This is a genomic window from Vibrio salilacus (assembly GCF_002811245.1).
GTDB lineage: Bacteria > Pseudomonadota > Gammaproteobacteria > Enterobacterales > Vibrionaceae > Vibrio > Vibrio salilacus.
Genome location: NZ_NIVQ01000003.1, coordinates 1 through 57,671, shown reverse-complemented (window position 1 = coordinate 57,671; position 57,671 = coordinate 1). Strand labels below are relative to the sequence as shown.

Sequence of the window (57,671 nt, the reverse complement as noted above, 5' to 3'; positions counted from 1 at the left end):
ACGATTTCGGCGCTGTCACTATTGGTAATATTGAAAAATATATCACCGATAAAGCGTTTGAGATGGGCTGGAAACCAGATATGTCCAACGTCGAATGGACCGACAAAAAAGTCGCGATCATCGGCGCGGGCCCCGCCGGTCTTGCGGCGGCTGACATTCTGGTCCGTAATGGTGTTAAGCCAGTGGTATTTGATCGTTACCCAGAAATTGGTGGTCTGCTCACGTTTGGTATCCCTTCGTTTAAACTCGAAAAAGGGGTGATGACGAATCGTCGTCGGATCTTTACTGAGATGGGCATCGAATTTCGCCTCGGCATCGAAGTCGGCAAAGATATTGAGATGCAACAGCTGATCGACGATTACAATGCGGTATTTTTAGGCGTCGGCACGTATAAGAATATGCGGGCTGGACTCGACAACGAACAAGCGCCCGGCGTTTACGATGCCCTACCATTTCTGGTCTCCAATACCTATAAAGTAATGGAACTTGATACTGACCAGCCTTTCATCGACATGACGGGTAAGAAAGTGGTGGTACTCGGTGGTGGTGATACCGCCATGGACTGTGTACGAACCTCTATCCGTCAAGGCGCCGCTAACGTTGTTTGTGCTTATCGTCGTGATGAGGCCAATATGCCCGGTTCACGTCGCGAAGTAAAAAATGCCAAAGAAGAGGGCGTTAAGTTTATGTTTAACTTACAGCCCTTAGGTATCGAGGTAGACACTCATGGCCAGGTCATGGGCGTTAAAGTCGTCAAGACCGCATTGGGTGAGCCAGATGAAGCAGGACGCCGCCGCCCTGAACCTGTTCAAGGCAGTGAGCACGTCCTCGCCGCAGATGCAGTCATCATGGCATTTGGCTTTCAGCCCCACCAGATGCCATGGCTAGAGCCGTATGGTGTTGAATTTGATCAATGGGGACGTATTCAAGCGCCCGTTAATCAAACCTTCATGTACCAAACCACTAACGCGAAAATTTTTGCGGGTGGTGATGCCGTACGCGGTTCAGACTTAGTGGTCACCGCGATTGACGAAGGACGTAAAGCTGCAGAAGGTATCCTAGATTACCTCGAAGTTTGATCACAACGTTAAAATAGACAAAAGGATCCATGAATTGGATCCTTTTCTTTTTTTAAACCATATAATTACCTCAACACTCTTAAAGGGATTTAATATGAAAAACATCGCTTTGCTTGTTATCTCTCTCGTTACTTTGACCGCTTGTAGCCAAGGAGTTACTACCATGACTGACCGCACTTCGACGCCGTGTGGTAACAAACCTAACTGTGTCTCGACTGAAGATGAGCGTGAAGCGTTTTCTCTCGATGCTTTCGTCCTTACACCTAACGCCGATATCGACGCGATTGAACGCATCGCCTTACAACTGCCAGGCGCGAAAACAGCGGCTAAACAAGACAACTATATTAGAGTTGAGTGCACGTCTAAAATCATGCGTTTTGTCGATGATCTAGAGCTGCGCATTGATGATGGCAAGCTAATGGTACGCTCAGAGTCACGAGTCGGTTACTCCGATTTTGGTGTTAACCGCAAACGTGCCGAACAGTTACGTGAAAAACTCAGCACGAACGGCCTGATTCAATAGCTATAAAAAAACCGAAGCGATGACTTCGGTTTTTTATATCACACGTCGATTATTCCGTTTCTTCTCGAAAAACCACTAAACGCTTCGGGGCAACTTTGCCGTCATCGTTTAGCTCAGCAATGCCGATAAATAGTCGCTCGTCACCTGATGTCATACGCAGCGTCCCTTCAGGGGCACCAAACACTTGCACAGGTTGACCGTGTTGCACTAAATCCGTCAGCTCTGCATTGAGATTTACCTCAGGTAAAGCCTCAACCGCAGTATCCATCGGCAATAATAATGGGTCGAGTAGCTCACGCGGTGCAATGCCATCACGTTCGGCTTGTTCTAGATGCTCATTTAATTGCTCTAAGGTCACCATTCTCTCGTAAGGGTAGTCAGCCACCTTAGTACGACGCAGCATAGTCACGTGAGCACCACAGCCTAGCATTTCGCCCAAATCATCAACGATAGTACGAATGTACGTCCCTTTCGAGCAGTGTACTTCCATCTCAACTTCATCGCCTTCAAAACGGTGCAGAACGATGTCATACACGGTGATCTTACGCGACTCGCGTGGTACTTCAATGCCTTGACGTGCATACTCGTACAAAGGTTTACCTTGGTACTTTAATGCCGAAAACATTGAAGGTATCTGTTCAGATTCACCACGGAATGTTTCAATACACGCTTCAAGCTTATTTTGATCGACATCGATAGCACGTGTCTCTACCACTTCACCATCTGAATCAGACGTATTAGTGCGCTCACCAAGCTTGGCGATCACACGATAACGCTTATCTGAATCGAGTAGAAACTGAGAGAACTTTGTTGCTTCACCAAGACAAATTGGTAGCATGCCTGTCGCGAGAGGATCCAGAGCACCGGTGTGACCCGCTTTCTCTGCAAAGTAAATACGTTTTACTTTTTGCAGAGCATCATTCGATGAAATGCCTGTTGGCTTATCCAAAAGGATAACGCCGTTAATTGGACGACCTTTACGACGACGAGCCATTAGTTGTCTTCCCCAGTCGATTCGTCTTCACGGCCAGAGTCATGTTGTTTACGCTTATCTTCACTAACCACTTCTGAAACAAGGTTAGACATACGCATACCTTCAACCAGTGTGTTGTCGTAGTAGAAGCGAACTTCCGGCGTTAGACGCAAACGAATACGCTTACCTAGCATCATGCGGATGTGAACTTCGTGTTCACGTAGCGCTTCTAGACAAGATTCAGGGGTCTGCTCACCGACACAAAGGAAAGTGACAAACACTTTGGCGTAAGCAAGATCGCGTGACACTTCCACATCAGAAATCGTCACCATACCTAGGCGAGAGTCACGGACTTCACGCTGAAGGATCATTGCTAGTTCTTTTTGCAACTGCTGCGACACACGCTGCGTGCGGCTAAATTCTTTTGACATATCTTTTCTCTTATTAGAAAGAATGGGGGGATGGTCAAAGCCAGCCCCCCATGGTGTATTCAACAACCAATTACTGCCTATCTAAAAGATAACGCAAGTAATTTTAGTCTATTAGTCAAGAGTACGTTTTATCTCAACGATTTCAAACACTTCGATTTGATCGCCTACGCGAACATCGTTGTAGTTCTTAACGCCGATACCACATTCGTAGCCGTTCTTAACTTCTTGGACATCATCTTTAAAGCGACGAAGTGACTCAAGTTCACCTTCGTAGATAACAACGTTATCACGTAGAACACGAATAGGATTGCTACGCTTAATGACGCCTTCAGTTACCATACAACCAGCGATTGCACCAAGCTTAGGAGACTTGAACACATCACGAACTTGAGCAAGACCAATGATCTCTTGCTTAAATTCTGGTGCTAGCATACCGCCCATTGCTTGTTTCACTTCGTCAATCAATTGGTAAATGATTGAGTAGTAACGTAGGTCAACGTTAGCAGATTCAATCGCGCGACGCGCTGATGCATCGGCACGAACGTTAAAGCCAAGGATGATAGCGTTTGAAGCTTCAGCAAGTACCGCATCAGTTTCAGTAATACCACCAACACCAGAGCCCACGATGTTCACTTTCACTTCGTCAGTTGAAAGTTTACGTAGCGAGTCTGCGATTGCTTCAACAGAACCTTGAACGTCGGCTTTAAGTACCACATTCAGTTCAGCAACTTCACCCGCTGTCATGTTAGAGAACATGTTCTCTAGCTTCGATTTCTGCTGACGAGCCAGTTTCACATCGCGGAACTTACCTTGACGGTAGTTAGCAACTTCACGGGCTTTACGCTCATCACGAACAACGGTAGCTTCATCACCAGAAGATGGAACACCAGACAGACCGATGATTTCGACCGGGATCGAAGGACCCGCTGACGTAATTTCGTTACCGTTCTCATCGCGCATTGCACGAACACGACCATATTCTTGGCCACACAGTAAGATATCACCTTTGTTCAGCGTACCAGATTGAACCAGTACAGTTGCCACTGGACCACGACCTTTATCGAGGCGAGATTCAACAACCACACCTGAAGCCATGCCTTCTTTTACAGCCTTAAGCTCAAGAACTTCTGACTGAAGAAGGATAGTTTCTAGAAGGCCTTCAATGTTAGTACCCTGTTTGGCAGAGATGTGAACAAACATGTTCTCACCGCCCCACTCTTCAGGAATAACGTCGTATTGAGCTAGCTCATTCTTAACGTTATCTGGGTTCGCGCCTTCTTTATCAATCTTGTTCACAGCAACAATCAGAGGCACACCTGCCGCTTTCGCGTGCTGGATTGCTTCGACTGTTTGAGGCATTACGCCATCGTCTGCTGCAACAACAAGAACAACGATATCTGTCGCTTGAGCACCACGTGCACGCATGGCGGTAAACGCGGCGTGTCCCGGAGTATCAAGGAAAGTGATCATGCCGTTGTCAGTTTCAACGTGGTATGCACCAATGTGCTGGGTAATGCCGCCCGCTTCACCTGAAGCAACGTGTGCTTTACGGATGTAGTCAAGCGTCGACGTTTTACCGTGGTCAACGTGACCCATGATAGTAACAACCGGTGCGCGACTTTCAGCCAAAGCATCGTTATCACGATCAGCAAGTACCGCTTCTTCAAGTTCGTTCTCTTTACGAAGAACAACCTTGTGACCCATTTCTTCAGCAACAAGCGCTGCTGTTTCTTGGTCAATAACTTGGTTGATGGTCGCCATTGCGCCCATCTTCATCATTACTTTGATGACTTCAGTGCCTTTGACTGACATTTTGCTCGCCAGTTCAGAAACAACGATCGTTTCACCAATGACAACGTCAGACTTAGCTACTGTTGCTGTCTTATCAAAACCGTGCTGCATTGACGTTGGCTTAGCCAATTTACCTTTATTATTGCGGCCACGACCACCACGTTGGTTACGACCACTGCGGTTTTGATCATCAGCAGGCTTTTTCTTCTTCTTGCGACGACCACTTTCTTCTTTACGGTCTGCCGCATCTTCTGCTTCACGGGCATAAGTAGAAGTCGTGATGTGATAGTCAGAGTTTTCTAACTCTTTCTTCTTCTTCTCTTCTTCTGTCCAGCGAGCTTCGTTTTCTTCAGCAAGCTTACGAGCTTCTTCAACAAGCTTAGCAGCTTCTTCTTCCGCTTTGCGTTGCGCTTCTTCTTCCTGACGACGCTTTAATTCATCAGCTTCTTTCTTCGCTTGCGTATTCACGTCTGCGTTTTTTGCATTCATTTCTTTCTTAGCCTTATCAGCTTGTACGCGTTTGGCCTTCTCTTCAGCTTCACGTTTTGCATCCGCTTCTCGCTTCACTTTTTCTTCGGCCTCGCGTTGTGCTTTCTCTGCAGCTTCGCGTTTTGCTTGCTCTTCAGCTTCACGCTTCGCAAGCTCCTCCGCTTCACGATTTGCTGCTTCCTCAGCCTCACGTTTCGCGTCGTCTTCGATGATGCTGCGCTTCACATAAGTGCGCTTTTTGCGTACTTCTACTTGAACATCCTTACTCTTGCCGCCACCAGCATTTACGCTTAGTGTGCTGCGAGTCTTACGCTGTAGTGTCAAACGAGATGGCTCAGTTTCACCTGACGTGTCACCGTGCTCTTTTTTAAGGTGAGTCAAAAGCTTCTGTTTTTCATCATCAGAAACTTGGTCACCACTCGCTTTGTTCATACCAGCGTCAGCAAGTTGTTCAATTAAGCGGTCCACTGGCGTTCCAATTTCTTCACTCAGTGCCTTAACAGTAATTTGTGTCATGCCGCTTCCTCCCCTGCTGAATTATGCGTCTTCGCCGAACCAACAAATGTTACGAGCTGCCATAATTAGCTCACCCGCACGTTCTTCGGTCAGACCTTCAATACCTTCTAAATCATCAATACCCTGATCAGCTAGGTCTTCTAGTGTTCTCACACCTTTAGCTGCCAGTTTGAATGCCATCTCACGCTCAAGGCCTTCGAGGCCAAGTAGGTCTTCAGCAGGCTCTACGCCTTCGAAAGATTCTTCTTGCGCTAGCGCTAGAGTGGTTAGTGCATTCTTAGCACGATTACGTAGTTCTTCGATGAGATCTTCATCTAGACCGTCAACTTCAAGTAACTCGCTTACTGGTACGTAAGCCACTTCTTCTAGAGTAGAGAAACCTTCTTCAACTAATAGCTGAGCAAAGTCTTCTTCAATATCTAGGTGCTTCATGAAGTTTTCAATTGCAGCTTGAGACTCTTCTGCGTGTTTCTTGTGCAGGTCTTCAACTGTCATTACGTTAAGCTCCCAACCGGTAAGTTGAGACGCAAGACGAACGTTCTGGCCATTACGACCGATCGCTTGCGCTAAGTTATCCGCTTCAACTGCGATATCCATTGAGTGAGCATCTTCATCAACGATGATAGAAGCCACATCGGCAGGCGCCATTGCATTGATAACAAATTGTGCTGGGTTATCATTCCAAAGAACGATATCGATACGCTCACCACCAAGCTCACCAGACACGGCTTGTACACGTGCACCACGCATACCTACACATGCGCCGACAGGGTCGATACGCTTATCGTTTGTTTTCACGGCGATTTTCGCGCGAGAACCTGGGTCGCGTGCCGCACCTTTCATTTCGATGATTTCTTCAGCGATTTCTGGCACTTCAACACGGAATAGTTCAGCTAGCATCTCTGGCTTAGAGCGAGTGATAAACAGCTGGAAGCCACGCGCATCTGGCGCTACTTTATAAAGTAAACCACGAACACGGTCGCCTGGACGGAAGTTTTCACGTGGAAGTTGGTCATCACGAAGGATAACGGCCTCGGCATTGTTGCCAAGATCCAGAACCACAGTTTCACGATTTACTTTCTTAACCACACCAGTAACAAGCTCGCCTTCGTTGTCAATAAACTGCTCAACGATTTGCGCACGCTCTGCTTCACGTACTTTCTGTACGATCACTTGTTTAGCGGTTTGAGTGGTAATACGGTCAAACGTTACTGACTCGATATCATCTTCAACGTAATCACCAAGCTGCATTTCTGGATCTTCATACTGTGCAGCTTCGATTGAAATTTCTTTAGTTGGATGTTCAACTTCTTCAACCACTAACCAACGACGGAAAGTTTCAAACTCACCGGTTTTGCGGTCAATTTCAACACGGACATCGATTTCCATCTCGTGTTTTTTCTTAGTAGAAGTTGCAAGTGCAATTTCAAGGGCTTCAAATATACGCTCACGAGGCACCGCTTTCTCGTTCGATACCGCCTCTACTACCGCTAAAATTTCTTTACTCATTTTAAATAGCCTCTAAGACTTTAATTAAAATTTAGGGATCAGGTTAGCTTTTGAAATATTACTGAGCGCGAACTCTTCTTGGTTACCTTCAACGATAACAGAAATAGTTTCGCCATCGACTGAGTGGATAGTACCTTTCCACTTACGACGATTGGCCACAGCCATTTTCAAAACGATACTTACCTCGTGACCAATAAATTGCTCATAGTGTGCTGTTTTAAAAAGTGGTCTTTCTAGACCTGGTGAAGAAACTTCAAGGTTGTAAGCCACCGTGATTGGATCTTCGACATCCATAACCGCACTCACTTGGCGGCTAACTTCTGCACAATCATCAACGTTAATACCGTTTTCGTGATCGATAAAGATACGTAACGTTGAATGCTCGCCTGCGCGAATAAATTCTAACCCAACTAACTCATAACCTGATGCCGCTACAGGAGCTTCAAGCATTTCAGTAAGTTGTCTTTCTAAACCAGTCATTTAAACCACTCCAGAAACAAAAAAAGGGCTCAGAGCCCAATTTAAATTCCAAGCAAAACTCTAAATCACCAAATATGGAAATTTAGATAACAAAAAACCCCGAAAAGTCGGGGTTTTTTGTTGCTGGACCCTGATGTGTTAAGTGATAAATTTCCACTTAACTCGCAGTAACAATACTGCGCAAACTTGCCTAATCCTGAAAAGGATTGGTTGCGGGGGCCGGATTTGAACCGACGACCTTCGGGTTATGAGCCCGACGAGCTACCAAACTGCTCCACCCCGCGTCCGACTTGTCGAGCATTATACGCTCTCGAAGATGTTTTACAAGCTTGTAAATCAATGGTGCCGAGAGAGGGACTCGAACCCTCACACCAAAGGCACTAGCACCTCATGCTAGCGTGTCTACCAATTTCACCATCTCGGCAGCTAATTCTATTTCAGCTAGAAAATAGCTTATTGAGGAATTTCGTCACCCTTAGGGGCTGGAACTTCACTCGCAACATCATCAGCTTGTTGGATAATTTGACCTTGCGTTGGGTCAATCCACTGAGATTCAGTTTTGTGTGTAGACATATTGCCTAGCACTAAGCTGATAATGAAAAATGCTGTTGCAAAAACTGCAGTCATTCGGGTTAGAAAATTACCTGAGCCGCCTGCGCCAAACACTGTGTTTGATGCGCCTGCACCGAATGAGGCTCCCATATCTGCGCCTTTACCTTGTTGAATCAGCACTAGGCCGATTACACCAACCGCTGCCAACAGGTAAATCACAAGTAGAACTGTAAACATAATTTCCACCTATGTTCCAAATTGTTGAGCCAGCGCCGCTCGAAAACTCACTTTTCATCAAGCTTTCAGAACAAGGCTAGCGACCTCCTTTCCGAAGGCCGAGCAATACTAACCAAACACAGTTGCAGTGACAAGCGGATTTTTGCAAAAAAATACCTCTTAGGCACCAAACGGTCAAAAAAAGGACAAAAAGCCACGCTTGGCGTTGGATTCGGCGTCTATGACTACAGCTCGGTGAATTCTGGGCTGTACTCGATACAACCTGAACGACCAGTGAACTCACCGTCCACTAATGGCAGAACCTGAAATACGCCCGGCGGCACTTCCCATTGACAGTGCATTTGATGCGCTTCACTGGCAACAAAGCCAAAACGCGCATAATAATCAGGGGATCCAAGAACCACACAAGCAGGATAGTCAAACTCAAGTAAAGAGGTTAGCCCCTCTTTGACGATTTGCTCTGCAATGCCTTGATTGCGATAGTCTGGATGGACCGCAAGCGGTGCTAATCCCTGCCAATTGAGGTCTTCACCATTCAATGTCACAGGACTAAACATGACATAGCCGACCACATCACCTTCATCACTACAAGCGACAAATGATAGCGTACGACGACCATTCTCCCTTAGCTTCATCACTAAGTCTGCTTCCACTTTGGTTTCAAAAGCATGTTTTAATAAACGATCGACGCCAAGAATGTCTGCGGGGGCTTCAGTTCGAATAAGCATTAATAACCTCTTTTTGTGTTACTGGCGATTGTAAGCCTTTTTGCACAAAGTCGGCTAGTTGATTTAATACACTTTGTAGCGCTGTCGGTAGCGACTCTAAATCGACACTGTCCATGAGGTTCTTCACCTCTAGCCCCAACTCTGTATCTCCCTCGATGGTAAGACGACGTTGAAAAAACAGTGTATCCGGATCTTCTTTGCGCCCAGCAATCAACACTAAGTCGTTAAGATTAGCGCTGAACAGCACATCTTCAGCAACCGGAGTGTCTGCAACAAGCAGTTTTTCATCTTGATAACTGATCAACCAACTCAATTGCAGATCTCTAATCTCAACTTTTAACCATTTTCCAGCTAAAAATTCAAAGTCTCCCTCTTCTAACGCCTCTTTGAATACCATCTTCAACCCTTCAAGCAAGGCTTTTTTTTGTACAAATTGAGGCAATAAGTGGACTGGGGATCGCAAAATTGATGCGGCATTTTGAACTAGTTGAGTGCGAATCTTGTTAATCACGCGAGTTATCCGTTATTTTGATGTCTGTAATGTCTTATCATAAAGCATGTTTGCCCGCCGATTCCTGTCATTTATCAAAAAAGAAACACGCGCCCTTAGCGCTTTAAACTCGGGGCAAGGACAGTTATAGTGTTGACAACACCTACAAATTTTTTTGTATAAATGCTTTGCTCTTTGGAGAGTCGTACCCCCTTGATGCTATCGCAACAATTACAGCACTGGTTTACAAAAATAACGGCCAATAGCCCGTTCTTTTTCGCCGTTTTGGACAGCCAACATAACTATGCCGTGGTTAACGGACGCTATTGCGATATCGCTGGACTGACTGCGACAGAGCTCGTCGGTATGAATGACGCCCAAATTATGGGTCAGCAATTTTACGATAATCTCAAGCCCTACTATCAAAGAGCGTTCAAAGGTGAGTCTATTGAGGCCGAGATGACTCTCGGTGATTTAAATCTAGAAACCAGCCTTCACTTCAACGTTTCGCCGGTCGACATCGACGGCAAAATCGAGCACATCATCTTTCACGCCATCGATACCTCTGAAAAGCAGATCCTGATCCGCTCGTTAGACGAGGCTGAGGGCAAGTTCTCAACCTTAACTTCGTTACTTCCGGAAGGGATTTTATTGGTCGAGGACGACTGCATCATCTCAGTCAACCCTGCGGCCCTGAGACTGTTAGGTCTTGAATCTACACAAGATGTATTAGGTGAAAGCCTGTCACGTCTGTTTATCGATGAGAAAACCAAAACCGTTTTTTCTGAGTCTTCTCTGACCAATAGTTTATGCGAAGCGCCGCTGGTGTGTTTGACCAGTCCTCGTTGTGGCTTTGAACGTAAAGTTCAGTTAATGGCTGATGCGACCATGCTCCTCGGTAGTGATTCGCAATTGGTACTGATTCAAGATGCCGAAACGACGCCCAAAACCTTACGCGTGAACAATCAAGAAGATGCCCATGTAGATTCGTTTACCGGGCTCTATAATCGCTTTGGTTTCACTAAACGTCTTGAGCAGATGATCCACAATGAAACCCCGCTCATCATGCTCTACTTGGACATTGATAACTTCAAAAACATCAATGATTCCTTGGGTCATCATATTGGTGACAAGGTCATTAAGGAGGTCTCTTCTCGTCTTAAACGTCTTCTTCCTCAACAAGCGGTATTAGGGCATTTAGGAGGCGATGAGTTTGGTATTATTCTACCAGAACCCGAGAATAACCGCATGGCAGAGATACTGTCTGAGCGGATCATCTCACTGATTAATCAGCCTTTTGACCTTCACCATTTTAGTAAACGTCTTGCCTGCTCGATTGGCAGCGTGGCGTACCCTGGTGATGGCAATGATGCGCGCATCTTGCTGCAAAACGCCGATACCGCCATGTACGAAGCCAAAGATCGCGGCCGAAATCGTTTGATTAAATTTAACGATCAAATGAATAAAGAAGCGCGCATGCGTCTTTGGTTAGAAATAGAACTACAAAAAGCGCTACAGCAAAATGGGCTTGAAGTGTGGTATCAACCTAAGGTTAATGCTCGCGATTTCAGCATTAATGGTGCTGAAGCCTTGATTCGCTGGAAGCATCCGATTGAAGGCTATATCAGCCCAGGCGCTTTTATTCCTGTTGCCGAGCGTGCAGGCTTGATTGAACACCTTGGCCGTGTGGTAATGCGTGATGTATTTACCACCGTTAAGCGTTGGAAGCTGCAAGGTATTCTGCCCGGTCGCGTTGCGATTAACTTATCTCCTGAGCAATTTGGCAATCCCAAGCTTATCGATTATATGGAAAAGCTGTTACGCACGACTGAACTTGACCCTAGCTGCATCACTTTCGAACTTACCGAAAGTGCGGTTATGAGTGATAGTGATCACACACTACAGATGCTTAATGCGATAAAAAAGCTCGGTTTTGCTCTGTCTATCGACGACTTCGGCACTGGTTACTCTTCTCTCTCTTATTTAGCCCGCTTCCCACTTGATGAACTAAAAATCGACCGCGCTTTTATCTCGGACATCGATACACTGCCCAAGCAGATCACCGTCATCGAAAATATCATCAATTTAGGTAAATCGCTTAATTTGACCGTTGTCGCAGAAGGGGTAGAAACACAACAGCAAGCGACCCTGCTTTCAAATCTGAACTGTAACTCCATTCAGGGTTTCCACTTCCATCGCCCTCAACCACGTCAGGAAGTAGAAGAGCTATTTGCGCAAAATCGTCGCCACAAGAGCTAACCTTTTTAGAAATTGCTCAACAAACTCACTCAAACCTGCCTCACATCAAATCTGCCATTCATATATCTTCATAAAATGCTCTGCACTTTATAAGAGACTGTATTGGTAACAGCAATGGAACTCCTATGCCCAGCAGGCAACTTACCTGCGTTGAAAACTGCCATTGATTGTGGCGCAGATGCGGTATATATCGGCTTCAAAGACGATACCAATGCGCGTCACTTTGCCGGCTTAAACTTTACCGGTAAAAAGCTTGAGAAAGCAGTGCAGTATGTTCATGACCACCAAAAAAAAATTCACGTGGCACTCAATACCTTTGCCCATCCGCATGGCTTTGAACGTTGGACAGATGCGGTTGATCGCGCAGCCAGCAGTGGTGTCGATGCGTTAATTGTCGCAGATATTGCCATGCTCGATTATGCGGCGCGTAAATACCCACAGTTAGAACTGCATCTCTCTGTGCAAGCTTCTGCAACCAATGTTGCCGCTATCGATTTCTATCAGCAAAACTTCAACGTTAAACGCGTTGTCTTGCCACGTGTGTTGTCTATCCACCAAGTCAAACAACTGTCACGTAATATCACCGGTGATATCGAACTTGAAGTCTTTGCCTTTGGCAGTTTATGTATTATGTCGGAGGGGCGCTGCTACCTTTCTTCTTACATGACGGGTGAATCACCCAACACAGTCGGCGCTTGCTCTCCAGCAAAATATGTTCGCTGGCAAGAAACCGAACAAGGTTTAGAGTCGCGTTTGAACAATATTCTTATTGACCGTTACCGTGATGGTGAGAACGCTGGCTACCCAACGCTGTGTAAAGGCCGCTTTACGAGCGATATTAGCGGGCCCAATCACGCTTATCATGCCCTTGAAGAGCCAACGAGTCTTAACACGCTCTCTATGTTACCTGAGCTATTTGCCGCTAACGTTGCGTCGGTAAAAATCGAAGGCCGCCAACGCAGCCCTGCCTATGTTGAGCAGGTCACACGCACTTGGCGTGAAGCGATAGATCGTTACCAAGCCAACCCTGAAGCTTATCAAGTTGAGGCGAAATGGGATGCCGCACTCGCTAATGTCTCTGAGGGAACTCAGACGACGCTCGGCGCTTATCACCGTAAATGGCAGTAGAGCTTCAGTTGTGGAGAACAGCATGGAAAACACTATGAAATACGCACTTGGCCCACTCCTTTATTTCTGGTCAAAACAGGATGTGGAAGATTTCTATAATCAGGCCAAAAACAGTTCGGCTGATATCATCTACTTAGGTGAAAGCGTCTGCTCAAAACGGCGAGAGATGAAACCAAATCACTGGTTCGAGATTGCTAAAGAGTTGAGCTCTGCAGGCAAACAGATAGTGCTCTCTACCATGGCACTTCTGGAAGCGCCAAGTGAAGTCAATGTGATGAAGAAGTACATTGATAATGGTGATTTTGCGATTGAAGCGAACGATGTCGCTGCGATTCAGTTGGCCAGCGAACGAAAAGTGCCTTTCGTGGTCGGTCCGGCAATAAATGCTTACAATGCCCATACCCTCAAGCTGTTTCTCAAACAGGGCATGACTCGTTGGTGTATGCCCGTTGAACTGTCGCGCGAATGGCTCAGTAACGTATTGATCCAATGTGATGACATCGGCATCAAAAACCAGTTTGAAGTTGAAGTGTTCAGCCATGGCTATTTGCCGCTGGCGTATTCGGCGCGCTGCTTTACCGCTCGGGCCGAAAACAAAGCCAAAGATGATTGCGAAACCTGCTGTATTAAGTATCCAACAGGGATTTCCGTTAGCAGCCAAGAAGGGCAAGAGGTGTTTAATCTCAACGGCATTCAAACTCAATCGGGTTATTGCTATAACCTAGTCAATGACTTAGCGAGTATGGATCAACTGGTTGATGTGGTGCGCTTAAGTCCTTTAGGCATCGAAACTCTAGCTCAAGTTGATAAGTTCCGTGCCAATGAACAAGGCTTAGCGCCACAAAAGATCGCCAGTCGTCAGTGCAACGGCTATTGGCATCAACTTGCTGGTTTAGAAATGAAGAACATCTAGTTCTTCGAATTAAACTAATCAGCCGTTGATACATAAAGGTCTAGCATTCGCTAGACCTTTTTCATTCGATTTAAGAAAAGCAACTTATGCTGTCGCTGTCTCCATCGATGAGGCATCAAGCTTCTTTAGGTCTTTGTAAAGCATCACCATCACCACCATACTTAGTGCGATATTAGACAGTGGGTACGCAATCCAGATCCCCGGAACACCGTACAATTTAGGCATAATATACAAGAAAGGCAGTTGGATCAGCATATTGCCTATCGTTATAAACATGGCCTTACTGCCCTTGTTCACCGCTTGATAATAAGCCCCCGCTACTACCAAGAAGCCATCCAGCGCCAGTGCAAACATGTGTAATCGAATCCCCAACACGGTATACTCAACGAGTTGAATTTCGTCTGAGTTAAAGACTGACACAAACTCACGTGGGAATGCGTTCAAAAGCAGCACAAACGCCACACCAATCAATACCGAACTCATCATCGCAATCTTAAGTAACTTACGGATGTTCGCTTGATTACGTGCACCATGGTTATAGCTCACCAAAGGTTGCATACCGTTGGCGATACCTTCAGCCGTGAGGTAATAAACTGTTACGATGTAGCCCAAAATCGCGTACGCACCAATCATCAACTGATCGCCATATTGAGAGAACAACGCATTGTGCAGCGCCACCATCATCGAACCATAAGCGTACATAAAGAAACTTGATGTACCAACGGCGAAGATTTGTGGAATCACATCGAGTTTCAGCCTTAGCTCATTCCAACGTAAACGTAGGTTTGCTCGACGTGAGAAGAAGTAAGCCAAGCCAAGACCCGTTACCACAAACTGGGCAATCGCTGTTGCTAATGCCGCGCCCGTCAACTCCCAACCATACAGAGCGATAAACAGGTAATCGAGCACGATGTTAATTACCGCACCAATGATCATCAGTATCGTCGCTAGATTAGGGCTGTCATCGTTGCGCAATAAAAACGGCATCGCGATCGAACCTAGCGTGAAGACACTGGCACCAATCAAAATGTGTAAGTACTGCAGGCCAAGTTCATACACTCGCCCTTCAGCGCCCTGCCAAAGCAAGAAATTATCAGCAAACAAAAACAGCAATGTAGAAACAATAGGCGTTATCGCTAACAATAAGGTTAAGCCCGTTGCTAAGATTTGCTTAGCGCCTTGAGTATCTTTTTCACCTTGACGAATTGAGACAAGCGCACCAGTACCTACACCCACCAACATGCCAATACCGAGAATCGAACCAATCACAGGCCACGCAACATTAATACCTGCAAGTCCATCAGCCCCCACATAGTGGCCAATGAAGATGCCATCCACGACTTGGTACAGGCCATTTACCAACATGGCTGCCACGGTAGGAATGGTATATCGCCAAAACTGGCGACCAATTGAATTGCACATTTTTTGCTCTACTTTCATTTGTGAGTCGTATGTCAGCGAGGTATGACTCAATAAATTAGTTAACAAGACTAACTAAATGTCTAAATTATTTACTGCAAAGCCTTATTTAATAATAGGTTTAGCTGCTGAGATTCTTGCTCAGACAAACGACTTTCCAGTATCTGTGCCATAACCTGATAGATTTTACTTTCTTCTTCCAAGCCCACTTCTGCTTTGCTGGTCAGTACGACCAACTTAGACCTCGCATCTTCGAGCGAAGCTTTACGCTCAACAAGACCCTTTCTCTCTAGCCGTTGAACCATAGTCGTTGCTGAAGGTTTGGTCACTTTCATTTCAATCGCCAGATCAGTTAATCGGATTGGTTCAGAAGAGGCTTGAATGACCTTCAAATAGTCATACTCATTAAAGCTCAAATGTGCCAATGGATCTTCTTGGGCATAAACCCGCCACGCTTTAGCACAAAAACGCTCAAGCTCAATCAAGTTCCTTTCTAGACTCATTATCAAACCATTTAGTTAGCAAGGCTAACTATTATAACGCCATTTATCGTAGCAGCAATAAAAAAACCGCTGTGCTAGCGGTTTTTTATTTTTGTTTGCCAGTATAAAGCTATTGCTCGCTGAACTCGGTTTGTTGTTTCGTTTTAGCCATATGTTCAGCTTTGACCTGATTATAAATACGACTTAGTTCGAGGAAGGCGTAGCGGTGCTCAACATACTCATAGACATTGAATGAGATTGCCAGCTTATAGAGAGAAATCGCGTTGGCAAAATCCCCTTGCGTTTGATAGCGCTTACCAAGATAGAAATAAGTTTCGGTTAATCGTTGGGCAAGCAAAGTGTTATCACGCGTACCACTGAATATGGCCTTAAAGGCTTGCTCTTCGCTCACTTCACCTAAACTGATCGCCACCAAAACCCATCCCCACTGCTCATCGCGCTGTTGGTAGTCTTGCAACAACTCTTGACGAGCGATATCGGGTTGCTTCTCCGATTGAATGATATAGCGCCATAAAGCACGGAAAGGGTCACGTGGATCTTGATCATAATGGGTTTGCATACCTTCAAGCGCCAGGTCAATGCGATCACCATAATAAAGAGCAATGGCTCGATTACGCTCAGCGTAAGAGTTTTCAGGATCTAACTCCAAGGTAGAGTCAAACGCATCATACGCCGCATCAAATTCACCGACTTGGGTAAAGTAGACACCAAGCAGATTAAACAAATCCGGTTGTGCCGGATTTAGCGCCAGCGACTGGTTATAGTCCAGTCGAGCTAAGTCACGTAAACCAACATTGTCATAATTGTTGCCGCGCTCATAGAGCATTTTTGCCCGAACTGGCTCGGAAAGATCAGGACGTTGCAATAATTGTGATAGGCGCGCGATTTGAACTTCTTGTTGCACACTTGCTTGAAGAGGAACCGCCATCGGTGGATACATCCACTGCGCACTATTATTTGACGTTGAAGCACAGCCTGCCGTAATGAGCATGGCTAAGCTAAGTGTTGCGGTTTGAAACCATTTCACAGATAAATACTCCTGTTACTGAGTTTACACTCAGTGTCATCCGCATAAAAAAAGGGAGCGTAATGCTCCCTTTATAACATGCTTTTGGCAGGTTAGGCTAATCGCCTGACTGACCTAAATGTGCATTGATTAAGCGTCTGCAGCTGGCTTTTCTTCTGCCGCTGGCGCTTCTGTGCTCTCTACCGCTTCTTTCATGCTTAGACGAACGCGACCCTGACGGTCAATCTCAAGTACTTTCACTTGAACTTCTTGACCTTCAGCTAGGTAGTCAGACACTTTCTCTACACGCTTGTCAGCGATTTGAGAGATGTGTACTAGGCCATCTTTGCCTGGCAGGATAGTCACGAATGCACCAAAGTCAGCAAGACGGGCAACTTTACCAGAGTAGATACGGCCAACTTCAACTTCTGCCGTGATCTCTTCAATACGACGGATCGCTTCTTGCGCTGCAGCACCTTCGGTTGCAGCAATCTTGATCGTACCGTCATCTTCGATTTCGATAGTTGTACCCGTCTCTTCAGTTAGAGCTCGGATAACTGCACCACCTTTACCGATAACGTCTTTGATCTTCTCAGAACTGATCTTCATCGTATGAATACGTGGAGCAAATTCAGAGATATCGTCACGAGCACCAGAGATAGCTTGATCCATTACTGATAGGATATGCTTACGTGCGCCTTGAGCTTGGTTAAGCGCAATTTGCATGATCTCTTTAGTGATACCTTCGATCTTGATATCCATCTGAAGTGCAGTGATACCGTCGTTAGTACCCGCTACTTTAAAGTCCATGTCACCTAGGTGGTCTTCGTCACCAAGGATGTCAGAAAGAACAACAAAGTCATCGCCTTCTTTAACAAGACCCATTGCGATACCCGCAACAGATGACTTGATTGGTACACCCGCATCCATAAGCGCTAGCGAAGTACCACATACAGAAGCCATTGATGAAGAACCATTAGATTCTGTGATTTCTGATACAACACGCACTGTGTATGGAAATTCTTCCGCAGAAGGCATAACCGCAGCAATACCACGTTTAGCCAGTTTACCGTGGCCGATTTCACGACGCTTAGGCGAACCTACAAAACCTGTCTCACCCACACAGTATGGAGGGAAGTTGTAATGTAGTAGGAAGTTATCTTTACGCTCACCGGTTAGCTCATCGATGATTTGCGCATCACGCTGCGTACCTAGAGTCGCCGTCACGATAGCTTGAGTTTCACCACGAGTGAATAGAGAAGAACCGTGAGTACGTGGAAGCACGCCAGTACGTACGTCTAGCGCACGAACCATGTCTTTTTCACGACCGTCGATACGTGGGTTGCCAGCAATGATACGGCTACGTACAACGTTTTTCTCTAGAGAACCAAGCATGCCGCGGATTTCGCGCTCGTTTAGTTCTTCGTCTTGCGCAAGAAGTGCGGCAACAACATCGTTCTTGATTGCGCCAACTTGCTCGTAACGAGCCATTTTCTCAGTGATTTGGTACGCTTCAGATAGACGAGCTTCTGCAAGTTCAGCAACGCGAGCTTTGAGCTCAGTGTTGACGACAGGTGCTTGCCATTCCCAAGCTGGAGTCGCAACTTCAGCTGCGAATTCGTTGATCGCTTTAATCACAACTTGTTGTTGCTCGTGACCAAATACCACAGCAGACAGCATTTCTTCTTCAGTTAGATTGTCTGCTTCAGATTCAACCATAAGCACTGCGCCTTCAGTACCAGAAACAACTAAGTCAAGCTTAGACGTTGCTAGTTCAGTGTTGCTTGGGTTCAGTACAAGTTGACCATCAATGTGACCAACACGTGCCGCGCCGATAGGACCGTTGAACGGGATACCAGAGATAGCAAGCGCTGCTGACGTACCGATCATTGTAACCATATCAGGTTGAACGTCTGGGTTTACAGACATTACCGTTGCAATAACCTGAACTTCGTTTTTGAACGAATCTGGGAACAGTGGGCGAATTGGACGGTCGATAAGACGAGCAGTCAGTGTTTCACCTTCAGATGGACGGCCTTCACGCTTGAAGAAACCACCTGGGATTTTACCTGCAGCGTAAGTACGCTCTTGGTAGTTAACAGTTAGAGGGAAGAAATCTTGACCTTCCACTGCTTCTTTTTTACCAACTACAGAAACGAATACTGCTGTATCGTCCATAGTAACCATAACGGCGGCTGTAGCTTGACGTGCGATAACGCCAGTTTCTAGAGTAACTGTGTGGTTACCGTACTGGAACGTTTTAACAACTGGTTTTTCGAACATTGTTATTCCTTGTTTCTCAATCCCTGCTTGGCAGAGATCAGAGTGTATTGGTTGATACTCAATACATTACAAATCGCGACTAGTGAAAAGAAACTAAAACAATTTCCTTTGAATAGTCGCGACCTTTTGGTCGACGTGGTTGACTGTAATGTGATGAGCTTGTTGCTCATGCTTTGTTACTCTATACGGTATCAACAGCATGCGAGGCGTAGTATAGCGGGATTAATTCGATTTGGCTAAGCTCTAGCACCTAAAATAAGTTTGGGGCAACAAAAAAGGGGCCTAAAGCCCCTTTTTCGACAAACTGCTATGCAATCGCTGATTAGCGACGTAGGCCTAGACGCTTGATTAGATCTTGGTAACGAGAAAGGTTTTTGCCTTTCAAGTAGTCAAGAAGCTTACGACGGCGAGAAACCATGCGTAGAAGACCACGACGGCTGTGGTGATCAGCTTTGTGCGCTTTGAAGTGACCTTGTAAGTGGTTGATAGAAGCTGTAAGTAGAGCTACTTGAACTTCTGGTGAACCAGTGTCGCCTTCGCCTTGAGCGTATTCTGCAACGATTGCTGCTTTAGTTTCTGCATTCAGAGACATTATTCTCTCCTAATAAGAGTAAGTTTAAATTTGTAGCAGCCAATCTCTGATTCAGCCACTACGCGAAGCGCGGATTATATGAGATGGAAAGAGGTTAAGCAACAGATAATTTGAGCGGTCTGACTGGTTTAAAAGATAGCGAAACAAAAACAGCAAGACACTCGCGCCCTTATAGCGTCTCGAACCTCTGCGTTCTCGTTGCTCAGCGTTCCCATCGTGACCTTTTCTGTTACACTTAAGCGATTGAAACCTAGCTATTTGAAACAACAGGATTGATTATGAAAATCGGCATCATCGGTGCAATGGAACAAGAAGTTTCTATTCTTAAACAGGCTATCGAGAACGGTAAAACCGTCAATAAAGCTGGCTGTACTTTCTTCTCTGGCAAGCTCAACGGTGTCGACGTTGTACTCCTGCAATCCGGTATCGGTAAAGTGGCCGCCGCCGTAGGGACGACAGTGTTGTTAAATGAATATCAACCAGACCTCGTGATTAACACAGGTTCAGCCGGTGGGTTTGATTCGACGCTAAACTTGGGCGATGTGGTTATTTCAACTGAAGTTCGTCACCACGATGCAGACGTAACCGCATTTGGCTACGAAATGGGCCAAATGGCACAGCAACCTGCGGCTTTTCTTGCCGATAAAAAACTGATCGACGTAGCAGAAAAAGCGCTGGCACAAATGGAAGGCAAACACGCGGTACGCGGCCTGATTTGTACTGGTGATGCGTTCGTTTGCACCGCCGAGCGCCAAGCGTTTATCCGCAAGCACTTCCCAAGCGTGATCGCCGTAGAAATGGAGGCGTCCGCTATTGCACAGACGTGTCACCAGTTTAAGGTCCCTTTTGTTGTGGTTCGCGCTATCTCGGATGTGGCCGATAAAGAGTCGCCAATGAGCTTCGAAGAGTTCTTGCCTCTTGCGGCACAAAGCTCATCGGAAATGGTCATTAAAATGGTTGAACTGCTGAAATAAGCGAAGACACATCATGGAAGATTTGTTTGCTCAAATTTACTCTAACGGCGCGCTCCTAGTCCTATGGGGCGCTTTGTTGTGCCATTTAGTTTTGCCCTTCCCACGAGAAGCACACCCAGCAATCCTATGGCACAAATTCGCTGAGCAACTTGCAGACAAAGTTAATACCAACACCAACTATAACCAAAGTCTGATTTCAGGCACGCTTGCTTGGTTACTGATGATCGTGCCGATGTTAGCGGTGCTTATCGCCCTTAAACCGCTGGTTTGGCAACCACTGTTATTTGAACTGGCGTTTGTGTTACTGGCGATTGATTGGCGCAATACCGACAAATTTTGCGCGCAATTTATCACCGCGCTTGCACGCGAAGACAAACCGCAAGCCAGAACACTTCTTAACCCGATTATCAACCGCAATACTCAACCACTGTCGCTGCTCGGTTTGGGCAAAGCAGGGGCGGAAACCCTGATCATGTCATATGGTCGCAACGTGGTTGGAGTGCTGTTTTGGTATGCTATCGCAGGCGCGATTGGCGCGTTTATTTATCGAATGATGGTCGAGCTGGCTCGGGCCTGGTCCCCTTCTCGCCAGCGCTTCAATCCGTTTGGTCTTCCTGCCGTCAGGGCCGTGGCCGTGATGGACTTTATCCCATTACGTTTGTTTGCAGTGATGATCGCCACAGGGCAACGAGCTCAGTATGTGTTTGGCCGACTAAAACAACAAGCCAGCTCTTGGCCGTTACCTGGCCCCTCTTGGCTCATTGTCGCTGTCGGCGCTAAATTAGAACTGTCGCTCGGTGGCCCAGCTATTTACGATGGTAAAAAAGCGGTGCGAGCGAAACTGGGAGGAAGAATCGCCCCCTCTGCTTTACATATTGCTCAACTGCAAAAACTTCTCGCTTGGCGTATGTTGACCTGGCTTTTAATTCAAAGCCTATTCATGGCCATTATTTATCAAGGTATATAAATGCGTTTCGTCACTGCTGTTTTTTGTATCTTTTTTACTGTCACTATCAACGCGGCGTCCGTTACTCGAGTGATCAGTTTGGCCCCTCACGCCACTGAAATTGCCTTCGCAGCTGGCCTTGGCGATAAATTAGTTGCTGTTAGCGCACACAGTGATTACCCGCCTGAGGCACAAACCCTAGAAAAAGTCTCCAACTATCAGGGCATCAAGATTGAACGAATTATTGCCCTGCAACCTGATCTGCTCATCGCTTGGCCGACAGGCAACCCCATTGGTGAACTAAAAAAACTGGAGCAATTTGGCCTTACTATTTACTACTCGCAGGCAAATTCTCTCGAAGATATCGCGACAAGCATTGAGCAATTGAGTCAGTACGCCGATGATCCGAGTATAGGCCAACGCGCCGCAGCTGACTTCAGGCAGCAATTAGCTATCTTGAAAACCAATTATGATACCCAGTCTAAAGTGCGTTACTTTTATCAATTAAGTCAGCAGCCGATTATCACTGTGGCGCAAAACAAGTGGCCAAGTGAAGTGTTTCGCTTTTGTGGTGGTGTCAATGTCTTCGCCAATAGTGAGGCCCCCTACCCACAGGTGGGGTTAGAGCAAGTGATCGTGCAAAACCCAGACGTTATCTTTACTTCTCAACATGTTATTGCAGATACAAATATGTGGGATAAATGGCGCGAACAGCTTTCTGCAGTACAACATCAATTTGTCTGGTCAGTCAACTCCGACTGGATTAATCGACCAACGCCAAGAACATTAAACGCGATCAAGCAAGTGTGTGAGCATTTCGAAACAGTAAGACAAAAAGGCTAACGTTAAGCGCTGAGATCTCGTACAATCCGACTTCATTTTCTGTTCCCTCAATTTTGTAAGAGATGTTAGTAACATGGACTCCATGCTGCTTTACTTTATCGATTTATTCGGTACGGCGATATTCGCCATTTCAGGCGTGCTGTTGGCAGGCCGACTTAAAATGGACCCCTTTGGTGTCGCTGTACTAGGCAGTGTAACGGCAATTGGTGGCGGTACCATCCGTGATATGGCATTAGGCGCAACACCTGTGTTTTGGATCACTGATACCAACTACCTCTGGACCATTCTCATCACCTGCTTACTCACCATGCTCATTGTTCGTCGCCCCAAGCGCCTCTCTTGGTGGATCTTGCCCGTGTGTGATGCGATTGGCTTGGCGGTCTTTGTTGGTATTGGTGTCGAAAAGTCGATGATTTACCAAGAGTCTGCGCTAGTCGCCATCATTATGGGTGTGATCACCGGCTGCGGCGGTGGCATCATTCGCGATGTACTCGCCCGTGAGGTGCCGATGGTTTTACGCAGCGAAGTTTATGCCACGGCGTGTATTATTGGCGGGGTGTTCCACACTACCGCATTAGCCATGGGCGCCGATAACGGCAGTGCATTCTTAGCAGGGATGTGCTCAACACTCTTGATTCGCTTAGGTGCGATTCGCTGGCATTTATCGTTACCCACTTTCGCCCTTAATCGATAAGTTACCAAGATTAAAAAGGTCGCCGAGGCGACCTTTTTTGCTTCATGAGTGTCTATTTCTGTACTCTGAGTAACACTTGTTTTAAGGCGTCGAAATCATTAGCTAGCTGTTCTGAAAGCAGATCCATAACCGCGTGTTTGGCTAATGGCGCCGGAAGTTCGATATCTGACTCTAAAATCTCATCGACCACTTCTTTGAATTTCGCCGGGTGAGCGGTACATAAGAACAAGCCAGTTTCACCCGCTTGCAACTGCTCATCAAGCACACGATACGCAATCGCACCATGCGGCTCACATAGGTAGCCTTGTTGATGCAGATCTTTCACTGACTCAGCACTTTGTGCATCCGTTACCGCGCCTTTACCTAGGGTCTCTAAACCCCACTTTTTAACACGGCACAGCTCTTCGATACGTGGCCAGTTATTTGGTTGGCTCACATCCATCGCATTAGAGGTAGTCGCCACCGTTGGTTTAGGATCCCACTGACCCGTTTCGAGATAACGAGGCACGGTATCGTTGGCGTTCGTGGCCGCAATAAAGCGTTTGATTGGTAACCCGAGCGCTTTAGCCAATAAACCCGCAGTTAAGTTACCGAAGTTACCACTTGGTACTGAAATGACTAAGTTTTCACGCTGCGATTTACTCAATTGAGCAGCCGCCTCGAAGTAGTAACAAATCTGCGCCATAAGACGACTGATGTTAATTGAGTTAGCCGAGTTTAAACCGATCTCTTTGCGCAGCTCTGCATCGTCAAACGCTTGTTTTACTAACGCTTGACAAGCATCAAAATCACCATCAATCGCCACAGTGTGAATGTTGTTACCCAGCGTACAAAATAGCTTCTCTTGCAGTGGACTAATTTTACCTTGCGGATACAAGATCACGACATTGATGTCTTGCATACCGTAGAAAGCATGCGCAACGGCTGCGCCCGTATCTCCCGAAGTCGCGGTCAATATAGTAATCTTGCCACCATCAGACACTGCCGTGAGCGACTGAGCCATAAAGCGGCCACCGAAGTCTTTAAACGCTAATGTTGGGCCATGGAATAGCTCTAGCGCATAAATCCCCTCTTTGATTGACTTAATGGGTGCCGGGAACTGAAACGCCGCATCGACCATCGCGTTGACTTGTTCTGGTGGTAATTCATCACCAATCAACGCCGATAAAATCTTAGTACTGCGCGTAACAAAGTCTTCTCCAAGCAGCGCGTCAATATCATCAAACGTTGGTAATTGTTGCGGGAAAAACAGGCCTTGGTTACGGCCGAGTCCTTGGCGCACGGCTTGGCCAAAGGAAACTTGTTCGTCATTTTCTTTTATGTTGTACAGCTTCATAGCTCACTTCCTGTTACGTTCGAACCGTGTTTGTTGAGGCGACAAACATGGACGAATCCTTGTTCATTTTGTACGTAATTCTGTTCGAGCCAGCGAGCAACACGCTCAGCGACCTCTTTATCTTTACAAATGCTAAATAACGTTGGGCCACTGCCAGAAATGCCCGTCGCTAAAGCGCCGGCTGACAAAGCGTATTTGCGGGCATCAGCAAACCCCGGTAGCAGTTTCTCACGATACGGTTCTGCGATCACGTCTTTGATCATCTTCGCCGCCAACTCGGGTTGATTCGAATGGCAAGCGTGAATAAAGCCAGCCAGATGACGACCATGAGCAATGATATCTTGGCGACGGTATTGAGAAGGTAAGATCTCGCGAGCTTCTGCCGTAGACACTTTAATGCCAGGATACGCCATCACCCAGTACCACTCATCAAAACAGGGGACTTCTTGGCTGATAATATCCAACTCTTCGAGCATCAACTGTACGCCACCGAGATAGCACGGCGCGACGTTGTCATAATGAATGCCGCCAGAGATCTGCCCTTCCATTTCTCCCATTAACGCCAGTAGTTCGGTGTCATTCAAAGGCTGACCATGAAAACGATTCAACGCATCAAGCGCCGCAACAATCGAACAAGCGCTTGACCCTAGCCCCGAACCAATCGGCATGTTCTTTTCAAGTGTCATTTCCAGCGGCAAAAGCGACTCAGATTTTTTGTCTAATTCACGAGCAAAAACACGCCAGCAGTCGTAAACGATATTCTCTTTAGGGTTCTCAGGCAGCTTAGAAACAAAACGTCCGGCGGTATTGAGGCTAAACGGCTCACTGCTGGCTTTGACCATGACTCGATCGCCAAGCAAACTGCCATCTAGTGGCGAAACCGCCGCGCCTAGTACGTCAAAACCGACACTGACATTACCAATTGATGCTGGTGCGTACACGACTACATCCATACCACGACTCATCGTTATACCCCCAATTTCCAACCAAGTGTCCGCATCACGTCAGAGAACACCCCTGCCGCTGTCACCTCTGTACCTGCACCGTAACCGCGCAGTACCAACGGAATAGGCTGATAGTAACGACTGTAAAAAGCCAAAGCATTTTCACCATCTTTGATTTTGAACATAGGATCGTTTTCATCGACCGCTGACATGCTCACACGACATTGACCATCGACGATCTCACCCATATAACGCAGCACCTTGCCCTCTTGTGCGGCTTGCGCTGATAGCTGTTGGAAGTAGGCATCCGCCTCTGGTAAACGCTGCATAAACTCTTCGACGCTTCCTGAGTCATCAAAACCTGGTGGCAATGCCTGATCGATAATGACATCTTCCAGTTCAAGGTTCATCCCCGCTTCACGGGCGAGAATCAATAGCTTACGCGCTACATCCATTCCTGAGAGATCATCACGTGGGTCCGGTTCAGTAAAGCCGTTCTCTTTGGCGATGTTTGTTGCTTGGCTCAGTGTCATACCTTCATCTAACTTACCGAAGATATATGAGAGCGAGCCAGATAAAATACCACTAAAACGCTCAAGTTCATCACCAGCAGAGATAAGATTCTGCAGGTTTTCAATCACGGGCAAACCTGCACCAACCGTTGTTTCATACATCAATTTACGGCGTGAGTTACGTGCAACATCACGCAATTGATGGTAGTAAGCCATGCTCGATGTGTTGGCTTTTTTGTTCGGGGTCACAACATGGAAACCCGCCGCAAGAAAATCGGCATATTGGTTGGCAATCACTTCACTCGACGTACAGTCAACCAACACAGGGTTGATGATGTGATTACGCTGCACCAATGAAATAAGACGCGCTAAGCTGAACTCTTCAGACGCACCTTTCATGCGGTCGCGCCAGTGCTCAAGCGGCAATCCTTCACTATCAAGCAATAACCCTTTGCTGTTGGCGAGGCCACAGACACGCAATACAATGCCTTTCTCTGCCAATTTTGCTTGCTGGCGCTCAATCTGATCCACCAGCTCACCGCCGACGCCACCGACACCAACGACAAACACATCAAGGAAGTGTTTTGAATTAAATAGGTTTTCGTGACACGCTTTGATCGCTTCAGAAATTTTATCTTCTGGAATCACAGCAGAAATCGCACGCTCTGAAGAGCCCTGTGCAATCGCAACAATGTTTACGTTAACTTCAGCCAGAGAAGAGAAGAACTGAGACGCCACACCGCGTGAGGTGCGCATACCATCACCCACCAGTGTCACAATCGCCACGTCATTAATAAATTCAACAGGCTCTAACAAGCCATCCTTCAACTCAAGCTCAAAGGCATCCCTCAATGCTTGTTCTGCCACTATTCGGTCTTGCGCTTCAATACAGAAACTGATGCTGTACTCTGAAGACGACTGAGTGATCAAAACAATCGAAACATCTGCAGATGACATCGCGCCAAACACTCGACTCGCCATACCGACCATGCCTTTCATACCAGGGCCAGACACGTTAACCATTGTCAGATCGCTTAACGTAGTTATGCCTTTGATTGCGAGGTTATCTTCACCAGTATCCTGACCTATAAGCGTACCAGCACCTTGCGGATTAAAACTGTTTTTTATCAGGCAAGGAATATGGAATTGAGCAATCGGTGCGATAGTTTTAGGGTGCAGAACCGACGCTCCAAAGTAAGACAGCTCCATTGCTTCTTGATAACTCAGCGATTTGAGCAAGCGCGCATCAGCGACTAAACGAGGGTCACAGTTATACACCCCATCTACGTCAGTCCAGATTTCACAACAATCGGCACGTAAACAGGCAGCGAGTACAGCAGCAGAGTAGTCAGAACCATTGCGGCCAAGAGTAACCAATTGACCTTGTTCATTACCGGCAGTAAAGCCAGGCATGATATTAACGTGACCTTGCGGTAAAGGCTTTTGACGGAAATTTTGCGTAGAGATATCGACATCGACCATTGCTTCTAATGGTTCTCCACGGGCAAACAGATACTCAACAGGGTCGATAAGACTGGCTGGCTGACCTTTGGCTTCAAGTACCGCTTTCATCAATTGAATCGAAACGCGCTCACCTTTACTGATGATACGGGCATTAACATTATCCGGGCACATTCCGAGTAAGTTAATCCCATGTACAAACTGTTTTAGTTGAGAAAGAGAGGTTTTAACTTGGGTATCGTAACCGTCGCCATCAATATTGGGTAAGACTTGTTTGATATCTTGGAAAAGATCGCGAAATGCGTCTTCTAACTCAGCGATTTGTAGCTCAGCTTGGCCATTTTTCAAAACACTTTCTATGACTGAAACTAGCTTATTAGTGGTTTTACCTGGGGCAGATAAAACCACCGCCACTTCTTCTTGCTGGGCATTATTAGCAATGATATCCGCTGCACGTAAAAAACGCTCAGCATCTGCTAATGATGAACCTCCAAACTTTAAAACTCGCATCCCTTTCTCCAAAATGTTTTTAAACGGCATAAAAAAAGGCCTGTATCTCGTGGGATACAGGCCTTTTTTTGCATTTCTTTCGTTTAGCAGCCTGCCCCAACAATTGTGATGTCGGTAATAATAATGGTTGTGGTCATTACTAGGCTTTGGTGCTGCATAAGAATAATTTTCTATACGTCGTGTGTTTGCTTAACCATACGTTTACCCTATTTCTTATCTCGGCGTCAACGAAAAGTTGCTATTTTTGTTCACGGCAGAGCAACGAATGGCTAAAGCGCAACACCGATTTAACTATATCATTAGTGCGAACAATCATTAGTGCGATCAATGAAATCAATGGCATACATCGTAATAACTAATTGCTATATAAAAGTTACTTCACAGCCAAGCGAATTATGCTTTAATTAGGTTTGCAGTGGAGAGCAGACAGAGCAAAGGAGTGGTCAATGAGAACAACACTATGCCTATTGGCAGCGTTCGTCGCCTGCCCGCTATTTGCCGCCAAACTTCCGCCACTTCCTGCTCAGCAGAGTAGCTCTCCGCACAAGCTCTTTGTGTTAAGTGAAAGCGATCAACATGACTTCGATTCTTGGAAAATTGATGGCGGGTATTCGTACAACCTGTTTAACAAAGTCGATCTTTACGTTGGGGCTCGCCTTAACAGTAATAATAACATCAATGAAACGGGTTTTTTGAGTGGTGTGAGCTACCAGTTTAGTCCAAGACTATCGGTCAAGAGTACCTTGCACTCTTATAGCGACAACAACACTATTGCAGGTAAAGAGTCATCGCTTGCAGCCGAAGTATCGAGTCGGATGAAACTGACCGATAATCTCGACTTTCATGCCACCCTTGATTACCAAGAATGGCAGAAAGGTGTTGAAGTCGGCTTAGGCTTCCGTTTTTAATTCCAATCAAGCAACTCTGTCGACATCAATACCCCATTCCAATCCGCGTAGATGTAATCTCCCGGTTGGATCATTTGATTATGGATGGTTAACGTCACATTGGTTTCGCCCACATCGCGCTTTTCAGTTTTAAACGGGGACGCACCAAGCGCCTTAATGCCTAACTCCATCTCAGACATAGCAGCGATATCACGCACCGCGCCGTTTACAATCACACCTTCCCAGTGATTATCAATGGCTAGAATCGCTAATTGATCACCGAGCAATGCTTTTTGGCATGAACCATGGCCATCGACGACTAGGACTTTACCGCGACCATCTTGACTTAACATTTCTCGAACTTTTGAATTATCGTGGTAACAACGTACCGTGACAATTTCACCATAAAAGGCAAACTTACGACCAAAGCTGTGTAGTGGTAGACCGAGCAGCGTTACTTTGTCTGCGTGTTTATCACAAATATCAGGGGTTATGTCTTTCATTTTTCCTCCTTGAACTTCCAAATAATAAATCTTCTATCGGCATCGATCACGCCAATGTCCTAATGGCAGCCGCGTCATGTCACCGATGCATGAGAGCAAAAATAGTTGCTCCTCGTCGATAAAGTAGATGGCATTTTGAGCAAATTTTCGCCCTAGTTCCATCGCCTTTACTTGCGTAATTGGAGCGGCGAAACTCTCTTCAGCCCAAGAGAAATCTTGGTTTCCCACTAGTACGAGACTATATCCAGTATGGACCAAATCTACAGCTAAGTGGTGATTGTTGCTATCATTCTCTGCTTGTGTTTGCCACTCACTGCCCGGATTCCAAGCGGTAATAATAGCGAACTGTTTTGCAACTGGCAGAGCCTCAAAGCGGAAGTAGGGCTGTTGATAGGCACGCCAAAAATGTGCATCTATTGCCATCATGTCTCCCGTTATACATCGATTGAATACTATTAATATTTGTTACATTCTAACTATTGATATAAATCAACAAAGTGATTGGAATTAACATTTCTACGTTGTTAGCATGCTGTTAAAATTATAAAATCCGCCTCAAAGACTGATAGAGCACAGAGGAAGATGGACCTCTAAGGGTAGAGAAATGCACCAAGGATGGCGGGCAATCAAAGAGAGTGTAATTTTATAATCTTTGGTTTATTATCAACATCACATTACCTGTATGTTATATTTTTGCCTAGAATTTAATCTATTCGCACAAATTTTTCACAAATTTAGGTACCGCCAATGCAAACCCCGCACATTCTTATTGTTGAAGATGAGCAAGTAACTCGTAACACTCTTAAGAGTATTTTTGAAGCAGAGGGATACGCTGTTTTTGAGGCCAGTGACGGTGAAGAAATGCACCAGGTTCTGTCTGATAACCAAGTTAACTTAGTTATCATGGACATTAACCTTCCAGGCAAAAACGGTCTACTACTCGCACGTGAGCTACGTGAGCAAGCCAATGTGGCACTTATGTTCTTAACCGGTCGCGACAACGAAGTCGACAAAATCCTTGGTCTAGAAATCGGTGCTGATGACTACATAACCAAACCATTTAACCCACGTGAACTGACTATCCGTGCGCGCAACTTGCTCAACCGTTCAATGAACGCGAGTGCAGTCAGCGAAGAAAAGCGTAGCGTTGATAAATACGTGTTCAATGGCTGGGTGTTGGATATCAACAGTCGTTCATTGGTCAGTCCAAGCGGTGATGGTTACAAACTGCCACGTTCAGAGTTTCGTGCCCTGCTTCACTTCTGTGAAAACCCAGGCAAGATCCAAACTCGTGCAGACTTACTGAAGAAAATGACTGGACGTGAGCTAAAACCACACGATCGTACTGTCGACGTGACGATTCGTCGCATCCGCAAGCACTTTGAGTCGGTATCTGGCACACCAGAAATTATCGCGACAATTCACGGTGAAGGTTACCGTTTCTGTGGCGATCTAGAAGACTAATTGCTCTTGAACGATGAAAAAATGGAGCCTGATGGCTCCATTTTTTATATCGGTAAACAAAAATCGCCGACAACAAGGTAAGCGTTTTGTCGTTGATGGAAAGGGCCTAACCTTTACCACCTTTTATCGCGTCAATGATCTCAGTGGTTGAGCAGCCATCCTCAAAGTTAAGTACTTTGACTTGGCCACCATTGGCTATCACTTCTTTACCACCAGCAATCTCTTCCGGTTGGTAATCACCACCTTTAACCAATAGGTCTGGTAATACTTCGCCAATCAAACGTTGCGGCGTATCTTCGCTAAACGGTACGACCCAATCAACCGCGCCTAAACCGGCCAATACCGCCATGCGTCGATCGGTTGTATTGACTGGACGGCCAGGACCTTTTAAGCGCTTAACGGATTCATCGGTGTTGACGGCAACAATTAAGCGATCGCCAAGCTCGGCGGCGTGATTCAAGTAAGAGACATGACCAGCATGCAAAATATCGAAACAGCCATTGGTCATGACAACTTTCTCGCCTTTCGCTTGAGCACTTTTCACCGCTTGCATCAGCGCACTTTCACTAATCACACCAAAGTCGGTGTCTTGACTACCATGTACAGCTTCTGCCAATTCAATGGTTGACACGGTTGACGTGCCTAGCTTACCAACCACAACGCCCGCAGCAGCATTGGCCAACGCACAAGCCTCATCAAGTGGTTTACCGGCAGAAACCGAAGCTGCCAATACCGAAATAACCGTATCGCCCGCCCCTGTCACGTCATAAACTTCTTGCGCCTGAGTAGGCAAGTGGAATGGTGCTTGACCACGGCGCAATAACGTCATGCCGTGTTCACTGCGCGTAACCAATAGCGCTTCAAAGTCAAACTCTTCAATTAGAGCAAGGCCTTTTTCTTCTAGCTCTTGGTCTGACTTCACTTTACCAACCACATGCTCAAACTCAGCCATATTTGGCGTTAAAAGAGTGGCACCGCGATAGCGTTCGAAATCGGCCCCTTTAGGATCGACAAATACTGGCACATTCGCCGCGCGGGCTTTTTGAATGAACAGTTGCACGTGCTCAAGTGCGCCTTTAGCATAATCCGATAACACCACGGATTTCACCTTCGGCAGTGCACGCTCCATACGCTCAAGAATCAGCTCAGCGTCAACATTTTCAAACTGATCTTCGAAATCAAGCCGGATCAATTGTTGACCACGGCTAAGAACGCGCAGTTTAGTAATGGTTGGGTAATTAGGCAGACTCACAAAGTCACATTTAACTTTGAGCGCAGACAGCGTTTCGTTAAGGACCTTTGCAGGTTCATCAATCCCCGTTAAACCAACAATATGAGCGTGACCGCCAAGGGAAGCAATATTCATTGCTACGTTCGCAGCACCACCAGGACGCTCTTCATTATTTTCTACTTTTACTACAGGTACTGGGGCTTCTGGTGAAATACGACCAGTCAGGCCATACCAATAGCGATCTAACATCACATCGCCGATAATCAGCACGCCAGAGTCGCCGTAGTTAGGTAGGATTGGCTTCATTGTGGATCTCCAAATTCTAATTCGGGCAGAAGTTTAGCATAAAGCTGAGCGGTTATTCTAACCACTCGTGCCACTGTTGGATAACAAACTCACGCTCAGCAAGGAATTTATCCTCGGCCACGTCCGCATCTAAGTTAAGTAAGTTACGGTGATGGATCTGATCGCGCATCTCGGTGTAAGCGTGGGTCAATGCTATTGCGTTGGCTTGATCAAGAATGCCTTGCGCTATCATGGTTTCAATAATACGCACATTATCGCTCCAACGGGTTAGCTTGGGCTTTTGGTGACTATAGCGCAGTACTAAAAACTGCACCAAGAACTCAACATCTGTAATGCCACCAGGGTCTTGCTTAAGCATAAAGCGCCCTGCTTTCTTGCCCCCCAGATGGTCACGCATTTTCACTCTCATGTCTGACACTTGCTTGATCAAGGTGGCCTCATCTCGCTCTAAGGTCAAAATTTCGTGACGCGTTTTTGCGAAGGCTTGCTGCAATGGCGCATCGCCATAGATCATTCGCGCTCGAACTAAGGCTTGATGCTCCCATGTCCAGGCATCATTGCGTTGATACTCATCAAAAGCATCGCTCGGACTAACCAATAACCCTGACACACCAGAAGGCCGCAGACGAGTATCAACATCATACAAAATGCCAGAAGCGGTACGTGTCGAGAAAATATGGATGATACGCTGAGCAAGCCGCAGGTAAAACTGGCGGCCATCAATCTCTTTCTTGCCGTCCGTATTCACATGCACAGAACAATCATGCATAAATACAATATCTAAATCAGAGTTGTACCCTAGTTCCCAACCGCCAACTTTGCCATAACCAATAACGGCAAAACCTTTACCATCACGCTCGCTAAGATGTGTCGGTTGACCATATTTCTCGGTCAGTTGCAGCCAGGCTTGTGCAACAACCGACTCCACAATCGCCTCAGCGAGATAGGTTAAGTGATCGCTCACTTTCATTACCGGTATCACACCAGCAATATCGGCCGCCGCGATGCGTAAAATACAAATCTGCTTAAATTGGCGCAGCGCTTCCATCTGCTGCTCCATATCATCTTCGGGTATGCGTGCGAGGAAATCGCGTAGTTCGGTTCGATAGCTGTCGAGTGGAATCGGATTGTACAGTTGCTGGGGGTCGATAAGCTCATCAAGCAAGATAGGATAGCGACCAAGCTGCTCTGAAATCATCGGACTGGCGGTACACAGTCGAACTAACTGCACTAAGGCTGCCGGATGCTCATCAAGCAGCTCTAGGTAAGTAGTACGCGTGACAATTTTATGTAATAAATGCAGTACCCGTGGCAGGCCGAATTTGGCATCTGGGTGAGCATATAAGGCTGCAAAGATCTTCGGCATCAGTCGGTTGAGTACTTCTCGTCCACGCGGGCCTAAGGTTTTTTTCGCCAAATCCTGTTTAAACTGGATGATGGTGGCCGCCATCTGCCGCGGGTCTTCAACCTCAACATCGTGCTCAAGGATATGCTCAATCACATCTTGTTTGGCGGCCATGTCCCACAACTCGACAAAATGCACGGCGATCTCTTGTTGCTCATCCTCATCATCACCAATCAAATTGAGAAACACCACATGCACATTGTCCATATGCATCTGCACATCGCTTATCAATTGTGACCAGTGTGTGTACCCCATCGCGACAGCCAGTTGCATCTGCTCTATTTCACATTCAGGTAAGGTCTGAGTCTGTTTGTCTGCCATTGCCTGAAGCAGGTTCTCTAAACGACGAAGGTATTTATATGCGTTGCGCAAACAAGAAGTTTCTTGTGAAGTTAACTGTTCCAGCTCTTCGATGGCAGTTAGGGTAATCAGGAGACCTCGATGACGTAAGTTTGGCTCACGTCCACCGCGAATAAGTTGAAACACCTGAGCAATAAACTCGATTTCACGAATTCCGCCTGCCCCGAGCTTAATGTTGTTGCTCAGACCGCGTCGGCGCACTTCACTGCTGATCATCGACTTCATCCGACGCAGTGATTGAATCGCGCTGAAATCGATGTAACGACGAAAGACAAAGGGACGCAACATTTGGCGCAGCTCTTGATACTGAGGATACATTTCACTGCCCATCACCCGCGCTTTAATCATTGCATAGCGCTCCCAATCTCGCCCTTGCTCTTGGTAGTAGTCTTCTAGTGCCGCAAAGCTCATGACCAGCGGACCACTATCACCAAACGGGCGCAGACGCATATCGACACGGTAACAAAAACCATCAAACGTTTGCTGGTCGAGCGCTTTAATAATGCGTTGGCCTAAGCGAGTAAAAAATTGTGCATTGGCGAGACTTTTACGAGCACCTTGAGTTTCACCGTTTTCTGGGTAGGTAAAAATCAGGTCAATATCGGACGAGAAATTGAGTTCACCGCCGCCGAGTTTACCCATACCGATAATCAGCATTGGCTGCGCTTCACCTTGCTCATTGGTTGGCGTTCCCCACAACTCGCAACACGTTTTGTATTGCCATTGATAGGTTTCGAAAATCATCGCTTCGGCAAGCTCAGAGAGATGCGCTAAACTCTGCTCTAATCGCCATGAGGCCGTAAAGTCACGCCAAGCGATATAAAGCATTTCTCGGTTACGAAACTGACGCAACACGCGATAACCTTGCATCTCATCACTGCACTCACTAAGCATAGCGGCTAAGCGCTGACGATAATCATGACAACGCGATGACTGAGCGATCATCTCAGGCAACGTCTGTTGCAAGTGCTCATCGGTACTTAGAACGTCAACCACAAACTGGCTAAGCCCTGCGACATAGCAAAGCTGCTGACGAAGCGGTTCGGGCCAGTGTGAAATTGCATCGGATAGATATAACGACTCAAGCGCAGATTGAGAATAAGAGAGGAGGCTTTCTGGCAGTTGCATGATTCTTCCTTGTTCGAGAAATACCAGCTAAGGGGATGGCATGTGCTATTTATACCAATAAAAAACGCCCACTAGTAGCCAGTGGGCGTTTCTTGATAATAACTTGAGAAGTTACACTTTAAATGATGTGATCTTCTTGTCGAGCTCTTCTGCATTCTGCTGCATGATTTCAGAGGTTTCAAGCAGCTCAGAGACCACGGTCACCGATGCTTCTACCAGTTCACGCACATTGGTTAAGTTCTGACTCATCTCTTCCGCAACACTGCTCTGCTGACCCGCAGCGGTCGCAATTTGGAAATTCATATCATTAATTTGGTTTACTTGATCGACAATGCCATCTAACTCATCACCAGCATTAGTGACTAACTCAACCCCTTCTGCGGCTTCAACCACACTCTTCTCCATCAAGTCAACGGCAGAGTTAGCACTGGCTTGTAACTTAGAGATCATTTCTTGGATTTCGACCGTTGCCTGTTGAGTACGCTGAGCAAGGTTACGCACCTCATCTGCCACGACAGCAAAACCTCGGCCAGCCTCACCGGCACGTGCCGCTTCAATCGCAGCATTAAGCGCTAATAAATTGGTTTGCTCAGAGATCCCTTGAATAGTACCGACAACACTGCCAATCGAGTCGACACTTTCCTCGACTTGATTCACCGCATTAGCAGAAGCTGCGATGTCTTTCGATAGCTCGCTGATTTTTTTCACTGTATCTTGAACAAATCGTTGACCTGTAACCGCCGAACCAGACGCATTTTCGGTCAATGATGATGCGCTCTGCGCATGGCCAGCTACCGTTTGTACCGTAGAGGTCATCTCGCTCATTGCCGTTGCGAGTTGATCAATTTCGTCAAACTCTTCTTTCGCCGACTCTTTGGTTTCTGACATGCTTAATGTCATTACTTCAGTCAAACCAGACAGCTCTTGCGAGGCATCTATCTGTAGTCGAATCATCTCTTGCAGTTGCACACGAGTTTTCTCTAACTCGCGCGCTACATCGCCATACTCATCTTTGCAGGCCATTTCGATTGGCACCGAAAGGTCTTTCTGCGCCATTAATTTAATCGACTCATTTAGATATTGGGTTTGACGCAACATTACACGCGCCGCAAACATTAACAACGTGATAAAAACGAGGATCAGCAACCCTGTCTGCCAGGCGACTTGAACAAGATAAGCGTTGTAATGTTCCTGAGCTACCTGAATGTTTTGCGTTGCGGCAAGTAGAGAATCGTAAAAGGTGCTTGCGTCCCACAACTGTTTGCTGATGATGAGTAAGGTACTGAATACCATCAGCATTACCATCTTAGGAACCAGTCGAATATCCGTAATCACTCGTTCCCACGGCTTAAACACCATCTTGGTCATTGTCCGTTCTCCACTTTGTCATATTTTGAGTTTTCAATGCGTTATATTAAAGTGGCACAGAAGGTGCAACTGCATTGATAATACTGAATTTAATTTATTTCGAGCTTCGTATGAATATTGATATTACCAAAAACGACATAAAACCGATGAGCTTGTTGTCACTGATCTTGTCATTTATGGCGCTATTTGTGATCTCGGGCTTGTTGTTTTTCCCATTGCGCCTAGAAACTCGACAGGTATTTATCGGCTTAGATTTCGTTATCTGTAGTATATTCCTGTTACAACTCTGTATAGATTTGATCCGCTCTACAGATCGTGTGAAATATATGCAACGCCACTGGATAGACTTTGTGGCCAGTATGCCAATGATCGAACCGCTTCGCTTATTTTCAATTTTACGAGTGATCTTAGTGATCCGTTCGAGTCGCTACGCGCTCAAAGAATCATTGGAAAACAAACGTGAAACCACGCTTGCTTCTATCTTGTTACTGTTGGTTATTTTGATGACTGTTGGTTCAAGTACCATGTTGTTTTTAGAGGGGGGATCTCCCGCTGCTAATATTCATAATGGTGGCGATGCCATGTGGTGGGCTTTGGTGACGATATCAACTGTTGGATATGGCGATCATTATCCGGTCACTGATGCTGGACGCATCGTGGCAGCAGCGTTGATCATTTGTGGCGTGGGTTTGTTTGGTATGATTTCTGGCTTGATCTCGTCGCTGATTACCTCACCGTCTAAAGGTCAAGACCACCGTTCAAAGAATAAAGAGAGGCTATTGATCGAGTTGGTAGAAAAACAGAGTGAAATTCTCAAGCGGCTCGATAAAATCGAACGAGCATCTCACACTACGCAGCAACAAAAACGAGAGCCGTAAAGCTCTCGTTTCATTCACTGTAATAACAGCCAATTAATCGCGCCAATACGGTTCAGCCTCTATACAGATAACTCGCGTTTGTTCCATTGCATGTAAAATAGATCCTTGCTGGCGTATCAACCAACGCTGTAGTTGCTCACGATCTTCACCTTCGAGCTTATCAACCAGTTGTTCTAGGGGCTTTAATTTAAGCAAGTCGTCAGTGCCGTGCAGTAAGTCACTCCACGGTAAACGGAAGCTATTACGATCCTCACTGTTATATAAGCATGCAAAACTCACTCCGGTATAAAGGTTACGCATCAAGCGATACTGTAGATCGATATAGTCGTCGTCAGTTAAGCTCTTCTCTGGTGGAAAAGCTTGCATTAATTCAGTCCAAGTACGCTCAAGTTGCTCCACCGAAAAATGCTCAATGTTAAGTGCCATCTTTTCACGAGCTTTATCGTCGAGAAACGGCTGCCATCCACGAGTCAGAATCCAGCGACTTAAATCAAGCAGCAAGCCCGTGTAGCGGGCACCATTAATTAACTCTAACATTTGCTCACGAGATGGAAGTTGCTCTTGAACTAACTTAAGTTCTGCGATCAAAAACTTACGCGCATCCAATTTGCGCAATGCATGGCCTTTATCGCCAAGTAAATCTTCTAGGTAGTCGTAATCTCGCAGCCATTCAAGCTCTTGCTCTAACCATTTCAGCTCTTGGCGTAAGATAGCACTCGCGCGGCGCGGAACCACACCACCATAAACGGTTAAAATCTGGCGGACAAAACTGATCGCATTTTTTATTTCATGTAACGCTTCTATCGAGTCGCGCTCTGCATAAATCTGTTCGTGGTAGTGCCAATGTGAGAGCGCATGCTCAAGTGAGTTAATCAAGCAAGATTCTACCGTGTCGTGCTTATTCGTTGGCACCAGCGCCAAAGGTTTTACCTCATCACCAGGGTATTCCACCGCTAAACGATACCCTTTCGCAGCCTTGCTGAGGTTACCTAGACGCATACCACCATGCTCACAGAAATTACGAGCTAAAGTAAACAGTGCATCGGTTTGACCCGATTTCAGCTCAAGTTCTACTTCACAAATAGGGGTTTCTCTGCCACTCGCTTCGACTTGGCCTTGATCAAAGGCAACTTCGACTTGGCTACCATCAGCCATACCGATCAGCCATTGCTCACGAGTAAAGTTGGTAGCAAAAAGCGCGGTAAGTTGCGATTGAAGTGTCGCAACATCCTTATCCTCTGGCCAGATATCACTAGGGTGTAAGGTCAAATCCGGTTGATTCCGATCGTGTTCAGCGTTGTATTCTGGCCGTTGGTGCAACCCTGCCACCACACGCCCGGCAGTTTTGACTGTCTGGACATACACATCATCAAAACGACGAATGCGCAAGCCAATATCGTGTTGACGTAACCAGTTGTCAGGGGTGTCAAAATAGATGTTACCCAGCGTTCGACAGCTGTGTTGAAGCACTTTGGTTTCAGAGATCTTATTGCGCAAAGTTTCTGAAAATTCAGGAGAAACAAAAAACTTCAGTTCTATCTCGGTTTCCATAACGTTACCTTTCAAAGCAGATAGAGACAGGATATTGCCAATTTTCTTACTCGGCAAGAAAGAAATATCACCTTAATGATGATCTAAAACAGTTTTAATGAATGATTGAATGGGTTAACATGCGCGCCTTTATAGCCATCGTTCAACATTTCGCCATGAAATGGTGCATGTTAGTTTTTAGGTTATATTAATTGGGTTGAATGACCATGCCAGTAAATACAATTATGGGGTTATTTGCAAAGTCCCCTATTAAACCTTTGCAGCGCCACGTTGTGTGCGTAAATGAATGCTGCTCACATCTCATCAACTTTTTTGAAGTTAGTTCAAAAGGTGATTGGGAGAAAGCCTCTGAAATTCGTGCTCAAATTTCTCATCTAGAGAAAGAAGCCGACGTACTTAAGCGCGAAATTCGTCTCAAACTTCCTCGTGGTTTGTTTATGCCAGTAGATCGTAGTGATATGCTAGAACTACTCACACAGCAAGATAAACTCGCCAACCTAGCAAAAGATATTGCTGGCCGTGTTTATGGCCGTCAATTGATGATCCCTACACCTCTTCAAGAAAACTTCATTGCGTATGTGAAGCGCTGCCTTGATGCTGCAAACCAAGCGCAAAAAGTGATCAATGAGCTTGATGAGTTATTGGAAACTGGATTTAAAGGTCGCGAAGTCACACTCGTGGCTGAAATGATCCACCAACTGGATGCGATTGAGGACGACACGGATGTCATGCAGATTGAACTTCGTCAACAGCTAATGTCGATTGAAGCCGATCTGAACCCGATTGATGTGATGTTCCTTTACAAAATTCTAGAGTGGGTGGGCGGTATTGCTGATCAGGCGCAACGTGTTGGTGCGCGCCTTGAAGTAATGTTGTCACGCTCATAACGATAAGTTAACCAAATAACGAAGAGCATCTAAAATAAAGCCACACCCCTCATAAGCGCTAAATACTGACGCGCTGAAGGGGTTTTTTCGTGCTAAATTTTTGCTCCGCTTGTTATCAACAACTAGGTAATACGATGGATATCCTTGCGAACTACGGCACTGTCCTGATTTTAATTGCAGCCGCTTTCGGTTTTCTGATGGCTATTGGTATTGGTGCAAATGATGTCGCCAATGCGATGGGGACATCGGTAGGTTCTAAAGCGCTAACCGTAAAACAAGCGATCATCATTGCAATGATCTTTGAATTTGCAGGGGCATACCTTGCAGGTGGTGAAGTCACCGACACTATTCGTAAAGGTGTTATTGAAACGTCCCTATTTGCTCACCAACCAGACGTATTAGTCTACGGTATGATGTCCGCGCTGCTTGCTGCGGGTACTTGGCTACTGCTTGCGTCTTATATGGGTTGGCCAGTATCCACGACTCATTCTATTATCGGCGCTATTATTGGTTTTGCCTCTGTGTCAGTCGGTACTGAAGCGGTTAATTGGAATAGTGTTCAAGGTATTGTTGGTAGCTGGATTATTACACCAGTCATCTCCGGCTTCTTTGCTTACGTTATCTTTGTCAGTGCGCAGCGACTGATCTTTGACACAGAGAATCCTCTGTTTAATGCCAAACGTTTTGTACCTGTGTACATGTTCATCACGACCATGGTGATCGCACTGGTTACAATTAAAAAAGGGCTTAAGCACGTTGGACTACACCTTAGTAATGGTGAAGCCTGGATGTGGGCAGCGATTGTTTCTGGCATCGTCATGGCCGGCGGTTACTTCTACATTCAGAAGAAATTTGCCAGTCGTGAAGATGAGCATGGCTTTGCTGGCGTTGAAGGCATCTTTAGCGTGCTAATGGTTATCACTGCTTGTGCAATGGCCTTCGCTCACGGCTCTAATGACGTAGCTAACGCGATTGGCCCCTTGTCAGCGGTCGTATCTACTGTTGAGCATATGGGAGAAATCACCGGTAAAACTAGTATTGCTTGGTGGATTCTTCCATTGGGTGGTCTTGGTATTGTGGTTGGTTTGGCTACGCTAGGTCATAAGGTCATGGCAACCGTTGGTACTGGTATCACTGAATTGACGCCAAGCCGTGGTTTTGCCGCGCAACTTGCGACGGCATGTACCGTGGTACTTGCGTCCGGTACTGGCCTGCCAATTTCAACCACTCAAACGCTTGTGGGTGCCGTTTTAGGTGTTGGTTTTGCTCGTGGTATTGCCGCATTAAACCTAGGTGTTGTTCGTAACATTGTAGCGTCTTGGATTGTGACGCTGCCAGCGGGTGCACTACTTGCCGTGGTCTTTTTCTATGCGATTCAAGCGGCGTTCACTTAATTAATCCGTCAGTGATGTGTTAACTCACTGTCATTATTGACTCAAACCCGCAGAAAGGGAGGCTCAGCCTCCCTTCTTTGTTGCAGTCGGTTCAGAAACTACTTACTATTTGACGTTAGTAACAAATAGACAATGGCGATTAAGCCTGCAAAAAGACTGTTAAAGGATTTACCGTGAAAAAACTGGTTTGCTTGGTTTTAGTATCAATGCTTGCTGTTCCTGCTGCATTTGCTCAAAACCGTTACATCTCTGATAAACTCTTCACTTATATGCACTCTGGCCCGAGCAACCAATTCCGTATTATTGGCAGTGTAGATGCTGGCGATAAAGTGAAGCTGTTGTCGATCAATAAAGACACTGGCTATACCCAAGTTCAAGATGAAAAAGGTCGCACAGGCTGGGTAGAAAGTCGTTTTGTCACTAATCAAGAAAGCATGGCGTTGCGCCTGCCACGTCTTGAAAAAGAACTCGCGGACGTCAAAGGAAAGTTGGCGAATGCACGTTCAAATGCCGATCAAGAAAAAGCTGGACTGGTCGACTCTTTAGAAACTCGTACCCGTCAAATAAACGATCTTGAACAGGGCTACAGTGAAATGAGTCAACAACTTTCGGCGTCACAAGAAGAAGTGCGTAAACTGCGTGCAAAACTTGATACGCAAAAAGATGACTTACTGCTGAAGTACTTCATGTACGGTGGTGGCGTTGCAGGAATAGGCCTACTCCTAGGTTTGATTCTTCCGCATATCACGCCTCGCAGAAAACGCTCTCCATCAGGTTGGTCGTAAGCAAATAAACATTGATAAAAAGGTCACTCTCCAGTGACCTTTTTATTTATCTAACGCTTAACCTGGCCAATCATAGAGTGCCGGAACCTCTATCATTTCATTGTTGAAACGAATCAACGTCGCTTGCTGATCTATCGCCACGAGTTGAACCCTATCGCTGATCCAATCACCTTGGTTATATTCAATGCCATTAACTTTAACCCAACGCTTACTGACATTATTTGAATAGACATGAGTTTGGAAGTTCATCGCGGGCAGTTTTCCATACCAACGCTCGGCTTGCTGGGCAAGATTAGAGGCAGCTGGTAAGTTTGACGGACTTGGTGAACGTACAGACGGGTTGAGCACCGACTCAAAACGCCGTGCTAGCTCAGGTGACAGCTCAGATAAATCGAGTCCGTTAAGCAATGGATCTTGATTTGGCGAGACTTCACCAATGACACTCTCTTTCTGGCTCGACACATCACTCTTGTTGCTGATGCTAGTATCGACAACAGAAACAGTGCCCGCTTGAGGCTCGCGATAAGTCGCCTTGAGCGGTTCAAAGCTTGGGGCCATCTGGCTATGATAGTCAAACGGTACATCAAGCACTAAGGTTTTAACCACATTACTTTCAAGCCATTGTTGCTTGGTCAGTTGATAGTCTTGCCACACCACAACCGCGCTGAGCATGATTGGCGGCAATAATGACAAGGCAAGGTATTTTGCAATTGAGTGCGAACCCGGTTTAACACTGGTTTGTAAATAATGCCATTGATTAGATTGGGTCGCTTGATGAAGGCGGTCCGACTCTTTGAGCGCTTGCATGACTTTAGACATTACTTTCCTCCTGCACCACGAGCTTAGGTGCTTGCTGCTGAGAAAGGCGCTCAAGTAATTGCAACGTCTCTTTACCCGCAATACCATCGACACTTAAATTTTGCCAGCGCTGGAATAACTCTACTTTGTGCTGCAAATTAATATCAAATTGATCATTGGCCGATTCGGGCTCTCCTAACACTTGTGATAGATGCTTATCTAAACGCACTATCGGTTCGCCAGACATACCAAGTTTAAGCGTCTGAAACCAGTAACTTTGCCAGATTTGATGATAATTGCCTTGCCATATAGTGTCTAACCACTGTTGTTCAAAGGTCATCAGTTGGTCATTGACCATCAGGGTCACTAAGTTATTTTCAACCTGATAAAGCACCGCATAATAGCTTTGCTTATCGATAGTCAGATTGAGTAGCACGGGCACATTGCGCTCGATTAATTGTGCCAGCGATGCGTGCCCTCGCTGACAACGAAACAGGCTCTGTGTGTTGTCGAGACACAGTTGATCAAGCACTGAAGCCCGATAGCCCCATACCTTATACAACGCTGCAAGACCTTGCTCTTGATTCACCCCTTGCATCAGCAACGTTTTCACAGGCTCAGCAAAGACGGTACGCTGTTGTGTTGTCGACTCAACTTGTGGGTGGTGCAGTTTAAGATAGGCTTGTATCCACGCATGGCTAAATGATGGCATAAAGGCGTATGCTGCTACAGAAAGCGTCACCGCCACTGTTAACGTGGCGACAGCGCTACTCAGACCAGATTTTGCTTGTGGGTTAAACGGAGCAACCGAGCCAGTTTGAAAGCCCATCACCTCGTCCGTGGCGCGCTGAACCGTAGCCAGTGATGGTTTTGGTTCACCAAGGCTGTATGCCTGCTTCAAGCAAGCGTCACACACTAGGTTAATCAGTCGTGGTATACCTTGCGTTTGACGCGCAATATACTTAATTGCGGCTGATGAAAATAGCTCGGCCGAACCACCAGCAAGGGTTAAACGAAACTTAATATAATCACGTGTTTCGTCTCGATTGAGCGGTAATAAATGATAGCGTCCGGTGATCCGCTGGGCCAACTGCCTTAACTGCGGCATTTGCAGTTTTTGCTGCAGCTCCGGCTGGCCAATCAACAGAACTTTGAGGAGCTTTTGCCTATCCGTTTCAAGGTTAGTCAATAGACGCAATTGTTCCAACACATCGGCAGATAAGTGTTGCGCCTCGTCAATCACCAACAACGTCTGAATGCCTTGGCTATGATTACTCAGTAAAAAGTGATGCAGCGTCTGATTAAGTTGTTTGAGTGACGCGCCTTGAGGGTAATCAAGACCAAACTCATCACAGATGGCTTCAAGCAGTTCGATACTGGAAAAAGTCGGGTTCAGAATCAAGCCTGCCTGAGTGTTGTCTGCTAGAGTATTGAGTATTGACTTAGCAATCGTCGTTTTCCCTGTCCCGACCTCACCAGTAAGCATGGCAAAACCGCCGCCTTCACCCAAACCGGCTTGAATTTGCACTATCGCTTCTTGATGACGCCGACTTTGATAAAGGAAACGAGAGTTTGGCACAATCGAAAAAGGCAGCTCAGTGAGCGCAAAATGTTGTAGATACATACTTCTCGTCTCTGGGAATTTACTGCTAAGGAAAGTACCATTGCTGACACAAATAGCCAATGGCCAGATAAGTAAAAGGGAGAGCTAGGTGCAAAGATACCTTGTTGGCGGTGCAGTTCGCGATCAACTGCTAAATATAGCTGTCTATGATAAAGATTGGGTGGTAGTCGGTTCGACCCCACAAGATCTACTCGATCAAGGTTATACTGCGGTGGGTAAAGACTTCCCGGTATTTCTACACCCGCAAACCAAGCAAGAGCATGCATTAGCTCGCACTGAACGCAAAACAGGCAGTGGTTATACGGGTTTTAAGTGCTACTTTGCTGCCGATGTAACCTTAGAAGAGGATTTGCTCAGGCGTGATTTGACCATTAATGCCATGGCTCAAGATCCTAACGGCGACATTGTCGATCCCTTCAATGGCCAACAAGATCTTAAAGATCGGGTGCTGCGCCATGTTTCTAATGCCTTTACCGAAGATCCTTTGCGAGTGCTGCGTGTCGCACGCTTTGCTGCCAAACTGCACCACTTAGGTTTTACTATTGCACCAGAAACCTTGGCCTTGATGCGTCAAATTAGCCAATCCGGTGAGCTGAAACACCTCACACCTGAGCGAGTCTGGCAAGAGTGGCACAAATCATTATCAACCGCTGATCCGCAGGTTTTCTTGTCAGTATTGCGCGATTGTGATGCGTTGCAGATGGTGCTGCCCGAACTTAATGCTCTGTTTGGTGTTCCTCAACCAGAGCAATGGCACCCAGAAATAGACACCGGGATCCATACTCTGTTGGTCGCAAAACAGGCGGCATTATTGAGTGAGTCTCTTCCGGTACGCTTTGCCGCTCAAGTGCATGACTTAGGTAAAGGGATTACGCCCAAAAGCGAATGGCCAAGTCACAAAATGCATTGTCATACTGGCTTAAAACTTATCAAAACGTTATGTGAACGAATTCGGGTGCCTAACGAATATCGAGATTTAGCCCTTATGGTCTGTGAGCAACACTCAAATATACATCGCGCGGCAGAGCTGCGTCCTGAAACCAAACTCAAAGTGCTTAATAAGTTTGATGTGTGGCGCAAGCCAGATCGCTTGAATAATATATTGCTTTGTTGCATGGCCGACAGTCGTGGACGTACGGGTTTTGAAGATGTCGACTACCTGCAAAAAGAAATAGTCGAAAGTGCCTATCAGGCCGCACTGTCGGTTAATGTCCAAGACATCGTTAAAGAGGGGTTTAAGGGTGCAGAGATTCGAGTGGAGATGGAAAAGCGCAGAGTGGAAGCGATTAGGGGAGTTCTAAAGTAAACCATAAACATAAAAAACCCCCGCCGAAGCGAGGGTTTCAATAAGCTATTTAGCTAAACTTATTCAATTAAGAATTAAGCTTGGCCTTTAACTTCTTTAAGACCGTGGAAAGGAGCGCGCTCACCTAGAGCTTCCTCGATACGGATAAGTTGGTTGCTTTCTTTTAGGTATAGCAGCAACACGGTCAGAACGGCTCATCGTTCTAAAGTAAGACCATACAAATAAAAAACCCCCGCCGAAGCGAGGGTTTCAATAAGCTATTTAGCTAAACTGATTCAATTAAGAATTAAGCTTGGCCTTTAACTTCTTTAAGACCGTGGAAAGGAGCGCGCTCACCTAGAGCTTCCTCGATACGGATAAGTTGGTTGTACTTAGCAACACGGTCAGAACGGCTCATAGAACCCGTTTTGATTTGGCCTGCAGCAGTACCAACCGCTAGATCAGCGATAGTTGCATCTTCAGTTTCACCAGAACGGTGAGAGATAACTGCAGTGTAGCCAGCGTCTTTAGCCATCTTGATTGCAGCTAGAGTCTCAGTTAGTGAACCGATTTGGTTGAACTTGATAAGGATAGAGTTAGCTACGCCTTTCTCGATGCCTTGAGCAAGGATCTTAGTGTTAGTAACGAATAGATCGTCACCCACTAGTTGAAGCTTGTCGCCCATAAGTTCAGTTTGGTGCTTGAAGCCATCCCAATCTGACTCGTCAAGACCGTCTTCGATAGATACGATTGGGTATTGGTTCGCAAGGTCTTGTAGGTAGAAGTTAAACTCTTCAGAAGTGAAGATTTTGCCTTCGCCTTTCATGTTGTAGTTGCCAGCTTCTTTGTCGTAAAACTCAGATGCTGCACAGTCCATCGCTAGAGTAACGTCCTTACCTAGTACGTAACCAGCTGCTTCGACCGCTTCTTTGATTGCTGCTAGAGCAGCCGCGTTAGATTCTAGGTTAGGAGCGAAACCACCTTCATCACCAACAGCTGTGCTTAGGCCTTTAGCTTTAAGAACTTTAGCTAGGTTGTGGAATACTTCAGCACCGATACGTAGCGCTTCTTTAAGAGTCTTAGCACCAACTGGTTGGATCATGAACTCTTGGATGTCAACGTTGTTATCAGCGTGCTCACCACCGTTGATGATGTTCATCATTGGTAGAGGCATAGAGAACTGACCAGCAGTACCGTTTAGCTCAGCGATGTGCTCGTATAAAGGCATGCCTTTAGCAGCAGCTGCTGCTTTAGCGTTTGCTAGAGAAACCGCTAGGATTGCGTTAGCGCCGAACTTAGATTTGTTTTCAGTACCGTCTAGGTCAATCATTACTGCGTCGATTGCAGCTTGATCTTTCGCGTCTTTACCCACTAGAGCTTCTGCGATAGCGCCATTTACTGCTTCAACAGCTTTAAGAACACCTTTACCTAGGAAACGAGCTTTGTCGCCGTCACGTAGCTCAAGAGCTTCACGTGAACCAGTTGATGCGCCAGATGGAGCAGCAGCCATACCTACGAAACCGCCTTCTAGGTGTACTTCAGCTTCTACTGTTGGGTTACCACGTGAATCAATAATTTCACGACCTAGAACTTTAACGATCTTAGACATTGAATGTTTCCTTCTCGTTGAATATATAATGTCAAAATTAAAGGCAGCAGCACAACAAACGCTACTGTCTGTATTCCTTACTTCTCTAATTCGCCGCGTTGGTAATCACCAGCCGCTTTAACGAAACCTGCAAATAGCGGGTGGCCATCGCGAGGTGTTGAGGTGAACTCTGGGTGGAATTGAGCTGCTACAAACCAAGGGTGAGCTGGATTCTCAATCACTTCTACCAATTTCTTGTCTGCAGAAAGGCCTGATACTTTTAAGCCTGCTTTTTCAATCTGTGGACGAAGATTATTGTTCACTTCATAACGGTGGCGATGACGCTCATGGATTGTCGCGCTACCGTAAAGCTCACGTGCTTTGGTGCCTTTTTCAAGGTGACATAGCTGTGAACCAAGACGCATAGTACCACCCAAGTCTGACTTCTCAGTACGTTCTTCAACGTTACCTGTCTCGTCAACCCATTCAGTGATTAGACCAACCACTGGGTACTTAGTTTCTTTATTAAATTCTGTTGAGTGTGCACCTTCCATACCCGCAACATTACGTGCGTATTCGATCAGTGCCACTTGCATACCTAGACAGATACCTAAGTAAGGGACTTTGTTTTCACGTGCATATTGTGCCGCTAGGATCTTGCCTTCTACCCCACGGTCACCAAAACCACCAGGAACAAGAATCGCATCTAAACCGTCAAGCAGTTCTACGCCTTTGCTTTCTAGATCTTGCGAGTCCACATACTTAATCTTCACACTTAAACGGTTTTTCAGACCTGCGTGTTTCAGTGCTTCGTTAACCGATTTGTAGGCATCTGGCAGCTCAATGTACTTACCAACCATACCAATCGTCACTTCAGCCGTTGGATTGGCTTCTTCATAGATAACCTGTTCCCATTCAGACAGGTTCGCTTCTGGAGCCGTAATACCAAAACGGGTACAAACGAGATCATCAAGCCCTTGAGACTTAATCAACTGTGGGATCTTGTAGATTGAATCTACGTCCTTCATTGAGATAACCGCTTTTTCTGGAACATTACAGAATAGAGCGATTTTCTTACGTTCGTTAGCCGGGATCACACGGTCACTACGACACACTAGGATGTCAGGCTGAATACCGATAGAAAGCAGTTCTTTTACTGAGTGCTGAGTAGGCTTAGTTTTTACTTCGCCTGCTGCGGCTAGATAAGGGACAAGAGTCAGGTGCATAAACATCGCACGCTCACGGCCAAGTTCTACCGCAAGTTGGCGAATCGCTTCCATAAATGGCAGTGATTCAATATCACCAACGGTGCCACCCACTTCGACGATAGCAACGTCATGACCTTCTGAACCTGCGATAACACGATCTTTGATTGCGTTAGTGATATGAGGAATTACCTGAATGGTAGCGCCTAGATAATCACCACGACGCTCTTTACGAAGAACGTCAGCGTAAACACGACCAGCAGTGAAGTTGTTGCGCTTAGTCATCTTGGTGCGGATGAAACGCTCATAGTGACCTAGGTCAAGATCAGTTTCAGCGCCATCTTCCGTAACGAACACTTCACCATGTTGAGTTGGGCTCATTGTGCCTGGATCAACGTTGATGTAAGGGTCAAGCTTCATCATAGTCACTTTAAGACCACGAGCTTCTAAAATAGCCGCAAGAGATGCTGCTGCAATACCTTTACCTAGAGAGGATACAACCCCGCCAGTAACAAAAATGTAATTTGTCGTCATGTTTAACCTGAAATTGGTTGAATGAGGGAAAATGGATTTCTTCTGGACGGGATATAAATATACCAGAAGGCCCTATCCGCCACAACGTGAAATCTATCACACTGCAATTTTTTATTTTTTGCTTCAAATCAAACTGCGCGTAGAGAAAACGGACATCGAGATATTGTTCTGAGTCACATTAGACTCAGATGCCGCTTTAGCTAATTACGCTATTCACTTTAGCTCATCTCGCTTCACTTGCTGCCAATACTGTTCCAATTGCTCCAATGTACAATCGTTTAATTGTCGTCCGGATTGGTCGACTTTATGCTCAATTTCACCAAACCGTCGGGTAAATTTAAGATTAGCTTTAGCCAACGCAACTTCTGGGTTTTTCCCCAAATGACGGGCTAAATTGACCGTAGCAAAGAGCAAGTCCCCGACCTCAAGTTCGACTTTTTCTTCATCAGGCGTCACTTGCAATGCTTCGTCCAACACCTCTTCAATCTCTTCTTGAACCTTAGCCGCAACAGGGCCAATCGTTGGCCAATCAAAACCATATTTAGCGACTTTCTTTTGTATTTTTGTCGCACGTGAAAGCGCCGGTAAAGAGACTGGTATAGAGTCTAGAATACTTTGCTGCGTTTTGCCTGCTTGTGCTTTTTCTTTGGCTTTTTCCGCTTCCCAGTTAGCATTGATTTGCTCGTCGTTTTCAAACTCAACATCAGAAAAAACATGCGGATGACGACGAGTAAGTTTTTCATTCACCGCCTCAACAACCTGCGAAAAGTCAAACAAGTCTTGCTCTTTAGCTAACTGGCTGTAGAAGATCACTTGAAACAACAAATCACCGAGTTCTTCTTTTAAGTTGGGCCAATCTCGATTTTGAATGGCATCCACCACCTCGTAGGTCTCTTCGATGGTGTGCGGGACGATAGTATCGAAGCTCTGCTTTAAATCCCACGGACAACCGCTTTGTGGGTCACGCAACTTCGCCATAATTTGTTCTAATTGTTCAATTGGATGACTCATTTTCTGTTCCTTTAAACCTTTCTACTAAAGAAAAAGGTGAGCAGCCAAAACCACTCACCTTTTTATACGTTGATCAATTCTCTAAATAATTGAAGCTGTAGCTAGGCGGCAAGCGAGCGAGACTCCTGAGCATAGCTCGTCTATGTGATGGAGCGAGTGAGCGCAGGCAACAACGCTATCAGCTTCAAGTATGACGAGAATTTTAGCCGAGGCGTTTCACTCTCATTACATCTTTAATCTGCTCGACACGCTTAGACACTCGTGAGAACACTTCCAAATTAGTGACTTCCAATCCAAAGTCCATGATGGCCAACTGTCGACGATAATCGACTCGGTTCTTCATGCTGGTCACTTTGATCTTTTCATTGGCAAACAGCGTGGTGATATCTTTAAGTAGACCACTGCGCTCCATCGCTTCAATTCGCACCGTTAAGATGTATGATCCGACAAAACCACTGCCCCATACTGTATCAATGATACGCTCTGGCGCATGATGGCGCAGTTCCTCTAGCTGTTCACAATCACTACGGTGAACAGAGATACCTCGACCTTGAGTGATGTAACCTGAAATCTCGTCGCCAGGAATCGGCTGACAGCAACGAGCAAGATGGGTCATTAAGTTATCGACCCCTTCAACCACGACCGCATCTTTCTTAGGACGACTGTGCGTAGACGCTTTATTGCCAGCTTCTTGCAGTTTCTCAAGCGCTTGTTTATCTTCTTCTTCCGCGGTTGGCTTATTCACTAAAGCATTAATGTGGTTAATGATTTGGTTAATACGCAAATCACCACTGCCGATGCCAACATACAACTCGTCGGCACTATTGACGTTAAAGCGCTTCAAAGCATATTGCTGAGCATCTTTAAAGGTTGCGCCAATTTTGCTCAATTCCGCTTCTAAGATCTCGCGCCCTGCTTCGAGGTTTTTCTCACGCGATTGCTTACGGAACCATGCATTGATCTTGGCGCGTGCGCGACCGGAGGTAACAAAGCCCATTGACGGGTTCAACCAGTCTCGCGAAGGATTCGGCTCTTTGGCGGTAATGATCTCAACTTGATCGCCCATTTGCAGCTTGTGGGTGAACGGGACAATGCGCCCTGCTACCTTAGCTCCAATACAGCGATGGCCTACTTCAGAGTGGATATGGTATGCAAAGTCGAGTGGCGTTGCGCCCATCGGTAAATCGACCACATCGCCGCGCGGCGTAAAGGCATAAACACGATCATCAAACACTTGGCTGCGAAGTTCATCAAGCATCTCACCCGAATCGGACATCTCTTCTTGCCAATCAAGCAGTTTACGCAACCAGGTAATTTTTTCGTCGTAGCCACTGCGACTCGCGCCACCTTCTTTGTATTTCCAGTGCGCAGCAACACCCAGTTCAGAATCTTCGTGCATGTCTTTAGTACGGATCTGAATCTCGATGGTTTTGCCTTCTGGCCCTAAGATCACAGTGTGAATCGATTGATAACCGTTGGGTTTAGGGTTGGCAACGTAATCATCAAATTCACTCGGCAAGTGCCTATATTTGGTATGCACCATGCCCAGTGCGGCGTAGCAGTCTTGCAGTTGTTCTGCAATGATACGCACCGCGCGCACGTCGAATAGCTCATCAAAATCTAAGCCCTTCTTCTGCATTTTGCGCCAAATACTGTAGATGTGTTTAGGACGACCGCTGACCTCGGCTTTGATACCTGCCGCTTTCATCTCGGCGGTTAAATCATCAACGAAGTTTTTAATGTATTGCTCACGCACAATACGGCGCTCTGAAAGCTGCTTAGCGATTTGTTTGTAGGTCTCAGGCTGTTGGTAACGAAATGCGTAATCTTCAATTTCCCACTTAAGCTGACCAATGCCCAAACGGTTAGCAAGCGGCGCATAAATATTGGCACACTCTTTTGCCGCGGCTCGGCGTACTTCGTCAGGCGCTTTTTTAACTTCAATCAGATTGCAAATACGCTCGGCGAGCTTAATCACCACGCAACGAAAATCATCGACCATCGCCAGCAACATGCGGCGCACGTTGTCGACTTGGGAGGAAGCCGCGCTCCCTTCAAGGGTGATATTCAACTGGCCAAGTGCAGCCATCTCTTCGACACCATCAATCAGCTTAATGGTCTCTTTGCCGAAGTCCTCTTCAAACTGTTCGCGCTCATACGCACCGCTTGCCACCAGCGGAAATAGCATCGCTGCCACTAACGTTGCTTTGTCCATTGACAGAGTGATAAGAATTTCGATCATTTCTCGGCCGCGCCAAAGCAGCAGTGGACCTTGCTCGTTACCTTCTAAAATCGCTTCACCGCGTAAATAGACTTCTTTCAAACGCTTTGCTACGCCCGACTCTTGCCCTAAGCTCGCAATCCACTTGTCTAGCTCAAACTGTTCGTCTTGATTTAAATGTGCGCTTCTTACCGCAACCATTCTTTTAGTCCCATTATATTTTTGTGTTCGAACTGCCGCATGATGAGACTCTCAACCGCCGCCAAAGTTCGTTTTAATCCTTTACAAAGAGTGCCATCGACTCGAGATGACTGGTATGCGGAAACATATCGAGCATACCTAATTTCTGTAACTTGTAGCCCTGACTGAGTAAGCTGAGTGAATCCCTTGCTAGGGTAGCAGGATTGCAAGAAACATACACAATTCTGCTCGCACCGAGTGTTGAAATTTGTTCGATGACCCCACTGGCTCCTGCTCGAGCTGGATCGAGCAGTATTTTATCAAATTTTTCTGCCGCCCAGGGCTGACCAGCGATCCCTTGTTCTAAATTCGCCTGGTAGAACTGCGTATTATCAATCGCGTTCATCGCCGCATTCTCTTTTGCTTTGGCGACCATCGTATCTACCCCTTCAACCCCAACAACATGGGTCGCTTTCTGGGCGATCGGTAAACTGAAATTACCCAAGCCACAGAACAGATCCAGAACTCGGTCTTGAGCGGTTAGCGCGAGCCAATTCAATGCTTGCTTAACCATCGCTTGGTTAACGCTTTGGTTAACTTGAATGAAATTATTCGGCTCAAACGGTATCTTCACTCCTGCCTCTAAGTAATACGCGCGCGCTCCAGCAATATGCTCAAGCTTTTCACTGTCGGGCATTAAATAGAGCGTCGCCTGATGCTGGTTGGCAAACTGCTGCAACGATTGCTGATCTTGCTTGGCTAATGGTTTGAGGTGACGCAAGACGATCACACGCGTGTTATCGCCTTTGACTAGCTCAAGGTGACCCAAATGTTCTTGGTTAGAGAAGGTCTGCAGCAGTTGATACAAAGGTTCAACCAAACTATCGAGTTCGCGCTCAAGCACCGGACAATGGGTAACGTTGACAATCTCATTACTGTGTTTTTTACGAAAACCAAACTCAAGAGCGCGCGTTTTTTTATTCAACTTAAGACTTATTCGAGTCCGGCGACGGTAACCTTGTTCTGAACCCAAGATCGGCGGTTCTAGGTCCATACTTTGCCTAGCAAACTTACTCATCAACTGGTTCAAGGTTTGTTGTTTGTATTGTTGTTGTGATTCAATGCTAAGGTGTTGCATATTACAACCGCCGCACTCTTGATAATAAGCACAGACTGGTGAGACGCGCTGTTCACTGGCTTTTTGTACTTTGATCAGATTGGCGCGAGCAAACTTACTTTTACTTTCACTCAACTGACCCAACACTTGCTCGCCTGGCAGCGCCCCTTCTATAAAAATCGGTTTTTTATTTTGGTAGGCGATTCCTGCACCATGATGGTCAAGCTTTTCAACCATAAATGACTGATGCTTGGTATTGAGTTGATTTTTTTTCTTTGGTTGGAAAAAACGCGCCATGGTGATTGCCTGTATTTGGTGGTCTAGTAGCCAGTTGCTCGAAAAGATGCTTGCGTGCTAGCTTTTGTATTTGAATCATTGTCTGAGCCGACCGAGTTGATTATGCTTAACCATTCGGCAGTCTCAGCTTTTATTGCGACTATTTTCCCATATCCACACCACGATGTTTAGACAATAATGACCAGATATGGCTTGCGCGCTCGCGTTATTACTCTCACTTTGGCTCCAACCCTGATTATTGGTTTACTTTTGAGTGCCTTTTTCTCGTTCAATCGCTACCACGACCTTGAGACTCAGGTGGTCAATTCAGGCCTGAATATCATTGAACCTTTGGCTATCGCCAGTGAAGATGGGTTAAAAAACAACAGTCGCGAATCTGTACGTCGCATCATTAGCTATGCACATCGTAAGAACTCTAAGTTTGTTCGCAGTATTGCCGTGTTTGATTACAACCACGAACTGTTCGTGACCTCAAACTTTCACCCTAACTTTGAGCTGCTGACTTTCCCGCGTAATGAACCGATTCCTATGTTGGTCAGCTCAAAACTGAAAGGTAACACTCTAATTCTTCGCGCTCCTGTGATTGCCGAGTCGGGTTTGGTTGCAACAATAAAAGGCAAAATTGCCAATCCTGCAGTGGGTTATGTCGCGATTGAACTCGATTTATCCTCATTGCGTTTACAGCAATACCAAGAAATTTTTTCCGCTTGTTTAGTGCTTTTGATCGGCCTTGGCTTATCTGCTGTATTTGCCTATCGCCTGATGCATGATGTCACGCGGCCGATTTCACATATGAAAAACATGGTCGACCGAATTCGTCGTGGTCACCTTGATGTCCGTATCGAAGGCAAAATGCATGGTGAGCTCGACTCCCTCAAAAATGGCATCAACTCGATGGCGGTCTCTTTGTCGGAATATCATGTCGAGATGCAGCACAGTATCGATCAGGCCACTTCAGATTTACGTGAAACCTTAGAGCAGTTAGAGATTCAAAACGTTGAGCTCGATATCGCTAAAAAACGCGCTCAAGAGGCAGCTCGAGTAAAATCTGAGTTCCTTGCCAATATGTCACACGAATTGCGCACCCCACTCAATGGCGTGATTGGTTTTACTCGTCAGTTGCTTAAAACCACGCTGACCAATAGCCAAACTGATTATCTGCAGACGATAGAGAAATCCGCCAATAACTTACTCAACATCATTAATGACATTCTGGATTTTTCTAAGCTTGAAGCAGGGAAACTGGCGCTAGAAAATATTCCTTTTGATTTCCAAACTTCATTGGAAGAAGTGGTCAATCTACAGGCCACCAGTGCTCATGAAAAAGGCCTTGAGCTGACGCTAAAGATCGACCCTAAAATTCCACCTGGCTTGGTCGGAGATCCACTTCGAATCCAGCAAGTTTTAACCAATCTGGTCGGCAACTCAATTAAATTTACCGAGCGCGGTAACATCGATATTAGCGTTGAACTGCGTTCACAACGAGACGATTCGGTTGAACTGCAGTTCATGGTGCGAGACACCGGCATTGGTATCTCTGAGCGCCAACAATCACAACTGTTCCAAGCCTTTAGTCAAGCCGATGCGAGCATTTCTCGTCGCTATGGCGGAACCGGATTAGGCCTAGTAATTACTCAGAAATTGGTTAGTCAAATGGGCGGTGAAATCAGCCTTACCAGTCGCCTGCATCAAGGGTCAACCTTCTGGTTTACTTTACGCTTAATTACCACCGACATGCCAGTGAGCGAACTGCTTGAAACAGAAGTACTTCGCCGACGTACTTTGCTGCTGGTCGAGCCGAACATGCAAGCCGCCTCGGTAATCCAGCAGACATTGGTTCAAGAAGGGTTAATGGTCACCTACCGCTCATCGCTTCCTGAAAAGACCGAGCACTATGACTATGTGTTGCTAAACTTAGCCCCCAATCGAGAAAATGACCAGACTAGTGTAGAAGCCTGGATTGAACAGGCACTTCGCTGCGCACCGCATGTGGTTGTAGGCACGCCAAGTACCACGCTTGCCCTGTCGGATCATCTGATGCAGAAATACCCGATCCACTGTATTACTAAACCTCTCTCGCGCATTAAGTTGTTGCAAACTCTGGCCGCCAATCAAGAGAGTATGCCACTGCTTGAATCAACTCCGGAATACAACGAGACGCTACCGCTGATCGTGATGGCGGTCGATGATAATCCAGCCAACCTCAAGCTTATCTGTGCGCTTTTGCAAGAGCGCGTGGAACGAGTTATCACTTGTACCAACGGCATGGATGCAGTCAACCAAGCTGAGAAACAACACTTTGATATCATTTTAATGGATATCCAAATGCCGCATATGGATGGAGTGACCGCTTGTCACGCCATCAAACAAACCAAGCTCAATGCGACTACCCCAGTGATTGCCGTAACTGCTCATGCGATGAGTGGCGAGCGCGATCGCTTATTAGCGGCGGGCATGGACGATTATCTAACGAAACCGATTGAAGAGCATGTTTTGCAGCAAGTTCTGATGCATTGGAGCCCGCATACCAAACAAGAGGAACTGGAAAAACTGGATATATCGAGCCATACGCTTGATGAGACGGTATTAGAACTGAATGACAATGCACAACACATGCACAACACCATGATTATTGATTGGCAAGCTGCATTAAAGCAATCGGCAAATAAACAAGATCTGGCACGGGATATGCTGCAAATGCTGATCGACTCGATCCCAGAAGTTAATACGATCGTCGAGAGTGCATTAAAAGATGATCAGGTTAATCTCGACCAGCTCATTCACCACGTGCATAAACTGCATGGCAGCAGTTCCTATTGCGGCGTACCTCGTTTGAAAAACATTTGCGCCACGATTGAAAAAGCTTTGCGCTCGGGAGCAACAATAGAAGAGGTCGAACCCGAGTTATTTGAATTACAAGATGAAATGGAAAAGGTAGTTGCCAGTGCCAAGCCGTATTTAGCTTAACCAATGCTCAAATACTAACAAGAATGTCATGGCTTACTCTTTTCTCATTGCAAACAATATGCAAGATCACACGCAACATTTGCTAACCATTGTATACTTGATTAAGTGGTATCTTCAGCGTATTTATCACTAACCACAGTGTGTTAAAAATTATTGCAAGGAGTACGCATGACTGAATTGATTGAGCAATCCATTTTCATCGAAATCTCATTACTGCTTCTTGTTGCAACCTTACTCGGGTTCTTTGGTATTTTGCTAAAGCAGCCATTAATTGTCAGTTTTATTGGTGTAGGCCTACTTGTTGGCCCATCCGGCCTTGACCTAGTCCATTCACAAGAACAAATTGACCTACTCTCTGAGCTAGGGATTGCCGTATTACTCTTCCTTGTTGGTATAAAACTCGATATAAAGCTGATTCGTTCTCTTGGTGGTGTCTCTGTTTTAACTGGCTTAGGCCAAGTTGCCTTTACCTCTATTGTTGGGTACGGTCTAGGCTTGCTATTAGGTCTTGATCATATGACTGTAGTGGTACAGTAAATTTGGCCACCTAAATAGAGGTGTTAAAATACATCTCAG

General features: G+C 46.1%; 47 protein-coding genes, 2 tRNA genes and 1 other annotated feature (1 of these 50 running past the window's edge). Of the genes, 18 read left to right on the top strand and 31 right to left on the bottom strand.

The window, feature by feature from the left end; genetic code table 11:
* On the top strand, positions 1 to 1,079 hold the 3' portion of the coding sequence (locus CDZ87_RS02885; protein ID WP_100752085.1) for an FAD-dependent oxidoreductase. 334 nt of this gene lie to the left of the window's left edge; the window shows 1,079 of its 1,413 coding nt (coding positions 335–1,413); its start codon lies off the left edge, out of view; it ends in the stop codon at positions 1,077 to 1,079.
* A 94-nt stretch (positions 1,080 to 1,173) separates the two neighbouring features.
* On the top strand, positions 1,174 to 1,602 hold the full coding sequence (locus CDZ87_RS02880) for a DUF1499 domain-containing protein (protein WP_100752084.1): 429 nt from the start codon (positions 1,174 to 1,176) through the stop codon (positions 1,600 to 1,602).
* 49 nt (positions 1,603 to 1,651) lie between these two features.
* On the opposite strand, the gene truB is transcribed toward CDZ87_RS02880, so the two are convergent.
* From truB to ubiT, 10 genes are all read right to left on the bottom strand, one after another.
* On the bottom strand, positions 1,652 to 2,596 hold the full coding sequence (gene truB, locus CDZ87_RS02875; RefSeq protein ID WP_100752083.1) for a tRNA pseudouridine(55) synthase TruB: 945 nt from the start codon (positions 2,594 to 2,596) through the stop codon (positions 1,652 to 1,654).
* Positions 2,596 to 3,006, bottom strand: a complete 411-nt coding sequence (gene rbfA, locus CDZ87_RS02870; protein ID WP_038174183.1) for a 30S ribosome-binding factor RbfA — start codon at positions 3,004 to 3,006, stop codon at positions 2,596 to 2,598. Before rbfA ends, truB begins: the two co-directional genes overlap by 1 nt.
* A 111-nt stretch (positions 3,007 to 3,117) precedes the next feature.
* Positions 3,118 to 5,802 carry a translation initiation factor IF-2 gene (gene infB / locus CDZ87_RS02865; protein ID WP_038174185.1) on the bottom strand — a complete coding sequence of 895 codons (2,685 nt, stop codon included), beginning with the start codon at positions 5,800 to 5,802 and terminating at the stop codon, positions 3,118 to 3,120.
* A gap of 21 nt (positions 5,803 to 5,823) precedes the next feature.
* Complete coding sequence (gene nusA, locus CDZ87_RS02860) at positions 5,824 to 7,311, bottom strand: transcription termination factor NusA (RefSeq protein ID WP_038174186.1); 1,488 nt, start codon at positions 7,309 to 7,311, stop codon at positions 5,824 to 5,826.
* A gap of 24 nt (positions 7,312 to 7,335) precedes the next feature.
* Positions 7,336 to 7,791: a ribosome maturation factor RimP gene (rimP, locus tag CDZ87_RS02855; protein WP_038174187.1), complete on the bottom strand. Its 456-nt coding sequence runs from the start codon at positions 7,789 to 7,791 to the stop codon at positions 7,336 to 7,338.
* Positions 7,792 to 7,998: 207 nt separating this feature from the next.
* A tRNA-Met gene (locus CDZ87_RS02850) sits at positions 7,999 to 8,075 on the bottom strand.
* 56 nt (positions 8,076 to 8,131) lie between these two features.
* Positions 8,132 to 8,215, bottom strand: a tRNA-Leu gene (locus CDZ87_RS02845).
* Between the two features lie 29 nt (positions 8,216 to 8,244).
* Positions 8,245 to 8,580, bottom strand: a complete 336-nt coding sequence (gene secG / locus CDZ87_RS02840; protein WP_038174188.1) for a preprotein translocase subunit SecG — start codon at positions 8,578 to 8,580, stop codon at positions 8,245 to 8,247.
* Between the two features lie 224 nt (positions 8,581 to 8,804).
* Entirely contained in the window at positions 8,805 to 9,308 is a 504-nt protein-coding gene (locus tag CDZ87_RS02835) for a GNAT family N-acetyltransferase (RefSeq protein ID WP_100752082.1), read from the bottom strand.
* Entirely contained in the window at positions 9,292 to 9,819 is a 528-nt protein-coding gene (gene ubiT / locus CDZ87_RS02830; RefSeq protein WP_038174193.1) for a ubiquinone anaerobic biosynthesis accessory factor UbiT, read from the bottom strand. The genes CDZ87_RS02835 and ubiT overlap by 17 nt, the downstream gene beginning before the upstream one ends.
* Before the next feature lie 195 nt (positions 9,820 to 10,014).
* Here ubiT and CDZ87_RS02825 point away from each other — a divergent pair, with 195 nt between their 5' ends.
* The 3 genes from CDZ87_RS02825 (at position 10,015) to CDZ87_RS02815 (ending at position 14,098) form a co-directional block, all read left to right on the top strand.
* On the top strand, positions 10,015 to 12,057 hold the full coding sequence (locus CDZ87_RS02825; RefSeq protein WP_100752081.1) for a sensor domain-containing protein: 2,043 nt from the start codon (positions 10,015 to 10,017) through the stop codon (positions 12,055 to 12,057).
* 114 nt (positions 12,058 to 12,171) lie between these two features.
* Positions 12,172 to 13,185 carry a ubiquinone anaerobic biosynthesis protein UbiU gene (ubiU, locus tag CDZ87_RS02820; protein ID WP_100752080.1) on the top strand — a complete coding sequence of 338 codons (1,014 nt, stop codon included), beginning with the start codon at positions 12,172 to 12,174 and terminating at the stop codon, positions 13,183 to 13,185.
* Positions 13,186 to 13,219: 34 nt separating this feature from the next.
* A complete protein-coding gene (locus CDZ87_RS02815; protein ID WP_422641437.1) occupies positions 13,220 to 14,098 on the top strand; it encodes a U32 family peptidase in 879 nt (292 codons plus the stop codon).
* Positions 14,099 to 14,182: 84 nt separating this feature from the next.
* Here the strand turns inward: CDZ87_RS02815 and CDZ87_RS02810 are convergent, their stop codons facing one another.
* The 5 genes from CDZ87_RS02810 to rpsO all read right to left on the bottom strand — a co-directional run bounded on the left by CDZ87_RS02810 (position 14,183) and on the right by rpsO (position 19,901).
* Positions 14,183 to 15,520 (bottom strand): MATE family efflux transporter, encoded by a 1,338-nt coding sequence (locus CDZ87_RS02810; RefSeq protein WP_100752223.1) that lies wholly within the window; start codon positions 15,518 to 15,520, stop codon positions 14,183 to 14,185.
* A gap of 89 nt (positions 15,521 to 15,609) precedes the next feature.
* Entirely contained in the window at positions 15,610 to 16,020 is a 411-nt protein-coding gene (locus CDZ87_RS02805; RefSeq protein ID WP_100752078.1) for a MarR family winged helix-turn-helix transcriptional regulator, read from the bottom strand.
* Positions 16,021 to 16,129: 109 nt separating this feature from the next.
* Positions 16,130 to 17,047: a lipoprotein NlpI gene (nlpI, locus tag CDZ87_RS02800; RefSeq protein ID WP_100752077.1), complete on the bottom strand. Its 918-nt coding sequence runs from the start codon at positions 17,045 to 17,047 to the stop codon at positions 16,130 to 16,132.
* Positions 17,048 to 17,176: 129 nt separating this feature from the next.
* Positions 17,177 to 19,309, bottom strand: coding sequence for a polyribonucleotide nucleotidyltransferase (gene pnp, locus CDZ87_RS02795; RefSeq protein WP_038174203.1), 2,133 nt, complete (start codon positions 19,307 to 19,309; stop codon positions 17,177 to 17,179).
* Between the two features lie 322 nt (positions 19,310 to 19,631).
* Entirely contained in the window at positions 19,632 to 19,901 is a 270-nt protein-coding gene (rpsO, locus tag CDZ87_RS02790; RefSeq protein ID WP_038174204.1) for a 30S ribosomal protein S15, read from the bottom strand.
* 278 nt (positions 19,902 to 20,179) lie between these two features.
* Here rpsO and mtnN point away from each other — a divergent pair, with 278 nt between their 5' ends.
* From mtnN to CDZ87_RS02770, 4 genes are all read left to right on the top strand, one after another.
* The gene (mtnN, locus tag CDZ87_RS02785; RefSeq protein ID WP_100752076.1) at positions 20,180 to 20,875 is read left to right on the top strand and encodes a 5'-methylthioadenosine/S-adenosylhomocysteine nucleosidase; all 696 of its coding nucleotides are present in this window, start codon (positions 20,180 to 20,182) and stop codon (positions 20,873 to 20,875) included.
* 13 nt (positions 20,876 to 20,888) lie between these two features.
* Positions 20,889 to 21,842 (top strand): cobalamin biosynthesis family protein, encoded by a 954-nt coding sequence (locus CDZ87_RS02780; RefSeq protein WP_100752075.1) that lies wholly within the window; start codon positions 20,889 to 20,891, stop codon positions 21,840 to 21,842.
* On the top strand, positions 21,843 to 22,664 hold the full coding sequence (btuF, locus tag CDZ87_RS02775) for a vitamin B12 ABC transporter substrate-binding protein BtuF (protein ID WP_100752074.1): 822 nt from the start codon (positions 21,843 to 21,845) through the stop codon (positions 22,662 to 22,664). It begins immediately after the preceding gene.
* A 73-nt stretch (positions 22,665 to 22,737) separates the two neighbouring features.
* Positions 22,738 to 23,358, top strand: a complete 621-nt coding sequence (locus tag CDZ87_RS02770) for a TRIC cation channel family protein (RefSeq protein WP_100752073.1) — start codon at positions 22,738 to 22,740, stop codon at positions 23,356 to 23,358.
* Between the two features lie 52 nt (positions 23,359 to 23,410).
* On the opposite strand, the gene thrC is transcribed toward CDZ87_RS02770, so the two are convergent.
* From thrC to thrA, 3 genes are read right to left on the bottom strand one after another with little or no spacing between them, the layout of a single operon-like run.
* On the bottom strand, positions 23,411 to 24,694 hold the full coding sequence (thrC, locus tag CDZ87_RS02765) for a threonine synthase (RefSeq protein WP_100752072.1): 1,284 nt from the start codon (positions 24,692 to 24,694) through the stop codon (positions 23,411 to 23,413).
* Positions 24,691 to 25,647, bottom strand: coding sequence for a homoserine kinase (gene thrB, locus CDZ87_RS02760; RefSeq protein ID WP_100752222.1), 957 nt, complete (start codon positions 25,645 to 25,647; stop codon positions 24,691 to 24,693). The genes thrC and thrB overlap by 4 nt, the downstream gene beginning before the upstream one ends.
* 14 nt (positions 25,648 to 25,661) lie before the next feature.
* Positions 25,662 to 28,121: a bifunctional aspartate kinase/homoserine dehydrogenase I gene (gene thrA / locus CDZ87_RS02755; protein ID WP_100752071.1), complete on the bottom strand. Its 2,460-nt coding sequence runs from the start codon at positions 28,119 to 28,121 to the stop codon at positions 25,662 to 25,664.
* Positions 28,122 to 28,150: 29 nt separating this feature from the next.
* Positions 28,151 to 28,269: a sequence feature (Thr leader region), on the bottom strand.
* A 298-nt stretch (positions 28,270 to 28,567) separates the two neighbouring features.
* On the opposite strand from thrA, the gene CDZ87_RS02750 reads away from it, so the two are divergent.
* Positions 28,568 to 29,029 carry a hypothetical protein gene (locus CDZ87_RS02750; RefSeq protein WP_100752070.1) on the top strand — a complete coding sequence of 154 codons (462 nt, stop codon included), beginning with the start codon at positions 28,568 to 28,570 and terminating at the stop codon, positions 29,027 to 29,029.
* On the opposite strand, the gene CDZ87_RS02745 is transcribed toward CDZ87_RS02750, so the two are convergent.
* Both CDZ87_RS02745 and CDZ87_RS02740 read right to left on the bottom strand, forming a co-directional pair.
* Entirely contained in the window at positions 29,026 to 29,511 is a 486-nt protein-coding gene (locus CDZ87_RS02745; protein ID WP_100752069.1) for a putative 4-hydroxy-4-methyl-2-oxoglutarate aldolase, read from the bottom strand. The two genes, CDZ87_RS02750 and CDZ87_RS02745, sit on opposite strands and share 4 nt — an antisense overlap.
* A gap of 33 nt (positions 29,512 to 29,544) precedes the next feature.
* On the bottom strand, positions 29,545 to 29,934 hold the full coding sequence (locus CDZ87_RS02740; RefSeq protein WP_100752068.1) for a DUF3293 domain-containing protein: 390 nt from the start codon (positions 29,932 to 29,934) through the stop codon (positions 29,545 to 29,547).
* 324 nt (positions 29,935 to 30,258) lie between these two features.
* On the opposite strand from CDZ87_RS02740, the gene arcA reads away from it, so the two are divergent.
* Positions 30,259 to 30,975 (top strand): two-component system response regulator ArcA, encoded by a 717-nt coding sequence (arcA, locus tag CDZ87_RS02730; protein WP_038174218.1) that lies wholly within the window; start codon positions 30,259 to 30,261, stop codon positions 30,973 to 30,975.
* Positions 30,976 to 31,081: 106 nt separating this feature from the next.
* Here arcA and hldE read toward each other — a convergent pair whose 3' ends face one another.
* From hldE to CDZ87_RS02715, 3 genes are all read right to left on the bottom strand, one after another.
* Positions 31,082 to 32,512 carry a bifunctional D-glycero-beta-D-manno-heptose-7-phosphate kinase/D-glycero-beta-D-manno-heptose 1-phosphate adenylyltransferase HldE gene (gene hldE / locus CDZ87_RS02725; RefSeq protein ID WP_100752067.1) on the bottom strand — a complete coding sequence of 477 codons (1,431 nt, stop codon included), beginning with the start codon at positions 32,510 to 32,512 and terminating at the stop codon, positions 31,082 to 31,084.
* A 52-nt stretch (positions 32,513 to 32,564) separates the two neighbouring features.
* The gene (gene glnE / locus CDZ87_RS02720) at positions 32,565 to 35,405 is read right to left on the bottom strand and encodes a bifunctional [glutamate--ammonia ligase]-adenylyl-L-tyrosine phosphorylase/[glutamate--ammonia-ligase] adenylyltransferase (protein WP_100752066.1); all 2,841 of its coding nucleotides are present in this window, start codon (positions 35,403 to 35,405) and stop codon (positions 32,565 to 32,567) included.
* A 111-nt stretch (positions 35,406 to 35,516) separates the two neighbouring features.
* Positions 35,517 to 36,773, bottom strand: a complete 1,257-nt coding sequence (locus tag CDZ87_RS02715) for a methyl-accepting chemotaxis protein (RefSeq protein WP_100752065.1) — start codon at positions 36,771 to 36,773, stop codon at positions 35,517 to 35,519.
* 110 nt (positions 36,774 to 36,883) lie between these two features.
* Here CDZ87_RS02715 and CDZ87_RS02710 point away from each other — a divergent pair, with 110 nt between their 5' ends.
* Positions 36,884 to 37,651, top strand: a complete 768-nt coding sequence (locus CDZ87_RS02710; RefSeq protein ID WP_100752064.1) for a potassium channel family protein — start codon at positions 36,884 to 36,886, stop codon at positions 37,649 to 37,651.
* Positions 37,652 to 37,684: 33 nt separating this feature from the next.
* On the opposite strand, the gene CDZ87_RS02705 is transcribed toward CDZ87_RS02710, so the two are convergent.
* Complete coding sequence (locus CDZ87_RS02705) at positions 37,685 to 39,202, bottom strand: CYTH and CHAD domain-containing protein (protein WP_100752063.1); 1,518 nt, start codon at positions 39,200 to 39,202, stop codon at positions 37,685 to 37,687.
* A 206-nt stretch (positions 39,203 to 39,408) separates the two neighbouring features.
* On the opposite strand from CDZ87_RS02705, the gene CDZ87_RS02700 reads away from it, so the two are divergent.
* The 3 genes from CDZ87_RS02700 to CDZ87_RS02690 all read left to right on the top strand — a co-directional run bounded on the left by CDZ87_RS02700 (position 39,409) and on the right by CDZ87_RS02690 (position 42,268).
* Positions 39,409 to 40,089 (top strand): TIGR00153 family protein, encoded by a 681-nt coding sequence (locus CDZ87_RS02700; RefSeq protein WP_172953548.1) that lies wholly within the window; start codon positions 39,409 to 39,411, stop codon positions 40,087 to 40,089.
* Positions 40,090 to 40,223: 134 nt separating this feature from the next.
* Positions 40,224 to 41,483, top strand: coding sequence for an inorganic phosphate transporter (locus CDZ87_RS02695; protein ID WP_100752061.1), 1,260 nt, complete (start codon positions 40,224 to 40,226; stop codon positions 41,481 to 41,483).
* A gap of 173 nt (positions 41,484 to 41,656) precedes the next feature.
* Complete coding sequence (locus tag CDZ87_RS02690) at positions 41,657 to 42,268, top strand: TIGR04211 family SH3 domain-containing protein (RefSeq protein WP_100752060.1); 612 nt, start codon at positions 41,657 to 41,659, stop codon at positions 42,266 to 42,268.
* 57 nt (positions 42,269 to 42,325) lie between these two features.
* On the opposite strand, the gene CDZ87_RS02685 is transcribed toward CDZ87_RS02690, so the two are convergent.
* Together CDZ87_RS02685 and CDZ87_RS02680 are read right to left on the bottom strand one after the other, a co-directional pair.
* Complete coding sequence (locus tag CDZ87_RS02685) at positions 42,326 to 43,087, bottom strand: general secretion pathway protein GspB (RefSeq protein ID WP_100752059.1); 762 nt, start codon at positions 43,085 to 43,087, stop codon at positions 42,326 to 42,328.
* Positions 43,080 to 44,690: an ExeA family protein gene (locus CDZ87_RS02680; RefSeq protein ID WP_100752058.1), complete on the bottom strand. Its 1,611-nt coding sequence runs from the start codon at positions 44,688 to 44,690 to the stop codon at positions 43,080 to 43,082. The genes CDZ87_RS02685 and CDZ87_RS02680 overlap by 8 nt, the downstream gene beginning before the upstream one ends.
* An 88-nt stretch (positions 44,691 to 44,778) precedes the next feature.
* Between CDZ87_RS02680 and CDZ87_RS02675 the strand changes: the two genes are divergently transcribed.
* Positions 44,779 to 45,996: a multifunctional CCA addition/repair protein gene (locus CDZ87_RS02675; protein ID WP_100752057.1), complete on the top strand. Its 1,218-nt coding sequence runs from the start codon at positions 44,779 to 44,781 to the stop codon at positions 45,994 to 45,996.
* Positions 45,997 to 46,282: 286 nt separating this feature from the next.
* Here CDZ87_RS02675 and eno read toward each other — a convergent pair whose 3' ends face one another.
* The 5 genes from eno to rlmD form a co-directional block, all read right to left on the bottom strand.
* Positions 46,283 to 47,584 (bottom strand): phosphopyruvate hydratase, encoded by a 1,302-nt coding sequence (gene eno, locus CDZ87_RS02670; protein ID WP_038174234.1) that lies wholly within the window; start codon positions 47,582 to 47,584, stop codon positions 46,283 to 46,285.
* Between the two features lie 77 nt (positions 47,585 to 47,661).
* Positions 47,662 to 49,302 carry a CTP synthase gene (locus CDZ87_RS02665; RefSeq protein WP_038174235.1) on the bottom strand — a complete coding sequence of 547 codons (1,641 nt, stop codon included), beginning with the start codon at positions 49,300 to 49,302 and terminating at the stop codon, positions 47,662 to 47,664.
* Positions 49,303 to 49,515: 213 nt separating this feature from the next.
* Positions 49,516 to 50,313 carry a nucleoside triphosphate pyrophosphohydrolase gene (gene mazG / locus CDZ87_RS02660; RefSeq protein WP_100752056.1) on the bottom strand — a complete coding sequence of 266 codons (798 nt, stop codon included), beginning with the start codon at positions 50,311 to 50,313 and terminating at the stop codon, positions 49,516 to 49,518.
* A gap of 202 nt (positions 50,314 to 50,515) precedes the next feature.
* Positions 50,516 to 52,735 (bottom strand): GTP diphosphokinase, encoded by a 2,220-nt coding sequence (gene relA / locus CDZ87_RS02655; RefSeq protein WP_100752055.1) that lies wholly within the window; start codon positions 52,733 to 52,735, stop codon positions 50,516 to 50,518.
* A 73-nt stretch (positions 52,736 to 52,808) separates the two neighbouring features.
* Complete coding sequence (rlmD, locus tag CDZ87_RS02650) at positions 52,809 to 54,128, bottom strand: 23S rRNA (uracil(1939)-C(5))-methyltransferase RlmD (protein WP_100752054.1); 1,320 nt, start codon at positions 54,126 to 54,128, stop codon at positions 52,809 to 52,811.
* A gap of 177 nt (positions 54,129 to 54,305) precedes the next feature.
* Here rlmD and barA point away from each other — a divergent pair, with 177 nt between their 5' ends.
* On the top strand, positions 54,306 to 57,095 hold the full coding sequence (gene barA, locus CDZ87_RS02645) for a two-component sensor histidine kinase BarA (protein WP_100752053.1): 2,790 nt from the start codon (positions 54,306 to 54,308) through the stop codon (positions 57,093 to 57,095).
* A gap of 168 nt (positions 57,096 to 57,263) precedes the next feature.
* Complete coding sequence (locus CDZ87_RS02640) at positions 57,264 to 57,632, top strand: cation:proton antiporter domain-containing protein (protein WP_245834635.1); 369 nt, start codon at positions 57,264 to 57,266, stop codon at positions 57,630 to 57,632.
* Positions 57,633 to 57,671: the final 39 nt, after the last annotated feature.

Excerpts from the sequence above, each read along its gene's own strand:
- CDZ87_RS02880 (WP_100752084.1), top strand. The coding sequence starts at position 1,174 with ATGAAAAACATCGCTTTGCTTGTTATCTCTCTCGTTACTTTGACCGCT.
- truB (WP_100752083.1), bottom strand. The coding sequence starts at position 2,596 with ATGGCTCGTCGTCGTAAAGGTCGTCCAATTAACGGCGTTATCCTTTTG.
- rbfA (WP_038174183.1), bottom strand. The coding sequence starts at position 3,006 with ATGTCAAAAGAATTTAGCCGCACGCAGCGTGTGTCGCAGCAGTTGCAA.
- infB (WP_038174185.1), bottom strand. The coding sequence starts at position 5,802 with ATGACACAAATTACTGTTAAGGCACTGAGTGAAGAAATTGGAACGCCA.
- nusA (WP_038174186.1), bottom strand. The coding sequence starts at position 7,311 with ATGAGTAAAGAAATTTTAGCGGTAGTAGAGGCGGTATCGAACGAGAAA.
- rimP (WP_038174187.1), bottom strand. The coding sequence starts at position 7,791 with ATGACTGGTTTAGAAAGACAACTTACTGAAATGCTTGAAGCTCCTGTA.
- secG (WP_038174188.1), bottom strand. The coding sequence starts at position 8,580 with ATGTTTACAGTTCTACTTGTGATTTACCTGTTGGCAGCGGTTGGTGTA.
- CDZ87_RS02835 (WP_100752082.1), bottom strand. The coding sequence starts at position 9,308 with ATGCTTATTCGAACTGAAGCCCCCGCAGACATTCTTGGCGTCGATCGT.
- CDZ87_RS02825 (WP_100752081.1), top strand. The coding sequence starts at position 10,015 with ATGCTATCGCAACAATTACAGCACTGGTTTACAAAAATAACGGCCAAT.
- ubiU (WP_100752080.1), top strand. The coding sequence starts at position 12,172 with ATGGAACTCCTATGCCCAGCAGGCAACTTACCTGCGTTGAAAACTGCC.
- CDZ87_RS02815 (WP_422641437.1), top strand. The coding sequence starts at position 13,220 with ATGAAATACGCACTTGGCCCACTCCTTTATTTCTGGTCAAAACAGGAT.
- CDZ87_RS02810 (WP_100752223.1), bottom strand. The coding sequence starts at position 15,520 with ATGTGCAATTCAATTGGTCGCCAGTTTTGGCGATATACCATTCCTACC.
- CDZ87_RS02805 (WP_100752078.1), bottom strand. The coding sequence starts at position 16,020 with ATGAGTCTAGAAAGGAACTTGATTGAGCTTGAGCGTTTTTGTGCTAAA.
- pnp (WP_038174203.1), bottom strand. The coding sequence starts at position 19,309 with ATGTTCGAAAAACCAGTTGTTAAAACGTTCCAGTACGGTAACCACACA.
- rpsO (WP_038174204.1), bottom strand. The coding sequence starts at position 19,901 with ATGTCTCTGAATGCAGAAACTAAAGCAGCAATCGTTGCAGAATACGCT.
- mtnN (WP_100752076.1), top strand. The coding sequence starts at position 20,180 with ATGAAAATCGGCATCATCGGTGCAATGGAACAAGAAGTTTCTATTCTT.
- CDZ87_RS02780 (WP_100752075.1), top strand. The coding sequence starts at position 20,889 with ATGGAAGATTTGTTTGCTCAAATTTACTCTAACGGCGCGCTCCTAGTC.
- btuF (WP_100752074.1), top strand. The coding sequence starts at position 21,843 with ATGCGTTTCGTCACTGCTGTTTTTTGTATCTTTTTTACTGTCACTATC.
- CDZ87_RS02770 (WP_100752073.1), top strand. The coding sequence starts at position 22,738 with ATGGACTCCATGCTGCTTTACTTTATCGATTTATTCGGTACGGCGATA.
- thrC (WP_100752072.1), bottom strand. The coding sequence starts at position 24,694 with ATGAAGCTGTACAACATAAAAGAAAATGACGAACAAGTTTCCTTTGGC.
- thrB (WP_100752222.1), bottom strand. The coding sequence starts at position 25,647 with ATGGATGTAGTCGTGTACGCACCAGCATCAATTGGTAATGTCAGTGTC.
- thrA (WP_100752071.1), bottom strand. The coding sequence starts at position 28,121 with ATGCGAGTTTTAAAGTTTGGAGGTTCATCATTAGCAGATGCTGAGCGT.
- CDZ87_RS02750 (WP_100752070.1), top strand. The coding sequence starts at position 28,568 with ATGAGAACAACACTATGCCTATTGGCAGCGTTCGTCGCCTGCCCGCTA.
- CDZ87_RS02745 (WP_100752069.1), bottom strand. The coding sequence starts at position 29,511 with ATGAAAGACATAACCCCTGATATTTGTGATAAACACGCAGACAAAGTA.
- CDZ87_RS02740 (WP_100752068.1), bottom strand. The coding sequence starts at position 29,934 with ATGGCAATAGATGCACATTTTTGGCGTGCCTATCAACAGCCCTACTTC.
- arcA (WP_038174218.1), top strand. The coding sequence starts at position 30,259 with ATGCAAACCCCGCACATTCTTATTGTTGAAGATGAGCAAGTAACTCGT.
- hldE (WP_100752067.1), bottom strand. The coding sequence starts at position 32,512 with ATGAAGCCAATCCTACCTAACTACGGCGACTCTGGCGTGCTGATTATC.
- glnE (WP_100752066.1), bottom strand. The coding sequence starts at position 35,405 with ATGCAACTGCCAGAAAGCCTCCTCTCTTATTCTCAATCTGCGCTTGAG.
- CDZ87_RS02715 (WP_100752065.1), bottom strand. The coding sequence starts at position 36,773 with ATGACCAAGATGGTGTTTAAGCCGTGGGAACGAGTGATTACGGATATT.
- CDZ87_RS02710 (WP_100752064.1), top strand. The coding sequence starts at position 36,884 with ATGAATATTGATATTACCAAAAACGACATAAAACCGATGAGCTTGTTG.
- CDZ87_RS02705 (WP_100752063.1), bottom strand. The coding sequence starts at position 39,202 with ATGGAAACCGAGATAGAACTGAAGTTTTTTGTTTCTCCTGAATTTTCA.
- CDZ87_RS02700 (WP_172953548.1), top strand. The coding sequence starts at position 39,409 with ATGCCAGTAAATACAATTATGGGGTTATTTGCAAAGTCCCCTATTAAA.
- CDZ87_RS02695 (WP_100752061.1), top strand. The coding sequence starts at position 40,224 with ATGGATATCCTTGCGAACTACGGCACTGTCCTGATTTTAATTGCAGCC.
- CDZ87_RS02685 (WP_100752059.1), bottom strand. The coding sequence starts at position 43,087 with ATGTCTAAAGTCATGCAAGCGCTCAAAGAGTCGGACCGCCTTCATCAA.
- CDZ87_RS02680 (WP_100752058.1), bottom strand. The coding sequence starts at position 44,690 with ATGTATCTACAACATTTTGCGCTCACTGAGCTGCCTTTTTCGATTGTG.
- eno (WP_038174234.1), bottom strand. The coding sequence starts at position 47,584 with ATGTCTAAGATCGTTAAAGTTCTAGGTCGTGAAATTATTGATTCACGT.
- CDZ87_RS02665 (WP_038174235.1), bottom strand. The coding sequence starts at position 49,302 with ATGACGACAAATTACATTTTTGTTACTGGCGGGGTTGTATCCTCTCTA.
- mazG (WP_100752056.1), bottom strand. The coding sequence starts at position 50,313 with ATGAGTCATCCAATTGAACAATTAGAACAAATTATGGCGAAGTTGCGT.
- relA (WP_100752055.1), bottom strand. The coding sequence starts at position 52,735 with ATGGTTGCGGTAAGAAGCGCACATTTAAATCAAGACGAACAGTTTGAG.
- rlmD (WP_100752054.1), bottom strand. The coding sequence starts at position 54,128 with ATGGCGCGTTTTTTCCAACCAAAGAAAAAAAATCAACTCAATACCAAG.
- barA (WP_100752053.1), top strand. The coding sequence starts at position 54,306 with ATGACCAGATATGGCTTGCGCGCTCGCGTTATTACTCTCACTTTGGCT.
- CDZ87_RS02640 (WP_245834635.1), top strand. The coding sequence starts at position 57,264 with ATGACTGAATTGATTGAGCAATCCATTTTCATCGAAATCTCATTACTG.